This is a genomic window from Bradyrhizobium sp. 930_D9_N1_4 (genome assembly GCF_052076015.1).
Classification (GTDB): domain Bacteria; phylum Pseudomonadota; class Alphaproteobacteria; order Rhizobiales; family Xanthobacteraceae; genus Bradyrhizobium.
In genome coordinates, this window is record NZ_CP197236.1 from 5,101,810 (window position 1) to 5,159,312 (window position 57,503).

The following is a 57,503-nucleotide window of genomic DNA, read 5'->3' on the forward strand; positions in this document are numbered from 1 at the left end:
ACGCCGTCTACGGCTTCCTCGCCGACGACACGCCGCTGGCCGCCCTCGGGCCGGACCGCTGCATCGTGATCGACAGCCTGTCCAAGAAGGTCGCGCCCGGACTCGCACTCGGCATTCTCGTGACACCGCCGCATCTGCGCGAGAGCATGATGAGCGCGGTCCGCACCGGCGGCTGGATCGCCTCGGGCCACGCGCTCGCTTCCGGGCAGCGGCTGATGGCCGACGGCACCGTCGCCGAGCTGACGCGACTGAAACGCATCGACGCCGCGCGCCGTCAGCAGACCGCGGCAAGGCTGCTCAATGGCTACCAGATCGCCGCGGACACGCGCGCCTATCATCTCTGGCTGACGCTGCCGCCACACTGGCGCTCGCAGACCTTCGTGGCGGCCGCAGCGCGGCGCGGCATCGCGCTGACACCGTCCTCGACATTCGCCATCGCGCATGGGCACGCGCCGAATGCGGTGCGGCTCGCGCTCGCCCCGCCTTCCCTGGAGCAGCTCGATTCCGGCCTGCGCACGCTGGTCTCGCTGCTCGGCACCAAGGAAGAGGATTTTGACTCGACGGAATAGCCGGAGTGTTTTCGAGCGAAGTGGATACCGGTTCGCGTGAAGAAAACGCGCCAAACAAAAAACGCGGAGCTTTCTCAGGCCTCCGGCCATTCCGCGATGAAACCCTTCGCCTTGTACGGTTCGATCTTGTCCCACTCGTGCAGGACACGACGACAGAATTCCGCATCGGTGTGCCAGAGTGCGCGCGATGTCGCAAAGCTATCGACGGTGAGCAGCATCTTCTCGACCTCGGGCCAGTGCCGGTGCAGCGTCATGGGGTAGCGGCGCGCCGTCCATGTGTTGCCGAGGCAGATCACGCTGCAAGTATTCTTCAGCCCAAGCGCAGCATCGATGATCGGCAGCGAGAAGATCACGTTTTCGCCGGTGTTCATCGCGCGGTGTTCTTCGAGGATCCGATCCGCCGGAATGCCCGCAGCGACCATCGCGGCCTTGATGATGGTGCACTCGGATTGCTCCGAGCCCGGCGTCACGCCGCCGCTGACAATCGCCCGGCGGAACAGACCCTCGCGCCAGAGCCGCGCCGCGGTGTCGGCGCGCAGCGCAACGTCCTCGCGGGTGCCGAACAGGAACAACAGGTCGGCCGGCCGGAGCGGCGTATCGATCAGATGCGTGCGGTTGATCTCGGCGATCTCGTCCGCGGTCGGCAGACGGCTATTGCGATCCATGGCTGACATCGCGGCACGATGCGACACCGGCGCTGCAGCACGAACTCACGTTTGATTGCGGCTGATTGCACCGAGGGCAGCAAGGCCTCCTAGGGCAGCAAGGCTTTGGGCACGCGATCGAAACGGTAGCTCTGCGGCTGATTGCGCCGCACGAAGCCACCGACCTGCCAGACGAACAGCGCGGCAAAGCCGATGATGAACAGCACACCGGCGAATTCGCCGATCAGGAGCGCGCGGATCAGCAGCCCCGCCATCGCCACCGTCAGCACCGACAGGAACGCCAGCACCGCCGCATAGGTCGTGCGACCGAGACCCGCAGTCAGCGTCGCGCGGCTGCCGGCCTGCGCCATCCGTGCATGCAGTTCGAGGATGAAATCGCGAAAGCCGTTGTCCTGCGGCGCCATCAGGGCGGCGGTCTGCCAGCTCGTGGACATGATCCTGATGTGCCCACCGCCGCTGTGGCTGACATCCGCGCGAAAGCGGTGCTGCTGCATCGACACCGGACGGAACGACAACCTGACAGCACTGATCTCGTCATAGCGCCACAGGCCGGAGCGGCCGGCAATGTGCCAGGACAGGCCCTCGTCCGTCAGCTCGAAGCGGTGCGCCGAGCCGATCAGCGACGCCTTGTAGGCGTAGCTCGCTCCCGGCGCCGGCTCAGCTTCCGATACCATGTTCACACTCGATCCCGTCCCGATCCGCTTGCGCGATCGCCCTCGCCCATCCTACAAGCGAGGCATGGCTGAGACGACCTTTTTTCCACGCCGCCTGATTCTCGGCGCCGCCATGATCTCCGGCGTGCTGCTCGCGCTCGCCGTGCACATGCTGGGCGCGCGCTACGGTCTCGACCTCGGCGGTCTCTGGCGCTCCGACACGCACGAGTTCATTCCCGCGGGCGCGGCGATCGCCTGGTGGCTGATCGCAACCGTCGGCTTCTCCGGCGGCTACTTCACCGCGAGCTTGATGCAGAGCGCGGTCTCCGGCCAGATCCCGCAGCGGATGCGGCAATTCCTGATCGCGGTCGGTGTGCTCCTGCTGGCGGGTGCGGGCCAGGTGGCCGCGGCGCCGAGCCCGGTCCCGACCGTGTCGGGCGTGCTCGCGGGCCTCGCCGCACTGTGCCTCGGCGCCGTGATGGCATTCTGCGGCGCGCATTTCGCATTGCGCCGCGGCTAACCTTCTCAAGCCGACGCGCGCAGCCGTGGCGGACGTCCCAGCATCAGCGCCACATCGGACGCAGGCCGCGGCTTGCTGAACAGATAGCCCTGCGCCTGGGTGCAGCCCTCGCGCCGCAACAGCTCGAGCTGCGCATCGTTCTCGACGCCTTCCGCAGTGGTGACGATGCCGAGGCTGCGCCCGAGGCCGGTCACGGCGCGGATGATGGCCATGGAATCCTCGCGCGTCGCGAGCTCCGACACGAACGAGCGGTCGATCTTGATCTTGTCGAAGGGGAAGCTGCGCAGATAGCTCAGCGACGAATAGCCGGTGCCGAAATCATCGAGCGAGATCCGCACACCCATGGCGCGCAGCTCGTGCAAGGTGGTCAGCGTCGCCTCGCTGTTCTGGAGCAGCACGGATTCGGTGATCTCGAGCTCCAGGCGTCGCGCCTGGAGTGCCGAAGCGGCCAGCGCTTCGGTCACGGTTGCGATCAGGTTCGGGCTCTTGAACTGGATCGGCGACAAATTGACCGCCACGTCGACGTCGTCGGGCCAGGTCGCCGCGTGAGCGCAGGCGCTGCGCAGCACGAATTCGCCAAGCTGGACGATGAGGCCGGTCTCCTCGGCCAGCGGAATGAAGTTGATGGGAGCGATCAGGCCGCGATGCGGGTGGTTCCAGCGCAGCAACGCCTCGAAGGCGACGACCCGGTCGCTGACGACGTCGCGGATCGGCTGATAGTAGACCTCGAACTCGTTGCGCTGAAGCGCCGCGCGCAGATCCATTTCCAGGAGGCGCCGCGCCTGCGCGCGCGCATCCATGCCGGTCTCGAAGAAGCGGTAGGTGCCGCGGCCGTCCGCCTTGGCGCGATACAGCGCGAGGTCGGCGTTCTTCAGGAGCTCGTCCGGATTGCTGCTGTCCTGCGGCGACAGCGAGATACCGATCGAGACACCGATCACGATCTGATGGTCGTCGATCTCGTAAGGCGCCGAGATCACCTCGACAAGGCGGCCGGCAAGAGCTCTTGCCGCAGCCTCCTCCGACCGTCCGATCTGAACCACGGCGAACTCGTCACCGCCGAGGCGTGCCACGGTATCGCTCGCGCCGACGGTGGCCTTCAGTCTGCATCCGACCTCCTTCAGCAGCGCATCGCCGATGGGATGGCCGAGCGAGTCGTTGATGTCCTTGAAGTGGTCGAGATCGAGACACAGCACAGCGAGCTGGTCGCCGGACTTCACGCGGCGCACGCCCTGTTCGAGCTGCTCGTGGAACAGCACGCGGTTCGGCAGGCTGGTCAGCGCGTCATGGCGTGCCATGTGCGAGATCTTGGCCTGTGCCTCCAGCCATTCGGTGATGTCTTCGAAGGTCGCGACCCAGCCGCCACCGTGCATCGGCTGGTTGACGACGCGTATGGAGCGACCGAACCGGGTGACGACCTGGGTGGTCGTGCGGCCCTCGCGCGCGTCGGCCACGAGGCGCGCGAAGAATTCGCTCGCATCGCCCTGCCACTGGCCCCTGGATTGCTCTTCCCGCAACACGTCGACGAGCAGGCGGCCGGCGAGCGCAATGTCGGTGCGGCCGAGCATCGCTGCGTAGCGTTCGTTGAAGAGCTGAATCTTGCCCTCCGCATCGAACATGCACAGTCCCTGCGACATGTTCTCGAGCGCGGTATCCAGCACGACTTGCTGGCGTCCCAACTCGCCCTTGGCGCGGCGGTCGAGCAGAGCCGCCGCGAGCGCGATCGCGATGATGGCGGCGGCGGCGCTGGCGGTGAGGATCGACAATGAGCCCGGCGGGATCGACAGGCCGCTGATGACGATCGCGGGATCCGGTGTCAATTCCACTGCGCCCATGGCGGTGAAATGATGCGCGACGATGGCAAGCGTCAGCAAACCCGTCGCACTAAGCGCGCTCGCCAGGCTGTCGCGTCGGCTCGCGACGAACAGGGCGAGCGATCCGAAGACGATGCCGAGGACGATCGATACCGTCACGGTGCCGGTCTCCCAGCCGATGCGCGCGGGAATCTCGAGCGCCATCATGCCGGTGTAATGCATGGCGGCAACGCCGCTGCCGACGACGGCACCTCCGAGCGCAACCAGGCCCCCTCGGGCGAAAGACACCGAAATGCTCACGCCGATGAAGGTGACAGCAATCGCGAAGATCAGCGACAGGACCGTCACCGGAACGTTATAGGCGCCACCCGCGCCAGGACCGTAAGCCTGCATCGCGATGAAATGGGTGGCCCAGATGCCGCCGCCGGCGACGACGGCATCGAGCGCGATCCACGAGACGCGCGCTCCCCCTCTCGCCGCTCGTGCGCGGTAGAACAGGCTGATCGCCGCCGCGCTGGCAAGCAGACAGACCGCTCCGCCAAGTGCGACCAGACGCCAATCATGCTGATCAGTCAGGCAGTAAAGAACTTGATACATTGCCGGCCCCTATTCCATCCGCACTAGAACCGGCAGAGATGGACAGTCGGTAACCGGCTATATGCCGGTTCCAAGGATGGTGAACAGAGAATGTGTGCGGCCGCTCACATTGCACGCGCTTTCGTGCTTGCACCGAGACCGATCACGGCGGCGGCAAGCATCAGGACGGCCGCCGATATGATGAGCGCCTGGTGAAGGCCCGACATGAACGCCGCGTCCGACGCCACCAGCGAGCCGAACAACGCGACACCGAGCACGCTGCCGGTCTGCCGCGTCGCGTTCAGGACGCCGGCGGCGATGCCGGAGCGCGCCTTCTCGACGCTGCCGAGCAAGGTCGAGGTCAGCGGCGGCACCAGCAGGCCAAGTCCGCCGCTGATCGCGATCATCTGCGCAAAGATCGCCCAATAGCTCGTCCCGGCTTCGATCCGGATCAGCCCGAGGCAGCCGAGCGCCGAGATGCAGGCGCCGGCCACGATGGTCGGGCACGGGCCGATGCGTTCAGCGAGGCGCGGCGCCAGCAGATTGACCGGCAGCACCGCCCCCATCATCGGCACGAACGCGAGCCCGGTCCACCAGGCCGACAGCCCGTTGATCCGCTGGAAGTAGAGGCTGAGCACAAAGATGAGCCCGTAAATGGCGATGTTGACGAGGAGGCCGACGATCGTGGTCAAGGTAAACAGCCGGTGACTGAACAGCGACAGCGGCAGCATCGGCTGCCCCGCGCGGCTTTCGCGCCAGACGAACAGCACGGCGAGTGCGGCGGCTCCGACCAAGGCGGCGATCACGGCCGGATGTTCAAAACCAAGCGCGCCGGCTTCGATGATCGCGCCGGCAAGCGCGGCCAGCGCACCGATCGCGGCGAGCTGGCCTGGGAGATCGATTTCGCGCGAAGGCGCCCGCGTGGTCTCGCTGGCAAAGCGCCAGCTCAGCCACAGGCCCGCAAGCCCGATCGGCAGATTGACCAGAAAGATCGCGCGCCAGCCAACCAGCGTGATCAGGGCGCCGCCGACGAACGGACCAGCCGTTAGCGCAAGGCTGGCGCCTGCAGCCCAGACCGCGACGGCGCGACCGCGGGCACGATCATCCACGTAGGCATGATTGAGCAGCGCGAGAGAATTGGGCACCAGGATTGCCGCCGCCAGCCCCTGGACCAGCCGCGCTGCGATCAGCACCGCGGCGTTGGGCGACAGCGCGCAGGCGAGCGAGGCCGCGGTGAAGATGGCGAACCCCGCCATGAAGACACGCTTGGCGCCGATGCGGTCGCCCAGCGCACCGGCCGTCAGGATGAAGGCCGCAAAAGCGATCGTATAGGCGCTGACCACCCATTGCAGCTCGGCGACGCCGCCGCCCAGCTTTTTTCCCATCGCATCGAGCGCGGTGTTGACGATGGTGACGTCGAGCTGCACCACGCCATAGCCGAGGCTCATCGCGGCCAGCGTGAGAGAGGTCGCAAGACGCGAGCCGGCACGTGGCGCGCCGGCTCCCTTGTCGAAGGTTTCGTATTTGACGGTGTTCACTCGCATGCTGCCACCTCGGTTGCAGCCCCATGCGAAACATACGCTTCCAGCGCACTGCCATGATTCGACAATGGCCGAATAATGAAAGGGCGCCGCGCAAACGACCGCGCGGCGTTTCCGTTGCTACGCCTCCGTTACCCCGCCGCGCGCAGATTCACCTTGCTCTCGGCGAGCGCCGTCAGCTTCTTATCGGTCGCCTTCTCCTCCTCGAGCGTCTTGGCGAGCACGGCGGCGCAGTCGCTGCGGCCGAGTTGCTTGGCCCAGGCAATCAGGCTGCCGTAGCGGACGATCTCGTAGTGCTCGGCGGCCTGCGCCGCGTTGATCAGGGCGGCGTCCAGCACCGCCTTGTCGGCGACTTCGCCTGCGGTCTCGTCGGCTTCCTCGATGATTCCGTCGATCGCGGGACAGTTGACTGCCTTTACCTGAGCGCCGTGCATCCTGAACACTTCCTCGAGCCGCGCGACGTGCTGCTTGGTTTCCTCGAGGTGCGTCAAAAAGCCCTGCTTCAGCTGCGGATCGGTGGCCTTATCTGCCATTTTCGGCAGCGCCTTGGTGAGCTGCTGCTCGGCGTAATAGATGTCCTGAAGCTGGTGCACGAACAGGTCGTTCATGGTCTTGATGTCTTTTGTGAACAGTCCCATCGTTCCGATCCTCTCGAAGTTTCGGGAACACGAAGGCGCCGGCTTGCACGAAAAGCCGCATATCCCGCTGTGTTCGATTGCTGATGAGCCGCTAACCGGCGCACGGCACCGACGTTCCAAAAAAAGCAGGCACCGCTTGCGCTGGAACAATGCGTGAAACGTCAGGCGATGAAATCATGTCGACGCGCGGGTGCGCGATCCGAACCCCGTGTCTCGACTCATATGCTTAACGCGCCCGATGTGAACCACATATGACAAAGCGGCCGGTCCAACGCAGAACCAATCCTTGTCAAGGGCTGCACAAGTCGCTGTTTTTGCCTTAAATGAGCTACATCATGCCTAGCGATCGAAGCCCGTTTCGGGCAGTGATCGTACCCGACCGGCCAATGTCTGGCCTGGTCGGTCTTGCCCCCCGCCGGGAGGATGAATGCACGGACTGCTGCCCGCGCTGAAACGCGGCTTCAAGAGATGGATCGGCTGGCGACGTCTCGGCGTTGCCGCGAGCGTCTTCATCATCGCCTTCGCGATCACGACGCTTGTGCGCACGCTCAAGCACATCGATACCGGCGTCATCTTGACCGCGTTGACCGAGATTCCCCGCGCCAATATCGGGCTGGCGGCGATCTGCGTCGTCTTCGCGTTCTGCACGCTGACCTTCTACGATTTTTTTGCACTGCGAACGATCGGCAAGAAGCACGTGCCCTATCGCATTGCGGCACTCTCCAGCTTCACGTCCTATTCGATCGGCCACAATATCGGCGCCACCGTCTTTACCGGCGGCGCGATCCGTTTCCGGATCTATTCGGATTACGGGCTGAACGCGATCGACGTTGCCAAGATCTGCTTCCTGTCGGGCCTGACCTTCTGGCTCGGTAACATCTTCGTGCTCTCGATCGGCATGGTGATCCATCCGGATGCCGCCTCGTCGATGGACCAACTCCCGTCGTCGATCAACCGGCTGATCGGGCTCGGCGGTCTCGCCTCGATCGGCGCCTATCTGGTCTGGCTCTGCATGGGCGAGAAGCGCCGCGAACTCGGCCAGAAGGGCTGGAAGGTGGCGCTGCCCTCGGCACCGCTGACGCTGGTGCAGATCATGATCGGCGTGGTCGACCTCGGCTTCTGCGCCACGGCGATGTACCTGCTGATGCCGGCCAATCCGCCGGTCGACTTCATGTCCCTGGCGGTGGTGTTCATCCTGGCGACGCTGATTGGCTTTGCCAGCCACGCGCCCGGCTCGATCGGCGTGTTCGACGTCGCCATGCTGGTCGCGCTGCCCGAATACGGCCGCGAGCAGCTTCTGGCGACCCTGCTGGTGTTCCGCATCCTCTATTTCGTGATCCCGTTCGGCCTCGCCATCTCCATCATGGGCGCGCGCGAGCTCTGGATGAACGTGGTCGCGCCCTGGCAGGAGCGGCGGCGGCTGGCGGAGGCCTGCGCGCAAGCCAACCTGCCCCAGCAGGTGGCCGCGATGGAGCGGGAGCGGGCGCTGCGGCAGGCCGGCAAGCGGTAAAAACGGTCAGACAAAGGTTGCGGGCGGGAGAACAATCCTCTCTTATTTCCGCCTCAACTTTGCCGTTGAACACCCGAGCCATGATCCCTTTATCCTTTCGTACCTTTCCCGCAGGCCTCCTGCTGCTTGTCGGGATTTTGACCGCTTTGCCGCCCGAGCGCGCAGGCGCGCAAGACGCCGGCGCGATGCAGATCTCCTGGGAGGTGCGCAACCGCTTCCGCCTGTTCCGCGAGGAGCGCGACTTCCTGCTCCATGCCGAGAACGCGCGTAACCGCAGCATTCTCGCCGCCGAGCAGTCGCTGGAGCTCCAGAGCGAGGGCCGCGGCTGGGCCCGCAACATGGTCAACCGGCTCTGCATCGACCTTCAGGGCCGGGTCAACCAGCCCTGCAACCGCGACAACGTCAAAGAGAACTACCTCACCCCGACCGACCATCCTGTGACGGTGCGCCTGACCGGCGCGGTGCCGGTCGGCGCCACCTGCGCCTGGTCGTTCGACGACGGCGACGGCCCGCAGACCTCGACCTTCGACTGCGCCGAGCCGATCAATTTGCGCGTGCGCTATGGCAAGCAGACGGTTGCAAGCGTCGATGTCTCCTCCGGCGCCGATCCGAGCCAGCGCGTCCAGACCGAGATCCAGGTTCGCGACATCTTCGTCGCGGGCCTCGGCGACAGCATCGCCTCCGGCGAAGGCAATCCGGACCGGCCGCTGCCGCTGTCGGACGATGGATTCTGCTTCCGCTCCTATCTCGGCACCGCCGGCGGAGGCCAATATTACCGGCCGAGCCGGGCCGGTTATAAGGGCGGCCGCGCCTGCGAGGCGCCGGATACGCTCGCCAACTGGCAGCGCTACAGCGCGCTGTGGTTCAACTCGCCCTGCCATCGCTCGCTCTACAGCTACCAGGCCCGCACCGCGCTGGCGCTCGCGGTCCGCTACGCCCACATCGCGGTGACCTTCCTGCCGCTCGCCTGCACCGGCGCCAGCATCGGCGACGGGCTTCTGGGCTCGCAGCGCGCCCGCGAATGCCCGCCAGGCAAGACCGGCGTCTGCAACACCAGCGTGAACGCGCAGGTCGCCGAGCTGCGCGAGGCGCTCACCGCCGCCAGGAAGCGCCAGCCGGATCGCACGCTCGACCTCGTGCTGCTCTCGGTCGGCGCCAACGACATCTACTTCTCCGGCCTCGTCGCCGACGTCATCGTCGACACCGCGACCGAGCGCGCGCTGTTCCGCCGCTCCGGCGTGATGGCGAATGTCGACGATTCCCGCGACGCGCTGGCACGCGAGCTGCCGCAGAATTTCGTCAAGCTGCGCGAGGCGCTGAAGCCGCTGGTCGGCGGCGATCTCTCGCACGTGGTCTATGTCTCCTACGCCAACCCCGCGCTCGCAGACGGCGGCGTGCCCTGCCGCGGCGGCCGCGCCGGCTTCGACATCCATCCGTCCTTCAACGCCGATCCGCAGCGGCTTGCCCGCGTCTCGACCTTCGTCGACACCGAGTTCCTGCCGCAGTTGAAAGGGCTCGCCACCTGCACCCGCGGGGCGCTGTGCCGCGATCCCGAAGCCGACCGCATGACCTTCGTGGATTCGCATCAGGCCGCGTTCGCCGATCACGGATTTTGCGCGCATTCGGGCAACGACCCCGAATTCGACCGCACGTGCTTCGCCGAGAACGGCCAGAGCTTCAATCCCGACATCGTGAGCGCGGCGAGCCAGCCGATGCTGTGCGGCCGCGGCGCCTCGGAGTATCGCGCCTATCTGCCGCGCGCGCGCTGGATCCGCGACGCCAACGACAGCTATTTTGCCGCGATGACTTATCCGCAGGGATTGCCCGCAGCGAGCCAGCCGACCGACATTCACGACGCGACTTGGGGCGTACTCTCCGCCGTCTATGGCGGCGCCGTGCATCCGTCTGCCGAAGGCCATGCCGCGATGGCGGATGCGGCGCTTCCCGCTGCGAGTGCGGTGCTCGGATTGGATGCGGCGCCGCCGAACGTGACGCGCGGGCTGCTCGCGCCACTGTTGCCGGCCGCGCAGCAGTAGCTCCACACACTCAGTGTCATCGCCCGACTTGATCGGGCGATCCAGTACGCCGTGACAGCGATGACTGAACCGAGAAGCCGCGGCGTACTGGATTCCCCGCCTTCGCGGGGAATGACAGCGGGGTAAGCGGCAAGCACAGTCGCGATCTCAGCGTAACGTTTCCCCCACCTGCCGTTCCATCAATCCAAAAATGGTATCGATCGATACTCCCTTCAACTTGGACACTTTGCCGCGTGCGCCTCTAGGAGTCGCTTCGAGGAAAACGTTTCGAGTTCTGAGGAGGCGCGTGATGAGCGCAGTGGTGTCCGCAACGGACGTGAGAAGGTCTCGCGTCAGGTTGTTCATCGTGACCATGTTGTTCCTGGTCACGACCGTCAACTATGCCGACCGCGCCACGCTGTCGATCGCGGGCCCCGCGCTTTCCAAGGAGCTGCATCTCGATTCCGTCGCCATGGGCTGGGTCTTCTCGGCGTTCGGCTGGTCCTATGTGATCGCGCAAGTGCCGGGCGGCTGGCTGCTCGACCGTTACGGCTCGCGTCTCGTCTATGCCTTCAGCATCATGGTCTGGTCGATCTTCACGATGATGCAGGGCTGGGTCGGCTTCTTCAGCGCCGGCACCGCGATCGCGGTATTGTTCGGCCTGCGCTTCCTGGTCGGCATCGCGGAAGCGCCCTCCTTCCCCGCCAACGCCCGCATCGTCGCGGCCTGGTTTCCCGGCAATGAGCGCGGCACCGCGTCGGCGTTCTTCAATTCCGGACAGTATTTCGCGACCGTGATCTTCGCGCCGCTGATGGGCTGGATCGCTCATGATTACGGCTGGCGCTTCGTGTTCTACGTGATGGGCGCGCTTGGTGTCGTCATGGGCATCGCGTGGGTCAAGACCGTCTACGGTCCGAAGGAGCACCCCGGCATCAACGAAGCCGAGTTCGACTACATCAAGGAGGGCGGCGCGCTGGTCGACCTCGATGCGCCGAAGGATGAGCGCGCACCGGACTCCGGCCCGAGATGGGACCACATCCGGCAGTTGCTCTCCAACCGCATGATGCTCGGCGTCTATCTCGGCCAGTATTGCATCAACACGCTGACCTATTTCTTCCTGACCTGGTTTCCGGTCTACCTCGTCAAGGAGCGCGGCCTGTCGATCCTGCAGGCCGGGTTCGTCGCGACGCTGCCTGCCCTGTGCGGCTTCATCGGCGGCGTGCTCGGCGGTGTCATCTCCGACGCGATCCTGCGCAAGACCGGCTCGCTGACGCTGGCGCGGAAAATCCCGATCGTCGGCGGCATGCTGCTGTCGATGTCGATCATCGCCTGCAACTATGTCGATGGACAGGCGCTGGTGGTCGGCTTCATGGCGCTCGCCTTCTTCGGCAAGGGCATCGGCGCCCTCGGCTGGGCCGTCGTCTCCGACACCTCGCCCAAGGAAGCCGGCGGCGTCTCCGGCGGCCTGTTCAACACTTTCGGCAACCTCTCCTCGATCTCGACCCCGATCGTGATCGGCTACATCCTGGCCGCGACCGGTTCCTTCAACGGCGCGCTGGTGTTCGTAGGCCTCAACGCGCTGGTGGCCGCCTTCGCCTATCTCGTGGTGGTCGGCAAGATCGAGCGGGTGGTGCTCAAACGTTCCTCCTGAGCACTCCGGGTGACCGGAGTGGGACAGGCAACTCAACGGCGGCTTCTTCAGCCGCCGTCTTTGTTTTGGGGGTGATCGATGCTAGAAGTGCCTGGGAAACGCCTTATCCATCTAAGGCATGTATCGATGTTCGACCTCAACCAGCTCCGCTGTTTCGTGACAGTTGCGGAGGAATTGCACTTCGGCCGCGCCGCCGCGCGGCTGAACATGACCCAGCCGCCGCTGTCCCGGCAGATCCAGGTGCTCGAGCACATCATCGATGCGCCCTTGCTGGAGCGCACCAGCCGCTCGGTGCGCCTGACGCCTGCCGGCCGCAGCTTCCTGCCCGAGGCCCGGCGAATCCTGAAGCTTGCGGAGAGCGCCTCGCAGGTCGCCCGCCGCATCGCGCTCGGCAAGACCGGCTCGCTCAAGATCGGCTTCACCGCCGCCGCCGCCTATGGCTTCCTCCCCGAGCTCGTCGCGGCCTGCCGCGCCAAGCTGCCGGAGGTCGACTTCTCGCTGAAGGAGATGGTCTCGGGCGACCAGTTCGAGGCGCTGACCTCGGGCCAGATCGACGCCGGCCTGCTCAGGCCGCCGATCGCCCGCCCCGAGCTCACCAGCCGCCGCGTCGTTGCCGAGCCCCTGCTCGCCGCGATCCCGAAGAAGCATCCGCTGGCGAATGCCGAGAGCATCACCATCAAGGATTTCGACGACCAGCCCTTCGTGATGTATTCGCCCTATGAGAGCCGCTACTTCCACGACCTGCTGGTCGCACTGTTCACCCGCGCCGACATTCTGCCGCGCTATGTCCAGCATTTGAGCCAGATCCACTCGATCCTCGCGATGGTGCGCGCCGGGCTCGGCCTTGCCATCGTGCCGGCGGCGGCGGCGAGCCTGAAGATCGCGGACGTGCGGCTGCGGCCGCTCAAGCTGCGCACGCGCGTGCCCGTCGAGCTGTTCATGGTCTGGCGACGCGACAACGAGGATCCGCTGCTCTCGGCGCTGGTCAAAATCGCCGGCGAATTGTCCTCCGCGGAGGTGGCGGAGGATTGATGCTCAATCCGCATCGGTCGATATAGGCTTTGGCTTGGACGCGCATCGAACGGTTGCCTAAACAACGGCGCATGGACGCGCAGGCCTCAAGCCCGCGTCCTCCACAACACGCAATCAGGGAGCCGCGCCCATGAGCAAGATGACCCCACAGGAAATGGCCCAGACAATCGGATCGGGCCTCCTGTCCTTCCCCGTCACGCCCTTCAAGGCGGACTATTCGTTCGACGAGGCGACCTACCGCGCCAACATGGATTGGCTGTGCGGCTATGACGTCGCAGGTCTCTTCGCCGCCGGCGGCACCGGCGAGTTCTTCTCGCTGACGCCGTCGGAAGTTCCGCATGTGGTCAAGATCGCGGTCGAAGAGACCAAGGGCCGCGTGCCCGTGCTCGCCGGCACCGGCTACGGCACCGCCACCGCGCGCGAGATTGCGATTGGCGCGGAGAAGGCCGGCGCCGACGGCCTGCTGCTGCTGCCGCCCTACCTCACCCATTCCGAGCAGGACGGCCTTGCCGCCCATGTCGAGGCCATCTGCGCCTCCGTGAAGATCGGCGTCATCGTCTATAACCGCGACAACGCCATCCTGCAGCCCGATACGCTCGCCCGCCTCGCCGAGCGCTGCCCGAACCTCGTCGGCTACAAGGACGGCATCGGCGACATCGAGTTGATGACCCGCGTCTACACCAAGCTCGGCGATCGCCTGACCTATGTCGGCGGCCTGCCGACGGCCGAGACCTTCGCGCTGCCCTATCTCGACATGGGTGTGACGACCTACTCCTCGGCCGTGTTCAACTTCGTGCCGGAGTTCGCGACCAATTTCTACGCCGCGGTGCGCAAGCGCGACCACGAGACGATCAATGCCGGGCTGAAGAATTTCATCCTGCCGCTGATCGCGATCCGCAACCGCAAGAAGGGCTATGCGGTCTCGATCATCAAGGCCGGCATGAAGGTGATCGGCCGCGATTCCGGTCCGGTCCGCCCGCCGCTGACCGATTTGACCGAGCAGGAGATGGCGGAACTCACCGCACTCGTGCAAAATCTGTCCGCCGCAGGATCGACACAACAGGCGGCAGAATAACAAAAGGCAACAGGGAGGAGCAGCTGATGGTCGAAGTCACCGGAGCACCAATCGTCACGTCGATGCAGGTGATCCCGGTCGCGGGCCGCGACAGCATGCTCCTCAATCTGAGCGGCGCGCACGCGCCGTTCTTCACCCGCAACATCGTCATCCTCACCGACAATTCCGGCCACACCGGCCTCGGTGAGGTGCCGGGCGGGCAAAAGATCTGGCAGACGCTTCAGGACGCCCGCGATCTCGTGATCGGCAAGACCGTCGGCGCGATGAACAACATTCTGGCCGACGTCCGCACCGCGTTCGCCGATCGCGACGCCGGCGGCCGCGGCAAGCAGACTTTTGATCTACGCGTGATGATCCACGCGGTCACGGCGATCGAGTCTGCGCTGCTCGATTTGCTCGGCCAGCATCTCAACCTGCCCGTCGCCGCACTGCTCGGCGAAGGTCAGCAGCGCAAGAGCGTCGAGACGCTCGGCTATCTCTTCTTCGTCGGCGACCGGCGGAAGAGCAAGCTCGACTACGTCAAGGGCGAGACCGGCAAACCTGACTGGTTCAACCTCCGCCATCAGGAGGCGATGACGCCCGAGACGGTGGTGCGCCTCGCCGAGGCGACGCATGACCATTACGGCTTCGCCGACTTCAAGCTCAAAGGCGGCGTGCTGCGCGGCGAGCAGGAGATCGAGGCCGTCACGGCCATCGCAAAACGCTTCCCTGACGCGCGCGTCACGCTGGACCCGAACGGCGCCTGGTCGCTCGATGAAGCCATCGGCCTCTGCAAGGACATGCACGGCATCCTCGCCTATGCCGAGGACCCCTGCGGCGCGGAAGGCGGCTTCTCCGGCCGCGAGATCATGGCCGAGTTCCGCCGCGCCACGGGGCTGCCGACCGCGACCAACATGATCGCGACCGACTGGCGCCAACTGTCCCACGCATTGCGCCTCGGCGCGGTGGACATTCCGCTGGCCGATCCCCATTTCTGGACCATGCAAGGCTCGGTCCGCGTCGCCCAAACCTGCCGCGACAACGGCCTGACCTGGGGCTCACACTCCAACAACCATTTCGACATCTCGCTCGCCATGTTCACCCATGTCGGCGCCGCCGCCCCCGGCAAGGTCACCGCGATCGACACGCACTGGATCTGGCAGGACGGCCAGGCGCTCACCAAGGAGCCGCTCCTGATCAAGGGCGGCAAGATCGCGGTGCCGGAGCGTCCGGGCCTCGGCATCGAGATCGACCGCGCCGCCATCGAGGCTGCGCATGAGCTCTACAAGAAGCATGGACTTGGCGCCCGTGATGACGCTATGGCCATGCAGGACCTGATCCCCGGCTGGACGTTTGACGACAAGCGCCCCTGCCTCGTGCGGTAAGACGTGATCCCGGAAAAGTGGACACCGGTTTTCCGGTCAGGATCACGTCAAAACCAGAACTAAACCTTCCTCGGAGGAAAAAGAGATGACTGCGATCCTGAAGAACTTCATCGGCGGCGAATGGGTCGATGGCTCCGGCGTCACCAAGAACATCAACCCCTCCAACACCAACGATCTCGTCGGCGAATACGCCAAGGCCGACAAGGCGCAGACCGAGAAGGCGATCGCGGCCGCGAAAGCCGCCTTCCCCGCCTGGGCGCAGTCGACGCCGCAGGTGCGCTATGACGCTCTGAACAAGATTTCGCTCGAGATTATCGCCCGCAAGGAAGAACTTGGCCGCTTGCTCGCCCGCGAGGAAGGCAAGACGCTCCCCGAGGGCATCGGCGAGGTGGCGCGTGCCGGCCAGATCTTCGCATTCTTTGCCGGCGAGGCGCTGCGCCTGATCGGCGAGAAGGGTGCGTCCGTGCGTCCCGGCCTCGATGTCGAGCTCACCCGTGAGCCGGTCGGCGTCATCGGCATGATCACGCCGTGGAATTTCCCGATCGCGATCCCGGCCTGGAAGATCGCACCCGCGCTCTGCTACGGCAACACCGTGGTGTTCAAGCCCGCCGAGCTGGTACCGGGCTCGGCGCATGCGCTGTCCGAGATCATCACCCGCTCCGGCATTCCCGCCGGCGTCTTCAACCTCGTGGTCGGCTCCGGCTCCGTCGTCGGCCAGACGTTGCTCGATCATCCGGATGTCGCCGCGATCTCCTTCACCGGCTCGGTGCAGACCGGCCGCAAGATCGCGCAGGCCTGCGTGCTGTCGAACCCGATGAAGAAATTCCAGCTCGAAATGGGCGGCAAGAACCCGCTGGTCGTGCTCGACGACGCCGACCTCAAGACCGCCGTCGAGGTCGCCGTCAACGGCGCCTATTTCTCGACTGGCCAGCGCTGCACCGCCTCGTCCCGCCTGATCGTGACCGAGGGCATCCACGACCGCTTCGTCGCGGCGGTGGCCGAGCGCCTGAACGGCCTGTCGGTGGATGACGCGCTCAAGGCCGGCGTGCATATCGGCCCCGTCGTCGACCAGAGCCAGCTCGACCAGGACCTGCGCTACATCAAGATCGGTCAGGACGAAGGCGCCAAGCTCGCCTTCGGCGGCGAGCTGCTCAAGCGCGAGACGCCCGGCCACTACCTCGCACCGGCGCTGTTCACCGAAGCCAACAACAACATGCGCATCGCGCGTGAGGAAATCTTCGGCCCCGTCGCCGCCGTGATCCGCGCCAAAAACTATGAGGAAGCGCTGGCGATCTCCAACGACACCGAATTCGGCCTCGCCTCCGGCATCTGCACCTCCAGCCTGAAATACGCCTCGCACTACAAGCGCAACAGCGAGTCCGGCATGGTCATGGTCAATCTGCCGACCGCCGGCGTCGACTATCACGTTCCGTTCGGCGGCCGGAAGGGCTCGAGCTACGGCGCCCGCGAGCAGGGCTCCTATGCACGCGAGTTCTACACGACGGTGAAGACGGCCTATACCTTCCCCGGCTAACCACGGGGAGGACATCGTAGGGTGGGTTAGCGCAGCGTAACCCACCCTTCTGCTTCCCAGGATAGAGACCTTGGCGGGTTACGCTGCGCTAACCCACCCTACAAATCCGGAGTCCTTTCATGGACCAGGACGTCGCAGCGAAAGAACAGCCCCGCTACATCAAGCTCAACGAGCGCGACAATGTCGCGATCGTCGTCAATGATTTCGGGCTTCCCGCCGGCTCGCGCTTCGCCAGCGGGCTGACGCTGCGCGCCTTCGTGCCGCAGGGGCACAAGACGGCGCTGGTCGATATCGCGCAGGATGCTCCGATCATCCGCTACGGCGAGGTGATCGGCCACGCGCTTGCGCCGATCCTGGCCGGCGAATGGGTCGATGAGGCCCGCATCCGCATGCCGGAGGCCCCTGCCCTCGACAAACTCGAAATCTCCACCGCCGTCCCCGCACCATTGCCGCCGCTCGAAGGCTTCACGTTCGAGGGCTTTCGCAACACCGACGGCTCGGTCGGCACGAAAAACATTCTGGGCATCTCCTCCTCCGTGCAATGCGTCAAGGGCACGATGGAATACGCAGTCAAGCGCATCCGCGCCGAGCTGCTGCCGAAATACCCGAACGTCGACGATGTCGTGCCGCTGACGCATGCCTATGGCTGCGGCGTCGCCATCAACGCGCCCGATGCGGTGGTGCCGATCCGCACCCTGCAAAACATCGCGCAGAACCCGAATTTCGGCGGCGAGATTCTGGTCATTAGCTTGGGATGCGAAAAGCTCGCGCCGGAGCGGCTGGTGCCGGAAGGCGTCAGTGATGCCATCGTGCGGATGCAGGACGAAGCCTTCGACGGCTTCGGCGCGATCGTCGATGCGATCATGACGCAGGCCGAGGCGCGGCTGAAGATCCTCAACAGGCGAACCCGCGAGACCTGCCCGGCCGCCGATCTCGTGATCGGCCTGCAATGCGGCGGCAGCGACGCCTTCTCCGGCGTCACCGCCAACCCGGCCCTCGGCTTCGCCGCGGACCTGCTGGTGCGCGCCGGCGCCACCGTGATGTTCTCTGAGGTCACCGAGGTACGCGACGCCATCCAGCTGCTCACCCGCCGCGCCATCAACGAGGACGTCGGCCGCGCGCTGGTGCGCGAGATGGCCTGGTACGATTCCTATCTGGCCCGCGGCGGCGCCGACCGCAGCGCCAACACCACGCCCGGCAACAAGAAGGGCGGCCTCGCCAACATCGTCGAGAAGTCATTAGGCTCGATCGTGAAGTCGGGCTCGTCCGCCATCACCGGCGTGCTTTCGCCCGGCGAGAGAGCGACGCAGAAGGGCATGCTGTTCGCGGCAACGCCGGCAAGCGACTTCATCTGCGGCACGCTCCAGCTTGCTTCCGGCATGACCTTGCAAGTGTTCACCACCGGCCGCGGCACACCCTACGGTCTCGCGGCCGCGCCCGTCATCAAGGTCGCCACCCGCACCGAGCTTGCCCGGCGCTGGAAGGACCTGATCGACGTCGATGCGGGCGGCATCGCCACCGGCGAGAAGACCATCGAGGAAACCGGCTGGGACCTGTTCCGCCTGATCCTCGATGTCGCCAGCGGCCGCACCAAACCGTGGTCGGACCGGTGGGGCATCCACAACGATCTCACGCTGTTCAATCCGGCGCCGGTGACCTGAGGGTCACTGGCTCTCAATCAAGTGCATGTCGCCCAGCGTGACCGGCAGGCTGCGCGTGATCAGATCCACGATCGCCGCACGCAGCCGCTCACTCGACGCCGGACCTTCGAACGATGCGTCGATCGGCCCGCTCGGCCCGGCGAGCCGCATGGTCCCGGTATTGTCGAGCGGCGCAGCCACCCGCTTCTCGATCACGTCGAACGACTTTCCGTCGATGACGCGAACTTCGTAGAGCGCGTGGATCAGGCCATAGTCTGCAAGCAGCGTGCGATATTGGGCGAGCCCGACGCCTTCGACCATGCGGCCGTTCCCCAGCTTCGACTTCGCGCGGGTGATGACAACATAAGCGTCCAGCCCCTGCGGCGCGACATCGCTGCGGACCAGCTCCTTGAACGGATCGCTGCGCAGGAGATTGACGGGCGCAACCGCGGAATCCCTGATCGCGGCGAACGCGGCGCGCCTGTAGCTCACGGCCTGTACGCGAAAGTGCCCGCTCAAGAGCTTTGTCGCCTGCTGGACGATCAACTCGTCCAGGCCCCAGGCACTGATCGAAACACTCTGTCCGTCATTGCCGAGGCGGATCAGGCCGGCTTGCGACAGGCTCAACTCCTCGCCGATGGCGGAAACGATTCCGACGGTCTTGATCGCCTGGATCCGCGTCGCGCGCGTTTCGAATGCCGCGGCAGCGCCGAGAACGGCGCAAGCAATCGCGCAGGCGAGGCATAGGATAATTCTGCGGCGCATGGCCTATCGGATCCTGAAGTCGAAGGAATAGGACGCGCCGATGCCGACGGTGGTCTGATTCGACGAGCCCCGCAGCTTTACCAGCGGACTGTCGGCGACGTCGCCGAGCAGCTTCTCGTATTCGACATAGGCATGGACCTCCCATTTCGGATCGATGCGGTAGGAGATCTGGCTGCCGAAGCCCACCGAATGCGCACCGCCCCTGGCATCGTAGGTCGGCAAGCCCGACGCCGCCGCCTGCACGGCGTCGACGCCGAAATACGGCGCTGTCGCCTTGGTGCTTTTCCAGGTGAAGCGCGGACCGGCCGAGATCGTGAGCCGCTGGATCAGCGGCACGATGACGTCGGCGGAGACGTCGGCGACCGTGCCGGTATGGCCGCCCATGCCTTGGCGCAATTCGCTGCGCAGGCGTAGCCAGTCGACCGGAAAATATTCGACGAAGCCGCCGAGCTCGTATGCGGCCTTGACGTCGCCAAGGCCGGTCAGCTCGGAATATTTGTCGCTCTTGCGTGACGAGACGTATTTGAACGCCGGCCCCGCGCGAAAATTGCCGACGTCGAGCAGCGCGATGCTGGCGCTGTCGCGCGGCCCGCGAAACTGGTCGAGCGATCCGGCGCGGCGGATGGTGAAGATCGGAATCGGGAGCAACTTCCCGTTCTTTGACCCGACGAAATCCGGCGTGTATTCGCCGCCGATGCCGACCGTGACGGTCCAGTTGCCGGACGGTGAAGGCAGCATCGGCACGTCGAACGGCGGCGCCGGCAGCGTGAACGCGGTCTGTGCGCGTGCGGATTGAGGGATCGTCATGACCGCGCCAAGTGCGGCGAGGACAGCGGTCGCCAAGGTCTTCCGCGTGCTCGCCGCGGGGTCGAAAGCGGCTTCGTCAAAATGCTTCATTTACAGGGCCCCGGACCGGCCGTGCTGGCCTGGTCTCTACGTGTGGTTAGGAGCCACAGCATGTGGTCCGGCAAAATTGCCCCAAGATTGCAGGACGCAGGCTCCGCCCCAATCCATTCCCCCCCGTGCGCCCGCGGCACGCGCCACAGGACCAACATTGCCCAAACATTGCAGGGCCGTGCTCATGCCCGGAAACTTCGGCCGACGGGCCTTTCCGCGCTCGCGTTCCTGCCTTTTATTCGCCTCGCTCGCTGCCTTAATGGGAACCCTGCGCACGAGCTGTCACGCTCGGGGGTTTGTTGCCCGGCAGAGTCAAGGACGACCCCGCGTGCGTTCCCTCGTGATCGAAGACGAACCGCAGATCGGCGCCTATGTCAGCCGCCTGCTCGGGCAATTGCACGGTGTCGTCGACCTCGTCGGCTCGGTTGCCGATGCCCGTCAGGCGCTGGACAACTTCAAATACGACCTCGCGATCGTCGACCGGATGCTGCCTGACGGAGACGCGCTCCAGGTGGTCATGGCGCTGAGCCAATCGCCGGAGCGCCCTGCGATCATCATGCTGACATCCAAGGACGCCAAGGAGGACGTCGTCGATGGCCTCAACGCCGGCGCCGACGATTATCTCGGCAAACCTTTCGAGCCGCAGGAGCTGATCGCGCGGGTGCGCGCCGTATTGCGGCGCCCGCGGCTACTCGCACCCTCGGTGCTGTCGCTCGGCAATGTCGAGCTACATCTCGGCAGCAACGAGGCGGTGGTTGCCGACACGAAAATCCTGCTGCGACGGCGCGAGGCATTGATCCTCGCAGCGCTGCTGATGCGGCGCGACCGCGTCATCACCCGCGCCGCGCTGATCGAGGAAATCTACGGCTTCGACGACGAGATCGAATCCAACACGCTGGAGGCGCAGGTGTCGCGCCTCCGGAAGAAGCTGACCGAGCTCGGCGGCGATGTCGAGATCCGCAGCATGCGCGGCATCGGCTACATCCTGCGGCTGGCGACGCCGCGATGAGGTCGATTGCCCGGACCTTTGCGATCTCGCTCGGCATCGCCGCGACGACGATCTTCCTGATCATGCTGGGTATCTTCATCTGGCGGTACCCGACCGAGGAGCGCGAGTTCAGAGCTTGCCGGGTTGTGGCTGCCGTTCTGGATCGTGCCACGGTGATCGAAGGGCAAAACCTGACGGTGCGCTCAACTCCCGGACTCGAGGAGCTGAAAGCGGATAGCCCGAACCTCTGGTACGTCGTATCAGCGGGTGGCTTCATCAGCGAGTACGGCAGCGAACGCCGGCCGGCCCTTCCTTTCGCGTTTCCCTATCACGGCCCCATCGGCTCTTCCGTCTTCAACACGCTCGACCAGAAGAGCACTTTCTGCCTCGCTGTCGTGCAACGGGGTTCGTTGCAGCTCGCGATGATGGTCGGCGAGCCTCAGGTTCGATTTGGGCGGATTGCGAGAAACTTCCTCGTCCGCAGCATTTTCTCAATCGTGCTGCTGGCGCTCGCCTTTGCCGCCACCGTCGCGATCGGCTCGGCGCTCGCCGCACGGTTCGTCTCGCGCGGCATCGAACGGGTTGCGCGCCGCGCGCTCGCGATCGACCCTTCCGCCCCGCAAGGCCTGATATCCCTGTCCGAGGTCCCATACGAGCTGAAGCCGCTGGTCGAAGCGCTCAACCGCGCCTTCGCCGAGATCGACGCCTATATCAAAATGCAGCGGCGCTTTCTCGGCAATGCCGCCCATCAGCTCCGCACGCCGCTGACGCTGCTGCGCGCCAAGATCGACGACGTGCCCGAGCCGGCCCTGAAGGCCGAACTGGTGCGGGACGTCCGCCGCCTCACCTCGCTGGTCTCCGCCATGCTCGATCTGGCGCGGCTGCAAAATCATGCGATCGAGAAACGGCCGATCGATCTTGCCGAGATCACGCTGGACGTGCTGGCCGATTTCGGTCCATCGGCGCTGGACGCCGGTATCGAGTTTGCGCTGGAGAGCGCCCAGGAAGGTCCGTTCCTGGTGCAAGGCGTGGACGCCGCCGTACGCAGCGCGCTTGCCAATCTCGTCGGCAACGCAATCATCCACGCCCATGGCGCGCGACGCATCGTCGCGACGCTCAGCCGCGGCAACATCTCGATCGACGATGACGGCGCGGGCCTGCCCGATGGCGCGGAGCACCGGCTGCTCGAGCCGTTCCAGACCGGCAACGGCGCGGGCGACGGCGCCGGCCTCGGCCTGTCGATCGTCCGTGAGATCATGGCCGCCCACGGTGGCGAGCTCGTCATCTCCTCCGTACCCGGTCGCGGCACGACGATGAACCTGCGCTTTCCCGAGGCGAGCGCGACGACCAAAGCTGCGCAGCTCGATCTGCAAGCACATTAACGAGGCGCCTTGGCCTTGTCGTGAAACCGTCCGGAAACATTGGCGCGAAAAACGTCTCACCTGTTTCGTCCTGTCGCATCACGCAATCAAATACATCAGCCGGCGACGGTCGAATGTTCGTACACGAGCGAACCTGTCGCGGCGCTGCGGCGACCAAACCTCCGATTGAGACATTCAACGGAGATTTTCCCATGCGCGTTCTTTCAATGATTGCCGTTGCCGGCGCCATGATTGCGGCCTCGACCAATGCATTCGCCAGCGAGCTTCCCTCTTACGAAATGCAGTCGTTTCCGATCTCGGCGACGCAAGTTCAGGTGCTCGGCGGCGCGGGCGTCGAAGAGCAGTCGACCGCCCCCGCGATGATCGTCGCGGAAATGCCCGCCTCGCCTGCGCAGGTCTCGGTGCTGTCGCCGCGCGTCAAGCGCCTCGCGAGTGCGAACGCTACGAGCGAGCAGCGTTGATCGGCGCTGCGCAAGGCACACTACGTCATGCTCTCATTCACGCATCCACGCGCCGACATCAATCGGCGCGTGCTCGATTTATATGAATACTAATTCTAAATTCGACGATTGAGGGACGCTGCGTCCCTCCTGCACTTCAAGCGCTCCATCGCGCTTGTTAGTCGTCGCCCGTCGCAAATGACGGGGGCGTGAATGACAAACCATCTGAGGACGACGGCGAAGTTGATCGGCGGCGCCCTGCCGCTGTTGGCAGGCCTGATGGACGCAGCGCCGGCCGAAGCGCAATCATCATCGCGGGAGCTGCCTCCCGTCGTCGTCGAGCAATCGTCGTCGCGGCCGACACCGCGTGCACGCCCGGCCCGCTCAAGACAGGCCGCGCAGGCCGCAAACCGTCGTCGTCAGGCCGAGCGCGCGCCGTCTAACGTAGACGCTGCGGCAGCCGGCGCGGGCACTGCTGCGGAAACCGCGACGGGACCGGTCCGGGGCTATGTCGCAACCCGCAGCGGCACCGGCACCAAGACCGACACCCCGCTGCGCGAGACGCCGCAATCGATCAGCGTGGTGACTGCGGATCGCGTCACGGACCAGGGTGCGACCACTGTGCAGGAGGCGCTGCGCTACGTGCCGGGCGTATTCGCCGACGCCTACGGCGCGGACTCGCGCGGCGACTATCCGCGCATCCGCGGCCAGGACCCGAACATCTATCTCGACGGCACCAGGGTCGTGAACACCTGGAATTTCAATGAATGGCGGCCGGAGCCCTACACGCTGGAGCGGATCGAGGTCCTGCGCGGCCCCTCGTCGGTGCTCTACGGCGACACTTCGACCGCCGGCCTGTTAAACCTGATCTCGAAACGTCCGCAGGCCGAATCCGCCAACGAGATCGGCGTGCAATATGGCAGCTTCAACCGCAAGCAGGTGCAGCTCGATTCCACGGGCAAGCTCACCAAGGACGGCGAGTGGCTCTACCGCTTCGTCGGCGTGTTCCGCGACAGCAACATGCAGACCGACTACGTCAAGGACGACCGCATCCTGCTGGCGCCGTCGCTGACCTGGCGCCCGACCAACAACACGAGCTGGACCGTGCTCGGCACCTACCAAAAGGACAAGACCGGCTCTTCCACGGCGTTTCTGCCGCACGAGGGCACGCTCTATCCCGGTCCCAACGGCCTCATTCCGATCAACCGCTTCACCAGCGAGCCCGGCTGGGACCGCTATCAGACCGAGACCGGCGCGGTCTCCAGCCTGTTCGAGCATCGTTTCAGCGATGCCCTGACCGTCAGGCAGAACCTCCGCTATGCGCATGTCGAGGGCATCTATCACGGAATGTATCCGGACGTGTACACGACGCCGGACAATCCGTTCCTGGACGCCGGACGGCGCACGGTGGCGCGCATCGTCTGGGCGCGCGACAGCGTCAAGGACAGTTTGACTTCGGACACCAACGCCGAGCTGAAGTTCGCGACCGGCGCCGTTCAACACAAGACGCTGTTCGGCGTCGACTACCGTGGCTACAAGGAGCGCGCCGCCTCCGGCGGAGGCTACGACTCGACGCCGTTCGATCTCTACGCGCCCGTCTACACTGGCGTCACGCCGCCCGACATGACCGCGGAGCCCGATCTCCGCCAGCGCCAGCTGGGCCTCTACGCCCAGGACCAGTTGCGGCTCGGACCATGGCTCGCGGTCCTCGGCCTGCGCCACGATTACGTCACCAGTGACACACAAGGTTCTCCGGTCGAGCATTACCAGGCGACCACCGGCCGCGCCGCGCTGATGTACGAGCTGCCGTTCGGCGTCACGCCTTACGTCACCTACGCGCAATCATTCAACCCGGTGTTCGGCAGCGGTGTCTGCGCCGCGGGGTCTTGCGCGCCACAACGCGGCGAGATGGTCGAACTCGGCTTCAAGTACAATCCGACGCCCGGCAATGCAGTCAATGGCGCCATCTTCGACACCACCGAAAGGAACCGGCTCGCCAGCGATCCGGACAATCCGCTGCTCTCGATCCAGACCGGCAAGGTCCGCATCCGCGGCGCCGAGCTGGAGGTGCTGACACGCGTCACGCCGGAGCTCGATCTGATCGGCGCCTACACCTATCTCGACGCTCGCGTGGAGAGCGGCGACAATTCCGGCAAGCATGTCGAGACCGTGCCGGATCACCAGGCTTCGCTCTGGGCGAAATACCGCCTCACTCTGCTCGGCCTGCCCGGCGTCACGCTCGGCGGCGGCGTGCGCTACATCGGTCAGTCCTGGGATGGCACCGACACCATCCGCACGCCCGACTACACCCTGTTCGATGCGATGGTTCGTTACGACAACGGCCCCTGGCGGCTTCAGGTCAACGCCAGCAATCTCTTCGACAAGCGCCATCTCACCACGTGCCTGGCGCGCGGCGATTGCTTCCTCGGCATCGGCCGCACGGTGCTCGGCAGCGTGACGTACAAATTCTAGCTACGAGCTCTACGTCATGCTGCCCGGCATGAAGCAGCGCACACGGGGATGGCCGTCGATATAGTGCTTCCACACCATGGTGCGGCCGATCTTGTTCGGCTCGGTGATGACGGCGCCGTCGGGCACGGCGACCCATTCGTTGTCGATCTGCACGCGGTAGTGGCCCTTGTCGGATTCCCAGTCGGCATCGGCCACAACATAGCCATCGGCATCCGTGCAGCATTGCCCGTACTCGCTGTGCAGGCTCTCGAACCAGGGCTTCAGCGGCGAATTGGCGTAGCGCCCGTCGTCGCGTGCCAGCGCCGATGTCGCCAGAAACGCCGTCAGCCCCAGCAGCGCCGCCACGCATAATCTTCCAGATCGCATATCGTGTTCCCGCGGATCGAAGTCATCCTTGCAGGGGACACACATGCCGCCCGCGCTCCGCGCACGGGGACGCGCGCGACGCCGGCGACTCGTTCCCCAGCTGCTTTGCGACAGCTATGCAAATCGGGCGCCAGCACGCATTCCGGGGAATTACTGGCGCAAGGTGCCACCTTCGTCGGGTGCACGCCTCGCCTGCGCGAAGCGCCGACACACCTCCGCGGTTGTTTCTGAGGCTTTCCTTGTTGCATCAGGACGTGTACCAAGCTGCCGCGGACGCTAACCGCATCGTTTAACCGACTGTTTCGAATGGAAAAATTGGGTGAAGGCGTGATCGGCGTTGGACCGTCAGCGCTATGAGTTCGAAGGACCTGCTTCCCAGCCAGCAGGAGCAGACGGACTCGCCCGCAAACCAGGTGCAGTTTGCGCTGGTGATTTCGCGCATGCTCGACACGGTGAGAGAAGACCCGGAAGCCAGGCGGCAGATGGTCTACGATCTTGCCCGCTACAAGCTCCAGGAGCAGTTCACTTACGCCGACGCCAAGAACATCGACCAGATGAAGCGGGCGCTCGAGGTCGCGATCGACGAGGTCGAAAAATTCTCGCGTGAGCAGGCGCCGCTGGAGCGTCTGCCGTCCCAACAACTCTTATCCTCAAAGGAGCCCGGCGGTCTTCTGGTATCCGGCGACGCGACCGTTCCACCATCTGGGCTCGGGACGTCCCGCAGCAAGCTGCCGACAAATTCAGGTCCGCTTCTCCCGGTGATCAAACGGACTGCGGCGATCCTGCTTGCCGTTGGCGTCGTCATCCTGATCGTCTCGCAGCGAGACAACATCGCCGCGCTGCGCCGGCAGATTTCGTCGCAGGCCCCGGAGATCGCACAGGTCGCGCCCAGGCCGGAGACGACGATCACGGTCGCCAAGCCGGAAATGGTCCCCCCCGTCCCGCCTCCGCCGACGCGCGTGCTGCCAACCGACTACGGCATCTATGCCTTGATCGACGACAAGTCGCTGGCGGAATTGAACGCGACCGGCGTGATGGCGCCGGACATGCGGATCGCGATTTCGGCGGCATTCAAAAAGCCTGATCGGCCTCGTTTATCCAACGGCCGCGTCAAGTTCATCGTGTTCCGGCGCGATGTCGCAAAGGCAATCCCCGAACGCGTCGAGGTTCGGGTCGTGGCGAAAATCGCCAGGGAATATTCGACCGATGCCGCAGGCAAGACACCGAACGGCGGAGACGATTTCGGGGTCGTCCGCAACATCGCCTATCCGTTCCGGGCGTCCCCGATCCCGGGGACGCCCGAAATGTACGAGCTTCATGCCGGCGATTCAGAGCTTGATCTTCCGCCAGGCTATTACATCCTGAGCATGGGAACGCAGGCCTACTATTTCCAGGTCGACGGCGAGATCACCGACCCCCGGCATTGCCTCGAGCGCGTCGTGAGCACCAGCGGCACCTTCTATGCGCCATGCAAAAAAGCGCAGAAGTATTGAGGTTCTCCGTCCGTCATTGCGAGTGCAGCGACACCCGGGACGAGTGAGGCACGCAAGCACCTCACACTCAACTGTCATCGCCCGACTTGATCGGGCGATCCAGTATTCCAGAGACCGTGCTTGAGCCGAGAAGCTGCGGCGTACTGGATGCCCCGGTCAAGCCGGGGCATGACAGCGGTGTTTGGAGTGACAGCGCTGGAAACGAAGCAACAGCGAGATCGCCGAAGCCGACGAGCAGTCCTACTGCTTCGGCGCCGGCGCCATCATCATGCCGCCGCCCTTCTTCGCGGGCGCGGGCGCCGGCTTCGTCGTCGCGGCGGTCGCCTGCGCGGGCAGATATTTTGCAACGATGGCAGGATCGACCTGGGCGATGTTGGCATCGGGCAGACGCGTCCAGGTTTCGTCCTTGCCGAACAGGGAAATGCCGAGGAAGCCGCGCATGGTCAGGGTCTGGCCATCGGGGCTCACGGTCATCTTGGCTTTCCAGATGTTGCCGTCACGCGGATTGACGACGTTGCCGCCGTCATACTTCAAACCGTCGCGCTTCATGTCGCGGATGAAGGAGAGGCCGAGCACCGGCGCGTTCTTGCGATCGTCGGTGCATTTCGCACAGATCTCGTTCGGGTCGTCGCCGGGCCGCGGAAAAGTTTTCGCGATCACGCCTTCGAAGATGCCGTTGTGGTCGATGAAGAGAAACCACCCCACCGTCTTGCCGTCTTCGACCTTCTGCCAGAGACCTGCGGCGGTCGGCTGCTGCGCCTGCGCGGCAGCCGGCCTCACCGCGCCAAGCGTCAGCGCGAGCGCGAGCGCGAGGAGCGAGAGCAGCCGAAAGCTGGGAAAGAGATTCCGCATTATCATCACCTTGCTAAGCCGCCACTGCAATGGCCGCAGACTACGGCGATTTCGCGAACGGTTCCAGCACCAGAAACATGGGACATGGCCTGCGCGTCCCGACGCCGTCAGTTGACACCGAGCTTCTTTTGCAGGCTGGAGGACGAGGTCGTGTACTGGAACACGAGCCGCTTCTCCGGATAGACGTAACGATGGGCTTTTTGCGACATCAGCGCGCCCTCGTGGAAGCCGCACAGGATCAGCTTGATCTTGCCGGGATAGGTGTTGATGTCGCCGATGGCGAAGATGCCGGGAACGTTGGTCTCGAACGCACTGGTCTCGACCGGCACCAGATTGTTCTCCAGTGCGATGCCCCAGTTCGCGACGGGACCAAGCTTCATGGTCAGTCCGAAGAACGGCAACATGGTGTCGCAGGCAATATCGCTCACATTGTTGTCGTTGCCCTTGATCGTGGCACCGGCGAGCTTGCCATCGGCGCCTGACAGTGCGGTGACCTGGCCGAGCCGCAGATCCATCTTGCCGCCGGCGACCAGCGCGCGCATCTGCTCGACGCTGTGGGGCGCGGCGCGAAAATCGTCGCGACGGTGCAGCAGCGTGATGCGCTTGGCGATCGGATGCAGATTGAGCGTCCAGTCGAGCGCGGAATCGCCGCCGCCGACGATCAGCACGTTCTTGTCGCGGAACGTCTCCATCTTGCGCACGGCGTAGTGCACCGAGGTACCCTCATAGGCTTCGATCCCCGGCACCGGCGGACGCTTGGGCTGGAACGAGCCGCCGCCGGCCGCGATCACCACCACCTTGCATTCGAACACCTTGCCGGCGTCGGTGGTGCAGCGAAAGCCGGGATCGCCGATCTTCTCGACCGTGTCGATCATCTCGCCGAGATGGAAGGTCGGGTGGAACGGCTTGATCTGCTCCATCAGCGCATCGGTGAGGCCCTGCCCCGACACCTGCGGAATGCCGGGAATGTCGTAGATCGGCTTTTCCGGATAGAGCTCGGCGCACTGGCCGCCGACCTTGTCGAGGATGTCGACGAAATGCGCCTTCATGTCGAGAAGGCCAAGCTCGAAAGCGGCGAACAGACCGCAGGGGCCCGCGCCAATAATCAGCACATCGGTTTTGATCACGTCGCTCATGTCGTCTCTTTATCGATGGTTATCGGTTGGACGGCGCCCTTGGGGCAGAGGTGACCCTGCCTGTCTAGCCAACGGGAATGGATCAGGGAAGGCATAAAAGCGGTAGCGCCCCGCAGTCGCACCCACTTGCCGGGTCAGGATAACTGGGCTGTAACGGGATCCGATATGACGGAGATCAATCGGTGAACGCACCAAGCCGCCTCGATACGACGCCGCGCCTTGAGGACTTCCCTTTTCGCCTCGGCGACAACGTCCGCTTCGGCGATCTCGACCCCAACCAGCACGTCAACAACGCGGTCTACGCCACCTATTTCGAGACCGGCCGTGTCACGCTGATGAAGCTTCCCGAATACGGGCTGACCCCACCGGGCCTCGCCTGGATCATGGTGCGGCTCGACATGCATTTCCGCGCCGAGCTGCGTTGGCCGAACACGATCGAGCTCGGCCTCGGCGTCGTGAAGTTCGGACGGACCTCGGTCACGTTCGAGCAGGTCGTGTTTTCGAATGGAACGTGCATCGCCTCGGCGAATTCGGTCGGCGTCCTGCTCGACGAGGCGACGCGCCGGCCGGCACCTCTGACCGCAGAGGTGATCGAGAAATTCAGACCCTGGCACAAGCGCGGCATCGAGGTCGCGCCGCCGAGCGCGTCGTAAGAAAGATCGGCCTGAAGATCAGGCCTGGCGTTCCGGCGTCGCCACGACCAGCCCGTCGAGCTCGTCGGCGACCTTGATCTGGCAGGACAGGCGCGAATTCGGACGCACGTCGAAGCCGAAATCGAGCATGTCTTCTTCCATCGGCGTCGGGCTGCCGACCTTCTCGCGCCAGGCTTCGTCGACATAGACATGGCAGGTTGCGCAGGCACAGGCGCCGCCGCATTCGGCTTCGATGCCGGGAATGCTGTTGCGGATGGCGGCTTCCATCACAGTCGCGCCGTTCTCGATTTCCACCGTGCGGGTTTCGCCCTTGTGGTCGACAAAGTGAATCTTGGCCATGTGTGCTCGTGCTGCCGCGATGTTGGGAATGAAGGAGGGTCCGGGCTGTCCTATAACGGGTCGGTCCGCCCGGCGCCATAGCGTTTTCGAGCCGGGTGGACCCCGGTTCGCGAGCAGAAATCGCGTCAAAACAAACGACTAGACCCTGATTTTGAGCGAGTCAAAACCCTAGTGCTTCAGGATCGTCTCGATGGCGGCGCAGACCTCGGCCACCGCCTCTTTCAGCGCGGTAAAGGCATGCGGCTGGTTGTGGCCGGTCCGGATCGCGGTCTCCATGCTCGCGGCGGCATCCGCCACCGCAAAGGCGCCAATCCCGTGGGCCGAGCCCTTGAGCTTGTGGGCAAGTGCGCCGGCCTCAGTCGGCAGCGCCGCCATGGCCGCGATCAGGCGGACCGCCTGCTCGGCGAACATCGCGAGCAATTCCTGTTCCAGCTCGGCATCGCCAAGGGTCATGCGCGAGAGGTGATCGAGGTCGAGCGGGCTGTCGATCGGTGCAAGCGGGGGCGAAGGCATCCAGTCCATCCGTTGCAGTTCAGGCGTCATGGCGCAGGCCCCGGCTTGGCGCGATGGGCCGCCGGTCCGGCGGTCAGGTTCCGCCACCCAAGCATGAAAATGGTTAACGAAATGTTTGGGCCGTTTTACCTAATTCTGCCGGTTTATTGACGAAAAGTTGCCGCAATCTGGCGAGTCCCGTGGAGAATTACATTTGTTGCTAAGGCGTTACGGCGCGATCCTGTTAACGATGATTAAGATTGTCTTAATCGCAGCCATTTCATTCGCGACGCTCTGCCAATAGGATGTTGCGGAAATTGGCGGACAAGCCGTCCGGGTGGGGACGGCTCGGAAATCCGCGCAAAGCGGCATGTTCCGGTCTGCGGGCTTGCGTAGGTCACACGCAGGGCCCGCGGGGGACGCGTACCAGTAACGAGGGCTCGGACTGATCATGGCGAACACTCCCAAAAAGGTCAAAGACCCCACAGAAGTTGCGCTTTCTGCGATCCAGGAAGCCCTCAACATCAGCGACACGGCCGCGGACACCAGCCGCAACGCCTCGATGCGCAACGAAACCTCGCCTCCGGTGGCGCCGCCGGCTCCCCCGATCTTCGACGAGCCGGGCTTCGAGCCGCGTCCTGCCGCCAACGAACGTGCCGTATTCGACCCGATCGAGGAGCCGCGCAGCTCGCGCCGCGCCGCCAATGACGACCGCGAGACAATCGGCCAGCTGCTCCAGGCGCTTCAGAAGGGCCGCCCCGCCCGCAGCGTCTACACCTTCGCCACCATTTTCGCCGGCGTCTGGCTCGCAGCCTGCGCGGCGCTGACCGTCGGCTTCCTGCCCTCGATCCAGGCCGCCATGGGCCAGAGCGGCGGCGTGCTCGTCATCGCCGGCCTGATCGCGATGTTCTTCGCGCCGATCATGCTGTTCTACTTCCTCGCCAGCCTCGTCTGGCGCGGCCAGGAAATGCGCATGATCGCCCAGGCGATGGCGCAGGTCGCGATCCGCTTCTCCGAGCCGGAAGGCTCGGCCTCCGATTCCATGGTCACGGTCGGCCAGGCCATCCGCCGCGAGGTCGCGGCGATGGGCGACGGCATCGAGCGCGCCATCGCGCGCGCCGGCGAGCTCGAGACGCTGGTCGCCAACGAGGTCGCAGCACTCGAACGCGCCTATTCCGATAACGAAGTGCGCATCCGCGCCCTGCTCCAGGACATCGCGCATCAGCGCGACAATTTGGTCGGCCAGGCCGAGCAGGTCCGCAGCGCCATCTCCGGCGTGCAGATCGATCTGCGCCACGACATCGCGCTGATCTCGGACGCGATCGCCTCGCGCGTCGACGAGGTCGCCAAGTCCATCACCGGCGCGCTGGAAGAGCGCGGCGCCCACATCACCGGTGCGCTGAGCAATGCCGGCGACAACATGATCCTCGCGCTCGGCGAGCGCGGCGGCGACCTGCTGGACCGCCTCGAGGAAGCCAGCAACGAGACCACGCGCGCCGTGCTCGATGCCAGCGAGCGGCTGACCACCAGCCTCAACTTCAAGACCGGCCACGTCCACGACGAGTTCGTCGACCTCGCCGACCGCGTCCACGAGATGCTGAACGAGCGCATCGACCGCATCACCGGCGAGTTCGAGCAGCGTTCGGCTGCGATCGTCGACGGCATCTCCGAGCGCACCGAGCAGGTGCACGACTCGCTGAAGAATTCGTCGGACTCCCTGCTGCTCGAGCTCGAGCTGCGCTCCAACGACCTCTCCGCCAAGATCGACGACGCCGGCAACCGGCTCGCCGGCCACATCATGACGAGCGGCGACAAGGCGAGCGAAGCGCTCGACGCCACCGTCAACACGCTCGTCGCCAAGGTCGTCAGCCAGACGGAGACCGCGCACGACTCGCTGTCGCTCCAGATGAGCGCATTCGACGAGCTGGTGAAGAACCAGGGCACCGAGCTGGTCGAGAAGTTCGCCCGCGACTCCGGCACGCTGGGCGCACTGATCACCCGCCACATCTCCGAGTTCGACCGCACCGTGAAGACGTTCGGCGGCGAGATCGTCGATCGCATGGGCCAGCGCACCCAGGACATCCATGAGTCGCTGAAATCCTATGTCGACAATTTCGACACCCGCTTCACCTCCAACGGCGGCGCGATCACGGCCGTGCTCGACCAGCGTCTGGTGCAGTTCGAAACCACGATCGGCGAACGCGTCAGCAATTTCGACACCTCGCTGAACGGCAAGATCGCCAGCCTCGACGGCACGATCGAAGGCCATATCAAGACCTTCGACGAGCAGCTCGTCGGCCGCGTCAGCGCGCTCGAGCAGTCGTTCGATACCCGTGCGAGGTCGGTGACCGAAACCATCGACGGGCGCCTGAGCACGCTCTCCTCGTCGCTGACCGACGGTGCCGCGCAGGCGATCCAGTCGATCGACTCCCGCCTCACCCACCTCACGACGTCGCTCACCGACGGCGCAGCACAGACCATCGAGACGATCGATGCCCGCCTCAACCACCTGACGTCTTCGCTGACCGATGGCGCCTCGCAGACCATCCACTCGATCGATACCCGCCTGACGCACCTCACGACGACGCTGACGGGCGGCGCGACGCAGGCGCTCGAATCCATCGACTCCCGCCTCACCTACCTGACCACCGCCGTGACCAACGGCGCCTCGCAGGCCGTGCAGTCGATCGACACGCGCCTCACGCTGCTGACCTCGACGCTCACGGACGGCACCGCGCAGGCGATCGAGGCGGTCGATCGCCGCATCACCGGCGTCGCCGATCTCATCGACGGCCGCAGCACGCATCTGACCGACACGGTTACGGCGCGCTTCCAGGACATCCACCAGGCCATCGAGACCAAGGTCGGCTCGGTCGCCAACGACATCGACGTGCGCGTGGCGCAGTTCGAGGACCTGCTCGGCTCGCGTGTCGAAGCCGTCGCCGGCCGCATCGAAAGCAGCGGCCGTCAGGCCAGCGAGGACATGATGTCCCGCGCCGAGATGATCTCGACCGCGATCCGCTCGCATGTCGAGGACGCCGAACGCTCGCTCACCAACCTCGTGGTCAACACCAGCGAGACGATCCAGACCGGTGCGCGTAGCGCCCAGCAGTCGCTGATGACAGTCTCCTCCGACGTCAACGCCCAGCTCAAGATGACCTCCTCCGAGGTCGAGCGTGCGCTGACCGCGGTCGGCACCGGTGCTGCGAACTCGATCCTGACCAGCGCCCGCGAAGCGCAGTCGACCCTGGTCGCTGCGTCCGGCGATGCTTCCAATCAGATCAAGGGGCTGTCGGCCGACGTCGAGCGCACGCTCTCCGCAGCGGGCTCGGCGACCGCAGCCTCGATCCTGGCCGGCGCCCGCGAAGTGCAGACCACGCTGGTCACGGCATCTTCGGACGCGGCCAACCACGTCAAGACGCTCACCGCCGACGTGCAGCGTTCGCTGTCGATGGCCGGCTCCACCACGGCGGAATCGATCACCGCCGGCGCCCGCGATGCGCAGAGCGCGCTGATCGCGGCCTCGACCGAGACTGCCAACCAGATCAAGGCGCTGTCCTCCGACGTGCAGCGCTCGCTCTCGATGGCCGGCACCTCGACGGCCGAGACCATCATGTCCGGCGCCCGCGAAGCCCAGAGCACGCTCGTCAACGCGTCCTCGGATGCGGCGAGCCAGGTCAAGTCGCTCGCGGCCGAAGTGCATCGGTCGCTCTCGCAGGTCGGCCAGTCGACTGCCGAGACGATCACCACCAGCGCCCGCGACGCCCAGAGCACCCTGCTCTCCGTCTCGGCCGAGCAGACCGGCCAGGTCCGTTCGCTGGCGGCCGAGATGCAGCGCGCGCTGGCAACCGCCGGCGGCGCCACCATCGAGGCGCTCACCAGCGGCGTGCGCGAGGCCCAGGGCACGCTGATCACCGCTTCGACCGATGCGGCGAGCCAGATCAAGTCGCTGACCACGGACATCGAGCGCACGCTGACCTCGGTCGGCGCCGACACCGCCTCGACCATCCTCAACAGCGCGCGTGAGGCCCAGACCTCGCTGACCTCGACGTCGGCGGATGCAGCAAGCCAGATCCGCACGATCTCGACCGAGATCGAGCGCGCGCTGAGCACGGCCACGGCGAATGCGACCAACGACATCCAGACCAGCGCGCTCAACGCCCAGAACGCGCTGATCAACGCCTCCAACGAGGCGAGCTCGCGCGTCAAGTCGAGCTCGGCCGACGTCGAGCGCTCGGTGCTCGCCGCCAGCTCCAGCTTCGGCCAGGCCATGACCGGCAAGACCGACGAGATCGTCACCTATGTGCAGCAGCAGTCCGAGCGTCTGTCGAACATGATCGACGCCAAGCGCGGTTCGCTGGTTGACGCAATCGGCTCGAAGACCAGCCAGCTCACGCTCGACATCGACCGCGTCACCTCCGACGCGCTGAAGTCGATCGAGACCCGCGGCCACGCGTTCTCGCAGACCATGATGGGCAACGGCAACGAAGTCGCCCGCACCATCAACGCGGCGAGCGAGATCGCCACCGGCGCGGTCGGCAAGTCGCTCAAGGACCTCGAGCAGGCCTCGCGCACGGCGATCGACCAGTCGCGTCAGGTCTCGATCGCGGCCGTCACCGAGATGCAGGAAACCAGCAAGATCCTGCGCACCGACACGGTCGCCCTGTTCGAGCGCCTGCGTGAAGGCAACATCCTGCTCCAGGAGGTGCTGACCGGTGCGCACGACAACCTCAACTCGCTCGAGCGGGCGCTGGTGACGCGTGTCGCCGACTTCGTCTCGGCGATGAACGACGTCACCTCGCGCAACGGCGCGGCGACGCAGAACCTGGAAGACCAGCTCAACGTCTTCAACTCGAAGACCACGCGGGCGCTCCAGGATCTCGGCGAGCTGTCGACCCAGTTCGACGCCCACGGCAAGGCGCTGGTCGAGGCCGCCCAGGTCGTCGAGCAGAGCAACAAGAACACCACCGCCTCGCTCGCCGAGCGCAAGCTGGCGCTGGAATCGCTCGTTACCACGATCGACCTGCGCACGACTGATCTCGACCAGCGCCTGTCGCGCTTCACCGGCCTGCTCGATGAATCGCTGGCCGCCGCCGAAGAGCGTGCCCGCGACATCGCCCGTGTCGTCGCGGAGACCGCCGGCGCCGGCTCGGCCGCGATCACCCGCCAGTTCGAGGCGGTGCGCGCGGCGTCCGAGGAGGAGCACCGCCAGACCGTCGAGTCCATGCACGACATCTACCGCCAGACCACCGACGAAGCGGATGCGATGTTCAAGCAGTCGACCGAGCGGTTCACCAACCTCGTCTCCAGCATGAAGCAGATGGCGTTCGAGATGCACAACGAGCTCGAAGCCACCCGCAACGAGCTGCGCCGCGGCGTGCTCGAGATGCCCCAGGAGGCCGCCGAGAGCACTGCGCAGATGCGCAAGGTGATCGTCGACCAGATCGAGGCCCTCGCCGAGCTCAACCGCATCGTCGCCCAGCACGGCCGTGGTCTCGACGTCTCGACGACCGGCCGCGCTTCCGTCGCCGTCCAGCGCCAGGAAGAGCCGGTGATGGCCAATGCGGGCGGTCGCGGTACCGAGACCCGCATGCGCGACACCGGCAGCGCCTCCACGCTGCCGCCGCCGGACCTCGGCATGCCGGCCGCCTCGCGCCGCACCGAAGCGCCGCCGGTTGCGCCGTCCAGCAACGACCAGGGCCGTGACGGCTGGCTGTCGGACCTCCTCAACCGCACGGACGCCAACCAGGGCGCTCCGACCGGTCGCGAGGCTCCGCGCGGCCGCGCCGCCCCCGCTCCGCAGCAGCCGCCGGCCCCGCAAGCCAGCAGCAATCCGCTGGAATCGCTGTCGCTCGACATCGGCCGGCTGATGGACCGCAACCTCGCGGCCGAGATGTGGGACCGCTACCAGCGCGGCGAGAACAAGGCCTTCACCAAGCGCCTCTACACGCCCGCCGGCCAGAAGGCCTTCGACGAGGTCGCCCGCAAATACCGCGCCGACCGCAACTTCAAGGGCACGGTCGACCGCTACGTCGCCGAGTTCGAGCGCCTGCTCGACGAAGTCGCCCGCGACGGCCGCGGCCCGCAGGAGCTGCGCAACCACCTGACCTCAGAGACGGGTCTGGTCTACACGCTGCTGGCCCACAGCGCGGGACGGCTGGGGTAAGGCAAAGCTGGCGAGTCGCGAATAGCGAATGAGAAACGGAGCCCTCACGGGCTCCGTTTTTGTTTCACGTTTCACGATGAAAGCGAAATCCGGAGATGAAAGACCAACGGGCCAAGCTCAGCTTGCACATCAAACATCCTGAACGCGACTTAGGCGCCATATGCGACAAACTGGGCCTCGCGCCGAAATTCATCTGGAAGGCAGGCGATCAGCGTCGCACGCCCAGAGGAAACCGCCTCGAGGGAAGTCGGTCCAGCTCCTACTGCACGATCGAGCTCGGACCGACCAGGCGCGTATCCCTGGCCAGGCAAATCGAAACCGCACTCGGTCTGCTCCAGCCACATCGCCGGACGCTTCGGAGATTGTCCTCAACTGGCGGCCGGATCAGCCTGTTTGTTGGTTGGTTCCTTGACGCGGACACGGGCGATGCTCTCGAGCACCACCTCCTCGGTCAGGCAGCCGATCTGCGGGTCGCAATCGATCTCAACGTCTACGTTCCCGAGAGGTTGAAGAAGTCCCGGTGACGGCTACCGGTCACTGCCGCCTCGGCGCCGCCGCCGGCTTCGGCGGCTCCGGTGCCGGAGCCGGCTGCGCGCTGTTGCTGGCGCCGAACAGCACGCGGGTCGGGTTGCGGTCGAAATTGTTCACGGCGCGGCTGATGTCGCCCAGCGTGCGGCGGCCGTCGGTCATCAACGCGCCGGAGCGCTTGTCGAAATCGTCGGCCAGCTCGCGGATCGACTTCACCGCCTGGAACAGCTCGCCGCCGTCCTTGCCGCCGGCGAGCGTGTTGAGACCGAGCATGAGGCTGTCGGCCTTGAGCATCACGCCGTCGACCTTGGCCATCACGCCGTCGATCTTCTCGGAGTTGCGCGCCAGCGAGTTGGTGAAGGTCTCGAGGTTCTTCAGCGAGTTCTTCACCGATTCCTGATTGTCGGCGACGATCTTGTTGATGTTCTGGAGCGTGCCGCGGATGGCCTCGGTGACGTCCTGGAGCTTGTTGGGATCGGCCGTCAGCGTCGGGATGCCGTCCTGGTCCAGCGGCGGCGCCGGAGCCGCCTCCTCGCCGCCCTTGAGCGAGATCGCGGCGACGCCCGTGAGGCCCTGGAATTCGAGGCCGACCAGGGTGTCCTTGCGGATCGGGGCGTTGTTCTCGATCATGGCGAGTGCGACGACCCGCCGCGGGTTGTCCAGCTTCACCGAGACGACTTCGCCCACCCGGATACCGTTGAAATTGACACTGCCGCCGTTGCGCAGGCCCGCCGCCGGCCCCTCGAACACGACGCGCAACGGGCTGCGCTGCTTGGTGGTGTGCAATGACTGGAACCACAGCACAAAGCCGATCGCAGCCGCGATCACCGCCAGCGTGAACGATCCGATCAGTATGTAATTCGCGCGCGTTTCCATCGGTTACTCCGGCACCTCAGCCCATCACCGCGCGAGCGCGCTTGCCATGGAAATATTGCCTCAGCCAGGGATGCTGCGATGCCTGCATGTCGGCGATCGACCCTGCCGCAATGATCTTACCGTTCCCTAAAACGGCGATGCGGTCACATGCTGTGTAAAGGCTGTCGAGATCGTGGGTTACCATGAAAACGGTCAGCCCCAAAGTACGCTGAAGCGTCCGGACCAGTTCGTCGAAATCGCCGGCGCCGATCGGATCGAGGCCGGAAGTCGGCTCGTCCAGGAACACGAGATCGGGATCGAGCGACAGCGCGCGCGCCAGCGCCACGCGCTTGATCATGCCGCCCGACAATTCGGAAGGAAAGCGATCGGCGACCTCAGGCTTGAGGCCGACCATCGTCAGCTTCGCGATGGTGATCTCGTCCATCAGCCGCTGCGACACGCGAAGATATTCGCGCATCGGAAACTGGATGTTCTGCCGCACGGTGAGCGAGGAGAACAACGCGCCCTGTTGAAACAGCACGCCCCAGCGCCGTTCGACATTGCGGCGCTGCGACGTGTTGGATGAATCGAGATCGACGCCGAACACCTCGATGGAGCCTGCGACCTTCGGCACGAGGCCGATGATGGTGCGCGTCAGCACGGACTTGCCCGCGCCCGACGGGCCGACAAACCCCAAAATCTCGCCGCGCTTGACGTCGAGGTTGAGGCCGTCGAGCACGCGCGTGGCGCCGAACTGCACGGTGATGTCGCGGACGCGGATGATGGGGTTCTGAATGCCGTTCTGAGCTTCTTGCGCCATCGTCACATCCCGATCGCGGCGAAGAAGATGGCGAACACGCCGTCCATGACGATCACGAAGAAGATGCCTTTCACGACCGACGACGTCGTGTGCTGCCCGAGCGATTCCGCGCTGCCCTGCACGGCGAGGCCCTCGACGCAGGCGACGATGCCGATCACCGCCGCCATGACCGGTGCCTTGACGATGCCGACGATGAAATGATCGATCGAGATGGCGTCGCGCAGCCGCAGCAGGAAAGCCTCGGGCTGAACGCCGCCATAAAGCCAGGCGACGAGGCCGCCGCCATAGAGCGCGGCCATCGCACCGAGAAAGGCGAGGATCGGCAGCGCCAGCACCAGCGCAAGCATGCGCGGCAGCACCAGCACCTCGATCGGGTCGAAGCCCATGGTGCGCAGCGCGTCGATCTCCTCGCGCATCTTCATCGAGCCGAGTTCGGCCGTGTAGGCGCTTCCCGAGCGGCCCGCGACCATGATCGCCACCAGCAACACGCCGATCTCGCGCAGCACCAGCACCCCGAGCATGTCGACGACGAAGAGATCGGCGCCGAAGCGGCGGAAATGGAAGATGCCCTGCTGGGCGATGATGCAGCCGATCAGGAAAGTGATCAGCACCACGATCGGCACCGCGCGCCAGCAGACCTGCTCCATGTGATGCACGGTCGAGGTCAGGCGGAACGAGCGAGGGTGGATCAGGGTGCGCGCGCCCGCGGCCAGCACCGCGCCGAGCATGTCGACCAGGCCTGCGACCGTGCCCGCCACGCCGGCCACTGTCCGGCCGATCTGCTCCAGCATGCCGGTGATGGTGATCGGGCTGCCGTCGACCACGGCGTTCGCCTTGACCCGCCGCACCTCGTCCACGAGGCTTGAATAGTTTGCGGACAGACCCGCGATCTGCGCCTCGACGGCGCCCTGGGTCAGGCTGCGGCGCAGCCGCTCGATCAACCAGGCGCCAAAGGTGTCGAGCTTGGCGACCTCGGAAACGTCGATGAAGATGCTTTGCGAGCCGCCGGCGAGCTTTTCGGCGTCGGCCACCATCCGCTCCAGGACCGGCGCGAAGCTCGCGGTCCAGGTTCCGGTGGCGCAGAGTGCCAGCGCATTGCCCTTGGCAATCCGTTCCAGCTTCGGATCGCCGCTCAAGGTGTCCGCTCCCCTACCAGGGCGGAGAAAATCAGATGGTTGCGCACGCGCCCTTACCCAGAGAAGGTATCCCCAACTGGTTAATGTTAGTTGCTAGAGGTAACTAGCAGGTTCAGATTTCGCCAGAGTTCAAAATGACTTCCAGCAAAGTTCCTGTTCTTGCGGCGCGAATCGAGCGCTTTCCCATCGCCGGCAGTTTCACCATCAGCCGGGGCGCCAAGACCGAGGCTGTGACCGTCGTGGCCGAAATCAGCCGGGATGGCCTCACCGGCCGCGGCGAATGCGTACCCTATCCCCGCTATGGCGAGACCCCCGATGCGACCCTGGCGGCCGTCCAGGCGATGCAGGAGGCAATTGCTGGCGGCCTCACGCGAACGGCCCTGCAAGCCGCCATGGCGCCGGGCGCGGCCCGCAACGCGCTGGATTGCGCCCTGATCGACCTGGAGGCCAAGACGGCCGGCTTGCGGGCCTGGAACCTGCTGGACCGTCCGCTGCCCGGCGAGCGCACCACGGCCTACACGATCTCGCTCGGCACGGCCGAGGCCATGGCAGCGGCAACCGCAAAAGCCGCGCACCGGCCGCTGCTCAAGATCAAGCTCGGCGGCGACGGCGATCCGGAGCGGATCGCCGCCGTGCGCAAGGCCGCCCCTGAATCCGAGCTGATCGTGGATGCCAACGAAGCCTGGACCGAGGCCAATCTGGAGCACAACCTCGCCGCCTGCGACGCCGTCGGCGTCACCCTGGTGGAGCAGCCGTTACCATCAGGCAAGGACGAGCTGCTGGCGCGGATCAAGCGGCCGCTCGCGGTCTGCGCCGACGAGAGCGTGCACGACCGCAACTCGCTGGCACCGCTTCGCGAACGCTACGACGCCGTCAACATCAAGCTCGACAAGACCGGCGGCCTCACCGAGGCCCTCGCCATGGCCGACGCCGCGCAGGCGCTGGGCTTCGAGATCATGATCGGCTGCATGGTCGCGACCTCACTGTCGATGGCGCCGGCGATGCTGGTGACGCCGCAGGCGCGCTTCGTCGATCTCGACGGCCCCTTGCTGCTCGCGCGCGATCGCGATCACGGTCTGCGTTATGACGGCAGCATGGTCTATCCGCCGGATTCTTCGCTCTGGGGCTGAGCTTTCAGACGATGCCGCGCCGACCAGATCACGACCGCGCCGGCCGCGGCCATCGCGGCCATCACGTAATAGAGGCTGTCGCCGATGCGGGCGTAGATCGCGCCTGACGCGATCGAGGTCGTCGCGCCGAGCAGCCCGCTGCACGCGGCATAATAGCCCTGCCCCCGCGCGATCTGATGCGATGGCACGCGCTGCACCAGCAAACTCATGGTGCCGACGATGGTCATGCCGAAGGTGAGGCCGTGGCCGAGCTGCGCGATGGCGAGCAACGCGAGCGGCGGCTCGTTCGCGGTGACGATCCAGCGTACCACCGCGCTCAAGCCCCCGATCGCGATCATCGTGGACGGATGCAGCGAGAAGCGTGGCGACAATGCAAACACCACGATCTCGGCGATCACGCCCAGCGTCCACAGTCCCGCGATCGTCAGCCCGCCGAGACCATGGAGCTGCCAGTTGATGGCGGAGAACGTGTAATAGGCGACATGGCTGCCCTGGATCAGCGCGGCCGAGGCGATCACGGCCCAGAAGCCGCCGTCGCGCAGCAGCGCCTTGCCAGGATGCGTCTCGGCGGTCTTGCGCCGGACATCGTCGAGTGGCTGCAACAAGAGGCTGGCGGCGACCGCAACGACGGCCCATGCGACGATGACCCAGATCAGATCACGCGCCGCGATGTGGTCCACGAGAAAGCCGCAAGCGAGCGAGCCGGCGGCAAACGCCGCCGAGCCCCACAGCCGCAACGGGCCATAATCGAGCCCGTAGCGCGCAACACCGCGCAGCGCATAGGCATCGGTCAGCGGCGTCGTCGGCGTCCACATCATGCAGGTCAGCGCGTAAATCAAAAACAGCGCCAGCGGCTGCTGCTGCAACCCGACGGCCGTGAAGCCGATCGCGGTCGCCAGCACCGACACCATCATGGCGGTGCGAATGGCGTGTCGCTTTTCGGCAAAGGCGGTGATCTGCGGCAGCGTGGTGAAGCGCGTGATCGCCGGCAGCGCGTTGATCAGGCCGATCCACGACGCGTCGATGCCGATCGCCTTCAGCCAGACCGGAAAGAACGGCAGATGCGTGCCTGAAACCGCGAAGACAGCCGAGTAGAACAGCGCAAGACTCACGGCGAATCGCCGCTTCACGGTCGCTGGTATGGGGATTTGTGATTCGCCTGCCATCAAACCAATTGCGATTCGGTCGATATCGTGGTGATCGTTACTCTAACGCGTACTGATTTGCGCGACGAGATTGTCATGGCCAACGAAGCATTCGCCCTCTCGCCCATGTCTGCCCGCGCGGCCGAGCCGAACGAGCAGGATTACGACGCGATCCGCGAAGCCTTCATGGAGACTGCGCGTGGCCGCTGGTTCCTCGGCGAGTATGCCAAGCGCAACCGCAACGCCGACACAAGCATGGTGCTCGATGCGGTCGCGAAAATCGAGGAAACCCTTGCGGCACAGCGACAACCCCTCGTCGAGGACCGCCTGCCTGCGGCGTTGGTCGAGATTCGCCGCGCCATCCGCGAGGCCGAGACAATCGCAATCGCAGCCGTCGATCCCGCAGCGATCGAGGTCAGCCTCGCGGCCATCCCGCGCGGCGTGCGCATCATCAAGGAGATCTCCTGGCGCTGGCGCGAGATCGGCGCCGACGGCCGAATCTGCGACCTGATTGATTCGCAGCTCGCCTCGATCGAGGCCGCCTGCGGACAGATTTCGACCGTCGACCCCCGCGTCGAGCTCAAGGCCGCATTCGATCTGCTCAAGGATCGGGTCGAGCAGTTCGATGGTGACGGCGACACAGCGCCGCAAGCGCATGTGAGTTCCGCGCCGGCACCGGAGACCGCACCCGTCGCGGAAGCTGCGCCTGTCGAGACCGCGCCTGCGGCGATGGCGAGCGAAGCACCCGTGGCTTTTACGGAAACGCAGCAGGATATCGTCGCGGCTCCCGAGCCCGAAGCCGCTTTCGAGACGATGGCCGAAACGACTGAAGCGTCCGCGATTGCCGAGCAGGTCATGGACGCAGCCGTCGAGCCGGAGATCACCGCTAGAGACCACACCGCATTCGAAAACGTCGCGCGCGAAGAGCTGGTCGCCGAGCCCGCTGCCGTCGCCGAAATCACCGACGCGTTCTCGCTCGACGCCGCCGCGGAAGCCGAGGACGAAGCGATCCTCGACGCCATCGCACTGGAGATGGCCGCGCCCGATCCGGAGTTCGACGAGATCGTCGCGCCGGTCGAGATGGAGACCGCGCCGCCGGAACCGATGGCCGCGGAGGCCGCCGCCCCCGTTGAAGTCGAGCTGCCGGAGCCGATCGCACCGGAGCCCGTCGTCGTCGCACCGGTCGCGGCAGAACCCACCGAAGACGCACCGATCGCGATGGACTCGCTCGCGCGCCTCACCGACGCCATCGCGGAAGCCGCCGCCGAGGTGATGGAGCAACCCGTTCCGGCCATGGTCGCCACGGCAAATTTCGGCGCTGCACCGACCGCATCGCTGCCGATGCCGTCGCCCTTGTCAGCGTCCTTGTCCGAAGCCTCGCTCGGCGCCACCATCCTGGCGAGCGGCATTTTGCAGAAGCCCCGCGCCGCGGCGAACGACCCGATGGCGCCGATCCGCCGCATGACCCAGGCCGAGAAGATCGCGTTCTTCTCGTAACCGAACGCAGACTATCTCCATCGTCATTGCGAGCGCAGCGAAGCAATCCAGAATCCCTCCGCGGGGACAGTCTGGATTGCTTCGCTGCGCTCGCAATGACGGAGATCTAGGTGACGACGCATTCAGCCCGTCACCCGCAATTCCAGACCGCGCCGATCGGGGTCCGCGTCCAGCACGGCCCAAAACTGCCGCCATTGTAGCGGCCGCCGCCGAAGCCGGGCCGGCCGAAATAGCGCCATTCGCCGTCCCAGCCGTAATATTGGGGAACCGGGTCGATGTACCAGTGGCGGCGTTCGCTGCGCGACATGCGCCGCATCGCCTCCTTCTGCTTGTAGAGCGGAATGCTGTTGCTCAGCGGCTGACGATAGCCGGGCAGGAAGCCGTAGCCGTGAAAGGCCTGCTTGGGGCGTTTTTGAGGTGACGCAGCGGACGCGATGGCGGGCAGCAGCGACAGGACGACAGCAACGAATAGACACATGAGGCGCGACATGGATCGACCATAGACAGCCGCCGGCAAGATGACCATTCAAATCCCAGTGGGGGACGTTTCGCCGCTTCGACTCATCGCCCTCTCCCGATAAGCTTGCAACGTGCAGCAACAGAGCTGCGCGGACGATCTGCCTGTTCCGGAGCGCGCGAATGCCTGAAACCCCACACACCGGCGCATTCGCCATCATCCCGAGCAACGACCTTGCCGCAGCACTTCCGTTCTGGGAGCGTCTTGGTTTCGCGCGCGCCGGCGGGGACGCCGGCTACGTCATCATGAGGGGTTGGGGTTGCGAAGTGCATCTCACGCAGGCCGGCGACGGCCCATGGCGGGTGCCCGAGCACAATCCCTTCGGCGTTTTCATCCGCACGCCCGACGTCGAGGCCATCGCGGCGCGCGTCGACGATCTGATCATCCGTCCCGGCGGCGTGCTGCGCCATCGCGAATGGGGCATGTACGAGGTGGGGATCAACGGGCCCGACGGCCTTCTGGTCCGGATCGGCTGGCCCTCGGAGTTGATGCGTCGATCTAGCTGATCACGCCCTTCCTGATCAGGAAGCAGCCATAGCCCCTGCTGTCGCCGACCTGCACGACGCCGAAGCTGGCGGCGGCCGCGCGATAAAAATCCGGACGTGAGAGTTTGCCAGGAGCGACAGCACTACCAGTCACACGCGAAATCTCCGCGAGCACCGCGCGCTGCACGTCGGGCACGCGGTCGGGATCGTCGACCGGCGCCATCACGCGCACCGGATCGGGATCGAAATCGTCGAGCGGATAGACCGACATGATGGCGCGGATGGCCGTCTCCATGCTCATGCCCGGCAGCTGGATCAGGCGCTGCGATGTGGTGCTCTGCGCGATGCGGGTGGCCGGATGGTTGGCGTCGACGAAGACGAGGTCATCGCCATGGCCCATCGAGGCCAGCAGCCAGAGCAGATCGGGGGTGAGGATCGGATCGATCGATTTCAGCATGTGACGGCATTTCCCAAAACAGGTCCTTCGCCGGCAAGCGGCCATTCACCATAGCAGGTTCCGAGCGTGATTCAGATCACGCACGGCACCATGGTGACAGGGATCACGGACCCGCAGCTCGAACGCGGCCAGGTTTCCTCGCAACCAATCTCGTATCGAGATCAGTGCCAGAGGAGCACGCCATGTTCCGCCTAAAGCCCTTCCTGATGACCGCGAGCCTGCTGGGCAGCCTGTTCGGCTTCGCCTGCGGCCCTGTGTCCGCGCAAGTCGCCCCGGTCCAGCCTGCCCCCACCGCGCTGCAAGGTCCGGAACAGCGGGTGGCGCTGGTGATCGGTAATTCGAACTACCAGAACGCGCCGCAGCTCGCCAATCCCGACAATGATGCGGAGTCGATGGCGCAGTTTCTGAATTCGGCCGGGTTTGAGGTCGTCTCCGCGACCGACCTGTCCCAGAACGACATGCTCCGCGTCGTCCAGGACTTCTCCGCAAAAGTCTCCGCGCGCGGCCCGAACACGGTGGCGATGGTCTATTACGCCGGTCACGGCGTGCAGCTCGCCGGCGAGAACTATCTCGTTCCGGTCGACGCCAAGGTGTCGAGCCAGACCGAGCTCGTCAACAATTCGGTGCGCCTCGTCGACGTGATGTCGACGCTCGAGACGATCCCGAGCCGCATGCGCATCGTCATCCTCGATGCCTGCCGCAACAATCCCTTCCCGAACGTCAATGACGCCGGCCGCGGCCTCGCCATCGTCGATGCGCCGAACGGCTCGATCGTCGGCTACTCGACCGCGCCGGGCGCCGAAGCGCAGGACGGCACCGGCGGCCACAGCCCTTATACGCAAGCCTTCCTGAACGTCGCGCGCGAGCCCAACGTGCCGATAGAGCAGCTCTTCAAGCGCGTGCGCCTCGAAGTCAACCAGACCACCAGCGGCGCGCAGATCCCGTGGGAGAGCTCGTCGCTGACCTCGGACTTCACCTTCTTCGGCGACACCGCAGTGGCCGCCAACCGCGCACCGGTCAACACGCCCGTCGTGCAGATGGCCTCCAACCTGCCGAGCCGTTCGACCCGCCAGGCCTACGACTACGTCGTGTCCGAGGGACGTCCTGAGTATTATCAGGAGTTCATCACGATGTACCCGCACGACCCGCTGTGCGATCACGTCCGCTGGCTGCTCTCGAACCTGCAGCTCACGCAGGCCTGGCACAAGGCGGTGCTCGCGAACTCGCCGCTCGGCTACAAGAACTTCTACAACAGCTACGGCAACACCCCCTATGCAAAGGTCGCGCTGAACCTCGAAGCGCAGCCGAAGCAGATCCCCCTGATGCAGGCGACCAAATTCCTGGCGCCGCAGAACATCAACCCGACCTTCAAGATCGGCAATCTCGGCCAGCCCAAATACATGCCGCTGCAGCAGGGCAACAATGGTGGCCAGATCAACGGCAATTTGCCGATCGTGCAGAAGCCGGGCGACAACAACGGCATCGGCAAGCTCGGCAATGGCGGCCAGATCGGCAACCTGCCTTCAGGCAACAACCAGCCGAACGGCACGCCGTCGCAGAACCCGGGCAAGATCGTCACCCTGCCTGCGCCGACCAACACGACCAACGGCAATGGCGGCATCGGCAAGATCGTGACCCTGCCCGCAACCAACAACAACCAGAACGGCGCCAACAACAATGCCGGCACCACCAATGGCAGGCCTGGCAAGATCGTGAGCATGCCGGTGAATGTCGGCAAGGGCGGCTCGAACGTCGATGCGAAGCCGGTGACCGTTCAGACGCAGAACAACCCGATCCGCGTCAACAACGGTGCGAAGATCAACAACACCCAGGTGAACAAGGTGCAGAACAGCCGCCCGCAGTTCAACACAACCAACCGGATCGTCAACAACGGCGGCAACAACAACTTCCGCCAGTCGATGAACCAGTCGCAGGGCAATGGCGGCGGCAACAACCACCGCGGCTTCATGCGCTGATGCCACGAAGAAGGTGCGCTCCCTCTCCCGCTTGCGGGGGAGGGTCGGGGAGAGGGTGCTTCCGCAAAGAGACTCCCCAAGAGGAGGAACCCCCACCCGGCGCTTCGCGCCGACCTCCCCCGCAAGCGGGAGAGGTTGCACCGAGCAAGCGGCAAGTTGGAATCCACCAAACGACAAACGCAAAGAAGGGGCAGAGCGGAAACGCTCTGCCCCTTCTTCATGTCAAACGATCAGAACCTCAGGCCACCAGCTCGGCGAACAGATCCGCATCGACGTTGCCGCCGGAGAGCACGATGACGACATTCTTGCCGGCGACGTCGAGACGCCCTGCCAGCAGAGCGGCAAGGCCCACCGCGCCGCCGGGCTCCACCACGAGCTTCAGCTCGTGATAGGCGAACGCAACGGCCGCACCGACTTCCTTGTCCGATGCGGTGACGCCACGCGCCAGCAGCTTGCTGTTGATCGCAAAGGTCATCTCGCCGGGGATCAAGGCCATCAATGCATCGCAGATGGTACGGCCCGCGGGCGCATGCGGCTCGCGGTGACCCGCGGTCAGCGAAATGCTGTGATCGTCGAACGCCTCGGGCTCGGCCACCACGATCTGGGCCAACGGATACCGCGCCTTCACGGCCGTCGCGACGCCCGCGATCAGGCCCCCGCCGGAGGCCGGCGCCACCACGATGTCGGGCGAAAGGCCGAGGGTTGCCATGTCTTCCGCGATCTCGCGGCCGGCGGTGCCCTGCCCCGCAATCACGAAGGGATCGTCATAGGGCCTGACCAGCGTCGCGCCACGCTTCTCGGCGATGCCGCGCGAGATCGCGTCGCGGTCGTCGTTGTAGCGGTCGTACAGCACGACCTCGGCCCCGTAGGATTTGGTGCGCTCGCGCTTGGACAGCGGCGCGTCCGCAGGCATCACGATGGTCGCCTGCATGTCGAGGATCTTAGCCGCCGCCGCCACGCCCTGGGCGTGGTTGCCGGAGGAGAACGCGACGACGCCGCCGGCGCGCTTGGCCTGCGGGATCGAGAACACTTTGTTGAACGCGCCACGGAACTTGAAGGAGCCGGTGCGCTGGAGCATCTCCGGCTTCAGGAACACTTTGGCACCGACGCGCTCGTTGAGCACGGGAAAGGACAACAGCGGGGTGCGGACGGCGAAGGGCGCGAGCACGCGCGCGGCGGCATCGATATCGGCTGGGCCGATCGGGAGGAGCTGTTCGGTCATGACAGACCTTATCGCGGCCGATGAGGCGCGGGCAAGACACCTCCGCGCGAGGATTTCCCCTCTCAGGCGACGAAGCGTGGCTGTTCCACACCATTCCGGCCCGGCAGCACCGCGCCAACCGCCAGAATGCTGTCCACGAACGCTTTCGCCGAGGCCTCCCAGGTGTAACTGGAGGCGAATTCGACGCAGTCCTGACGGGAGATGCCGAGCGCGGTGAAGCAGGCGTTGCGGAGATCGTGATCCAGCGCCCCGACCGGGGCATCTCCGATGACGTCGCGGGGTCCCTTCACCGGGAACGCCGCCACCGGCAGGCCGCTCGCGAGCGCTTCGAGCAGGACCAGGCCAAAGGTGTCGGTTTTGCTGGGAAACACGAAGACGTCGGCGGCAGCGTAGATATCTGCAAGTTCCTCGCCGTGCTTCTCGCCCAGGAAGATCGCATCGGGATAGGCTTCTTCCAGCGCGACACGCGCGGGGCCGTCGCCGACGATCACCTTGGTGCCGGGCAGATCGAGCTCGAGGAACGCTTCGAGATTCTTCTCCACGGCGACGCGGCCGACCGACAGGAACACCGGCCCCGGCAGACAGAGATCGATGGCGCGCGGATGGAACAGGCGGGTGTCGACGCCTCGCGGCCACAGCGCGACATTGGCAAAACCGCGCTCGCCGAGTTCGCGGGCCAGCGCCGGCGTTGCCGCCATCACGGCACGGCTGGGTGCATGAAACCGACGCAGCGCCCGCCAGATCAGGGATTCCGGCACCGGCACCCTTGCGCGGACATATTCGGGAAAGCGGGTGTGGAAGCTGGTCGTGAACGGCAGCTTGCGCTGGCGGCAATAGCGGCGGACCATCAGGCCGATCGGCCCTTCCGTCGCAATATGGATGCTGTCCGGCTGCGCCTCCGCGATCAGCTTGGCGATGCGCGCCGGGCGCGGCATCGCGAGCCGCAGGTCGCGATAGCTCGGCATTGCAAACGTGCGGAACGATTGCGGGGTCAAGAACGTGAACTCGACGCCGAGCGCTTGCGCTGCGTCAGCGAGCTTGGTCAGCGTCCGAACCACACCGTTGACTTGCGGGTGCCAGGCGTCGGTCGCGACCAGGATGCGCATCAGGCTGCCTTTGTCATGCAGCTCTGGCTGCAACCTGCGGGACCTGCGCCGGCTTTTGCGCGTGATCCGCCCAGGTGATGATCTCGAAATGGCCGTCGTCGTGCTCGACCAGCGCCGTGCAGCTCTCGACCCAGTCGCCGCAATTCATGTAGCGGATGCCGCCCTCGTCACGGATCACGGCGTAGTGGATGTGGCCACAGATCACGCCGTCGGCGTCGTGACGCCGCGCTTCGGCGGCAAGCGCCTGCTCGAACGCACCGATATAATTGACGGCGTTCTTGACCTTCTGCTTGGCCCATTGCGACAGCGACCAATACGGCACCTTGAACATGCGCCGGAAGAAGTTGACGAAGCGATTCATCTGGATCGCGAAGTCGTAGGCCTTGTCGCCGAGATGGGCGAGCCAGCGCGCGTTCTGCACCACGAGGTCGAAGATGTCGCCGTGGATGACGAGGTAGCGCTTGCCGTCCGCGCCGGTGTGCACGGTGTTCTCGACCACGTCGATGCCGCCGAAATGCGTGCCGTAATAGTTGCGCAGGAACTCGTCGTGATTGCCGGGGATGTAGATGACCTTGGCGCCCTTGCGCGCCTTGCGCAGCAGCTTCTGGACCAGGTCGTTATGCGATTGCGGCCAGTGCCAGTTCGATTTCAACGCCCAGCCGTCGACGATGTCGCCGACGAGATAGATCGTATCGGCATCGTGATAGCGCAGGAAATCGAGCAGAAGATCGGCTTGAGAACCGCGAGCCCCGAGATGAACGTCGGAGATGAACAACGTGCGAAAGCGCCGTTCCGGGCTCTCGTCACTCACATCGTAACTTCCCATGCGCCAGCCTGTAACAAATGTCCCGTGACAGGGGGATGACAGATTGAACCCTTGAGGCACCCTCAGATACGAATCAGACCTTGCCTCGCCCTCCCCGCGAATATCAGTCGCATGCGACAATCAGGCGACATGGCGCCGCAGAGGCCTTGCGGAAGATGCGAAACAGCATGGCTTGATGGGTTAACGGCGGGATCAGTCGCGCCGTGCGAAGCCCGCGTCAGTAAAACTTGTGGAAATGATGGACCGGCCCGTGGCCGTGACCGACGCTGAAGCGGTCGGCGGCCGCGATCGCCGCGCTGATCCAGGCCTTGGCGCTGCGCACGGCCTGATCGAGATCCTCGCCTTTGGCGAGGCCCGCCGCGACTGCCGACGACAGCGAGCAGCCGGTGCCATGGGTGTTCCTAGTGGCGACGCGCGGTGCGGCGAGCGCGATCGTTCCTTCGCCGCTGACGAGATAATCGATGCTCTCGGCGCCCTGGCCATGTCCGCCCTTGATCAGCACCGCCCGGCAGCCGAGCGCGAGCAGCCGGCGTCCCTGAGCTTCGATCGCGGCCTCGCTTGCCGCGACCGGCTCGTCGAGCAGCGCCGCGGCCTCCGGCAGATTGGGCGTGATCACCGAGGCCAGCGGCATCAGTTTTTTGCGCAGCGCCTCCACGGCCTCGGATGCCAGCAGCCGGTCGCCGGAGGTTGCGACCATCACGGGATCGAGCACGATATGGCGCGGCCTCCAGCGCGACAGCGCGGCTGCGATCGCATCGATGCTTGCGGCCTGCGCCACCATGCCGATCTTCACCGCACCGACCTCGAGGTCGGAGAACACCGCATCGATCTGCGCGGTGACGAATTCGGCCGGCACCGCGTGAATGCCGGTGACGCCGCGCGTGTTCTGCGCCGTCAGCGCCGTGATGGCGGATGCGCCGTAGACGCCGAGCGCGGCAAAGGTCTTGAGGTCGGCCTGGATGCCGGCGCCGCCGCTCGAATCCGAGCCGGCGATGGTGAGCGCCACGGGCGTCGTCATGGGGCGGCTTTCCGGGTTGTCGAGGCGGAACCTCGCGAGATCATCGCCTGTCCTTAGCGCGCCCCCGGAATGCCAGCAAGCTGCGAATCAGGCGGATGCAGGGCCGCGCGGCATTGTCGTCCCGCAGACGTGCACATCCACCGAAATATGACCTCGGCATCGCCCGGCCTTGGCGTATTCATTCGAATGAGTGAAACGTTGATGGATTCGTCAGCGACACGTTGATGCAAGCCGGCTTCTTGGTGCAGGCCGGCTTCGTCCTTCATCCTCTCGGGATCATGCCATGTGGGCCTACTTCGAACGCCTTCTCGACTCCTCGATGTTCTCACCGCACGGCATCTGCCTGCTGTGGGAGCCCGAACTGATCTGGCTCCATGTCCTCTCGGACGCCCTCATCGCGGCAGCGTATTTCTCGATCCCGTTTGCCCTGACGATCCTGGTCACCAGGCGGCGCGACCTCCAGTTCGGCTGGGTCTATTGGGCCTTCGCGGTGTTCATCATGGCCTGCGGCCTGACGCATGTGCTCTCGATCTACACGCTGTGGGTCCCGATCTACGGCATCGAGGGTCTGGTCAAGGCGGCGACCGCGGTGGCATCCGTGTTCACCGCCGGCGCGCTCTGGCCGCTGTTGCCCAAAATCCTGACCATCCCCTCCCCGTTCGAGCTCCAGAAGGTTCAGGCCGCGCTCGAGGAGGAGGAGATCAAGAGCCGGGATGCGGCGCAGCTGCTCCGGCAGGTCGGAGACGCCCAGCGCGCGATGCGTGAGAGCATGACGCGCCTCACCGCAATCGTCGACACCGCGGTCGACGGCGTCATCCTGTTCGACGCGCAAGCCCGCATTCTCCTGTTCAATCCCGCCTGTGAAAGGCTGTTCGGCTATCGCGCCGACGAGGTCATGAATCTCGACATCGGCATGCTGATGTCCGACGAGAAAACGCTCCCATCCAGCGGTCAGGCGCGGCGTTTTGCGACCGGGGAAGCTGTCGGCCTGCGCAAGGACGGGTCACACTTTCCGATGGATCTGTCCGTGGGCCAGGCGTGGCAGGACGGCGAGCTGATCTATGTCGGTATTGTCCACGATCTGACCGCGCGCAAGCTGACGGAGCAGCAGCTCCAGCAGGCGCAGAAGATGGAAACGGTCGGCCAGCTCTCCGGCGGCATCGCCCACGACTTCAACAATCTGTTGACCGTCATCATCGGCAACGCCGAGCATTTGAGCGAACAGCTCAAGGCCCGGCCCGACTTGCGGCAGTTTGCCGACGACATCTGCCAGTCGGGCGAGCGTGGCGCAGAGCTGACACAGCAGCTGCTCGCGTTCAGCCGCCGCCAGTTGCTCCAGCCGCAGACCATCGACTGCCGCGAGCTTCTCGGATCCATGTCCAAGCTGCTCAAGCGCACCTTGCGTGAAAACATCGAGATCAAGACGGCGTTCGGTCCGGGCACGATCCGTGCCTTTGCCGACCGCGCCCAGCTCGAATCTGCCGTGCTGAACCTAGCGCTGAACGCGCAGGATGCCATGCCGTCGGGAGGACATCTGACGCTGAGCACGGAGCCGGCTGCGATCGACGAGGACTATCGCACCCTGCATCCGGAAGTGACCTCCGGCAGCTACGCCCTGATTTCCATCACCGACGACGGCGAAGGCATGACGCCCGAGGTCATCGAGCACGCCTTCGAGCCGTTCTTCACCACCAAGGAGGTCGGCAAGGGCTCGGGCCTCGGCCTCTCTATGGTCTACGGCTTCGCAAAACAATCCGACGGCCATGTCTCGATCTACAGCGAGCAGGGTCTGGGCACGACGGTCCGGATCTACCTGCCGCGCGCCGGCGCCGGACAATCCTCAGGCGACATGCCGGAGAACGAAGACGCCGCGCCGCGCGGCCACGAGACGATCCTGATCGCGGAGGACGATCCGTTCGTGCGCTCCTCGGTCATCCTCAGGGTCGAGGCCCTCGGCTATCGCGTGGTCGCTGCCGTAAACGGCAAGGAAGCCTTGCAGCGGCTGCGCACCGACCCCGGCATCGACATGCTGTTCACCGACATCATCATGCCGGGCGGCATGAGCGGCTGGGAGCTCGCCGAGCAGGCCCGGCGAATCCGCCCGTCCCTGCCGGTGTTGTTCACCTCCGGCTATGCGCTGGAGACCCTGGTCGAGCAGGGCCGCGCGCAGGCGCAGGCGGTGGTCCTGACAAAACCCTATCGCAAGGCCGAGCTGGCGCAGCGGCTCCGGGACGCATTTGCCGCGGCCACTGTGACCTCATAGGGCACCGGACCGGCATCTGGCGGCCGGCGCGCCCGCTTGCTAAAGCGGGGCGATTTTGGCCTATTATCCGCCAGCGATGCCTTCGGAGTGACTGCTATGGTTCCCTTTTTCGTCCAGATCAAATGCAAGCTCGGCCAGTCCTATACGGTCGCCAATGCGCTTGCCGAAGCCGAAATCGCCTCCGAGATCTACTCCACGGCCGGCCATTACGATTTGCTGGTGAAGTTCTACGTCGACAACGACACCGACATCGGCCACTTCATCAACGAGAAGGTGCAGGTGCTGCCCGGCATCCAGGACACGCTCACCATCATCACCTTCAAGGCGTTCGGCGCGAGCTGACCGGCCGCAATTGACATCAGCCGTATGGTGGTTGCGACGCCGGACGCCTGTGCTAGCGTCCGGCCATTGGAATTGGACTGAGTACTGCAAGCCATGGCTCTCACCACGACGGTGCCGCTGCTGATCAGCCAGCAATTCGATAGTGAAGTGGTGCTCGCCAACTATCAGAACGGCGTCTACTACAACCTCGACGGCGGCGCGGCGCAGATCTGGCTCGGGTTGAAGGCCAACCGAACGGTTGAGGAGATCGGCAGTGCGCTGGCCGCCGCAACCGCCGGCGATGTGCCGTCCATCACACAACAGGTGCAGGCCTTCGTCGGCCGCATGCTGGCGGAGGGCCTCATCGCGGACGGCACTCCCGATGCGCGCGCTGAGACCTGGACGCCGGTACTTGCCGGCGCATTCACCGCTCCGGAATTCCAGCGCTTCGACAATCTGCGGGAGCTGCTGCTGATGGATCCCGTGCATGACGCCGGCGACGAAGGCTGGCCGCTGCGCGAGACCCAAGAAAAGACCCAAGAAAAGACTCAAGACACGACATGAGAGCGAGCGGGCTCATCCGGCAGGAGATCGCCGCGGTCTTCGCAAGTTCAATGCCGATCGAAGCGCAGGCCCGCTGCGGCCCGTTCGGCCTGCGCCTCGGATTTGCCGCGCAGGATCTGGCCGGCATGTTCCTGCCGGCCTACATCCGGTCCACGCCCGAGACCATCGATCTCGACCTGCGCTTCATCACCGCTGAGCATCACGATCTCTCGGCACTGGTGCCCGAGGCCGCCGAGAAGCCGCGCCTGCTGATCGAGGACGGCATCTATTCGGTGTGGCAGCCGGCGGTCATTCCGGTGCTGTTCGCGATCGACCTCACCGCAAGGCGCGGCATCGCCTGGCTGCCGAAGGGCGAGGCGCCGCCCTGGATCCGCAGCCGTCCCGCAATCTCGCTGATCCACGCCATGATGCACGATACACCCTGGTGCGCGGTTCATGGCGCGGCGGTCGGAAGCGAAGCCGGCTTCACGCTGCTTGCCGGCGAAGGCCACAGCGGCAAGACTACGGCGGCGCTCGCCTGTGCCAAGGCCGGCTGGCGCTATGCCGGCGACGACTTCGTCGCCGTGAACAGCGAGACCGGCCGGATCGAGCCGCTGTTCTGCTCGGCGCGGCTACGCCCTGCCCTCGTCGAGACCTTCCAGAGCTTCATCGGCGAGACCACGCCGGTGTCGGATTTCAACGGCGAGCCGCGCCACGAGCTGAGCCTCGCCGGGCTCGGTGACCGCATCGGCGGCGGCAAGCTGCGCGCGACGTTCGTTCCCCGCCGGCGCGGCGCTGTAACGCCCGAATTCACCCCGGCGCGGCAGTCGGACGCGTTTCGCGCGCTGCTGCCGACGACGGCCTACGAGCTGCCGGGATGGCCGAACGAGATCGCCGACAAGGTCGCGAAGATCGCAGGCCTCGCGCCGGTGTTCTTCGCCGACACCGGCACCGTGCCGCTGGAGATTCCCGCCGCCTTCGCCCAAAAGCTCGAACGGCTCTGAGCCATGCGCGTCTCCGTCATCATCGCCGCCTGGAACGCCGAGGCCTATATTGCCGAAGCGATCGAGAGCGTACTCGGCCAGACGATGCCGCCCGATGAGGTCATCGTCATCGACGACGGCTCCACCGATGGCACACGCGGCATTCTCGACCGCTTTGGCGACCGCATCATCGCGCTCACGCAAGAGAATTGCGGCCAGGCCATCGCGGTGAACAAGGGTACCGCGATGGCGCGCGGCGCACTGATCGGATTCTGCGATGCGGACGATCTCTGGACACCGCGCAAGCTGGAAATGCAGCTTGCTTCGCTCGAACGCGACAACACCGTCGAGGCCGTCTTCGGCAAGGTGCAGCAATTCGTCAGCCCCGAGGTGCCGGAGGCGCAGCGCGCGCGCTTCAAACCCGATGTCGAGATCATGCAGGGCGAGCTCAAGCAATGCATGCTGATCCGGCGCGTCGCGCTGGAGCGGATCGGCCTGTTCGACGAGACGCTGCCGGCGACCTTCTTCATCGCATGGCTCGGCCGCGCCAAGCAGAGCGGGCTCAAGCTTGCACATGTCGACGACATCGTGGTCCGGCGCCGGCTGCATCCCGGCAATGGCGGCCGCACCAACACGGCGGCGCAAAATCTTCAGACGCTGATGGCGTTGCGGCAGGCCATCAAGGCGCAGCGCCCGCGGGAGTGAAGACGGCGACGCCGTCGACCGACACCGATGTCACGAACAGCCCGAGCAGGCGATGGTCGATCGAATGGCCGATATCCACCGGCCGCCGCGTATCCAGCATCCGCAGCGCCACCACGATCTTCCGTCGGCCCGTGCCCACAACGGCCGCTGTCAGCGCGATCTTGAACGGCATCGGATCGTTGCGCCGCGCCGTCATCTGCATGATCTCGCCCGCGCCGGCATAGGCCGCGAAGCGAAAGCTCTCCGTGCCCGGCGGCAGAAACGGGATCACGGCGAGCTCGACTGCGGCCTGCGACTTTCCATCGCTCGCAACTTCAATGACCGCGAACTGACGGTCGGTCCAGCGGCCCTCGTCTTCCGGAATCGAAAACCCCTGCCCGAACCAGACGTCCTGCCCGCGCAGCGGATGCGTCGCGTTCACGGCCTGCTGCCAGACGCGCTTCAGGATCGTTTCCCTGAAAAGCGGAAAATGCACGATACTGGCATCGAACGCGGCGATGGCCGCAGCCGGCAGCCTCGGCCAGTCCGATAACCGAAACGGCCCTTTGAACTGCGCACGCAACGCGGTGAAGAAGGCAACCCAGAACTGCTGCCATGGCGTGTGCTGCGCCCGTGGCACCGCGCGCAACGCGATCTCGACGGATTTCCCGGGCGGACCGGAGCGCCACAATTGCTCCACCAGACCGTCAGGCACGAGCTGCGGCATCTCCCGTGCGACGACGTCGAGCAATTGAG

50 protein-coding genes (2 of these 50 only partly in view) are annotated in these 57,503 nt (G+C 65.3%); 27 read left to right on the plus strand and 23 right to left on the minus strand.

Annotated elements, in window-relative coordinates:
• Positions 1-569, plus strand: partial view of a PLP-dependent aminotransferase family protein gene (locus AB7532_RS24370; RefSeq protein WP_441237230.1) — the 3' end only. It extends 775 nt beyond the left edge of the window; the window shows 569 of its 1,344 coding nt (coding positions 776-1,344); the start codon falls outside the window, past its left edge; it ends in the stop codon at positions 567-569.
• Between the two features lie 74 nt (positions 570-643).
• Here the strand turns inward: AB7532_RS24370 and AB7532_RS24375 are convergent, their stop codons facing one another.
• Together AB7532_RS24375 and AB7532_RS24380 are read right to left on the minus strand one after the other, a co-directional pair.
• Positions 644-1,243, minus strand: a complete 600-nt coding sequence (locus AB7532_RS24375) for a YdcF family protein (RefSeq protein ID WP_441237231.1) — start codon at positions 1,241-1,243, stop codon at positions 644-646.
• Positions 1,244-1,323: 80 nt separating this feature from the next.
• Positions 1,324-1,908, minus strand: coding sequence for a hypothetical protein (locus tag AB7532_RS24380; RefSeq protein WP_441237232.1), 585 nt, complete (start codon positions 1,906-1,908; stop codon positions 1,324-1,326).
• Positions 1,909-1,972: 64 nt separating this feature from the next.
• Between AB7532_RS24380 and AB7532_RS24385 the strand changes: the two genes are divergently transcribed.
• Positions 1,973-2,407: a hypothetical protein gene (locus AB7532_RS24385; RefSeq protein WP_441237233.1), complete on the plus strand. Its 435-nt coding sequence runs from the start codon at positions 1,973-1,975 to the stop codon at positions 2,405-2,407.
• A gap of 5 nt (positions 2,408-2,412) precedes the next feature.
• Here the strand turns inward: AB7532_RS24385 and AB7532_RS24390 are convergent, their stop codons facing one another.
• From AB7532_RS24390 to AB7532_RS24400, 3 genes are all read right to left on the minus strand, one after another.
• Entirely contained in the window at positions 2,413-4,815 is a 2,403-nt protein-coding gene (locus AB7532_RS24390) for a bifunctional diguanylate cyclase/phosphodiesterase (protein WP_441237234.1), read from the minus strand.
• Between the two features lie 104 nt (positions 4,816-4,919).
• Positions 4,920-6,338: an MFS transporter gene (locus AB7532_RS24395; protein ID WP_441237235.1), complete on the minus strand. Its 1,419-nt coding sequence runs from the start codon at positions 6,336-6,338 to the stop codon at positions 4,920-4,922.
• A gap of 128 nt (positions 6,339-6,466) precedes the next feature.
• Positions 6,467-6,973 carry a YciE/YciF ferroxidase family protein gene (locus AB7532_RS24400; RefSeq protein ID WP_441237236.1) on the minus strand — a complete coding sequence of 169 codons (507 nt, stop codon included), beginning with the start codon at positions 6,971-6,973 and terminating at the stop codon, positions 6,467-6,469.
• A gap of 427 nt (positions 6,974-7,400) precedes the next feature.
• On the opposite strand from AB7532_RS24400, the gene AB7532_RS24405 reads away from it, so the two are divergent.
• The 8 genes from AB7532_RS24405 (at position 7,401) to garD (ending at position 18,815) form a co-directional block, all read left to right on the plus strand.
• Positions 7,401-8,483 carry a lysylphosphatidylglycerol synthase transmembrane domain-containing protein gene (locus AB7532_RS24405; protein ID WP_441237237.1) on the plus strand — a complete coding sequence of 361 codons (1,083 nt, stop codon included), beginning with the start codon at positions 7,401-7,403 and terminating at the stop codon, positions 8,481-8,483.
• Positions 8,484-8,563: 80 nt separating this feature from the next.
• A complete protein-coding gene (locus AB7532_RS24410) occupies positions 8,564-10,519 on the plus strand; it encodes a hypothetical protein (protein ID WP_441237238.1) in 1,956 nt (651 codons plus the stop codon).
• Between the two features lie 289 nt (positions 10,520-10,808).
• Positions 10,809-12,149 carry an MFS transporter gene (locus AB7532_RS24415; protein WP_441237239.1) on the plus strand — a complete coding sequence of 447 codons (1,341 nt, stop codon included), beginning with the start codon at positions 10,809-10,811 and terminating at the stop codon, positions 12,147-12,149.
• Positions 12,150-12,275: 126 nt separating this feature from the next.
• Entirely contained in the window at positions 12,276-13,181 is a 906-nt protein-coding gene (locus AB7532_RS24420) for a LysR substrate-binding domain-containing protein (protein WP_441237240.1), read from the plus strand.
• A 130-nt stretch (positions 13,182-13,311) separates the two neighbouring features.
• Positions 13,312-14,256: a 5-dehydro-4-deoxyglucarate dehydratase gene (kdgD, locus tag AB7532_RS24425; RefSeq protein WP_441237241.1), complete on the plus strand. Its 945-nt coding sequence runs from the start codon at positions 13,312-13,314 to the stop codon at positions 14,254-14,256.
• Positions 14,257-14,282: 26 nt separating this feature from the next.
• Entirely contained in the window at positions 14,283-15,620 is a 1,338-nt protein-coding gene (gene gudD, locus AB7532_RS24430; protein ID WP_441237242.1) for a glucarate dehydratase, read from the plus strand.
• An 85-nt stretch (positions 15,621-15,705) separates the two neighbouring features.
• On the plus strand, positions 15,706-17,154 hold the full coding sequence (locus AB7532_RS24435) for an aldehyde dehydrogenase family protein (protein ID WP_441237243.1): 1,449 nt from the start codon (positions 15,706-15,708) through the stop codon (positions 17,152-17,154).
• Between the two features lie 119 nt (positions 17,155-17,273).
• Positions 17,274-18,815 (plus strand): galactarate dehydratase, encoded by a 1,542-nt coding sequence (gene garD, locus AB7532_RS24440; protein ID WP_441237244.1) that lies wholly within the window; start codon positions 17,274-17,276, stop codon positions 18,813-18,815.
• A 3-nt stretch (positions 18,816-18,818) separates the two neighbouring features.
• On the opposite strand, the gene AB7532_RS24445 is transcribed toward garD, so the two are convergent.
• The gene (locus AB7532_RS24445; RefSeq protein ID WP_441237245.1) at positions 18,819-19,559 is read right to left on the minus strand and encodes a hypothetical protein; all 741 of its coding nucleotides are present in this window, start codon (positions 19,557-19,559) and stop codon (positions 18,819-18,821) included.
• Positions 19,560-19,562: 3 nt separating this feature from the next.
• Positions 19,563-20,456: a MipA/OmpV family protein gene (locus AB7532_RS24450; RefSeq protein ID WP_441237246.1), complete on the minus strand. Its 894-nt coding sequence runs from the start codon at positions 20,454-20,456 to the stop codon at positions 19,563-19,565.
• Positions 20,457-20,784: 328 nt separating this feature from the next.
• Here AB7532_RS24450 and AB7532_RS24455 point away from each other — a divergent pair, with 328 nt between their 5' ends.
• The 4 genes from AB7532_RS24455 (at position 20,785) to AB7532_RS24470 (ending at position 25,738) form a co-directional block, all read left to right on the plus strand.
• A complete protein-coding gene (locus AB7532_RS24455) occupies positions 20,785-21,465 on the plus strand; it encodes a response regulator transcription factor (RefSeq protein ID WP_441237247.1) in 681 nt (226 codons plus the stop codon).
• A complete protein-coding gene (locus tag AB7532_RS24460) occupies positions 21,462-22,826 on the plus strand; it encodes a sensor histidine kinase (RefSeq protein ID WP_441237248.1) in 1,365 nt (454 codons plus the stop codon). The genes AB7532_RS24455 and AB7532_RS24460 overlap by 4 nt, the downstream gene beginning before the upstream one ends.
• Positions 22,827-23,017: 191 nt before the next feature.
• On the plus strand, positions 23,018-23,287 hold the full coding sequence (locus tag AB7532_RS24465) for a hypothetical protein (RefSeq protein ID WP_441237249.1): 270 nt from the start codon (positions 23,018-23,020) through the stop codon (positions 23,285-23,287).
• Positions 23,288-23,479: 192 nt separating this feature from the next.
• Complete coding sequence (locus AB7532_RS24470; RefSeq protein ID WP_441237250.1) at positions 23,480-25,738, plus strand: TonB-dependent siderophore receptor; 2,259 nt, start codon at positions 23,480-23,482, stop codon at positions 25,736-25,738.
• 9 nt (positions 25,739-25,747) lie between these two features.
• Here the strand turns inward: AB7532_RS24470 and AB7532_RS24475 are convergent, their stop codons facing one another.
• A complete protein-coding gene (locus tag AB7532_RS24475; RefSeq protein ID WP_441237251.1) occupies positions 25,748-26,104 on the minus strand; it encodes a hypothetical protein in 357 nt (118 codons plus the stop codon).
• Positions 26,105-26,457: 353 nt separating this feature from the next.
• Between AB7532_RS24475 and AB7532_RS24480 the strand changes: the two genes are divergently transcribed.
• Positions 26,458-27,597, plus strand: coding sequence for a hypothetical protein (locus AB7532_RS24480; protein ID WP_441237252.1), 1,140 nt, complete (start codon positions 26,458-26,460; stop codon positions 27,595-27,597).
• A gap of 240 nt (positions 27,598-27,837) precedes the next feature.
• Here the strand turns inward: AB7532_RS24480 and AB7532_RS24485 are convergent, their stop codons facing one another.
• Both AB7532_RS24485 and AB7532_RS24490 read right to left on the minus strand, forming a co-directional pair.
• Positions 27,838-28,449, minus strand: a complete 612-nt coding sequence (locus tag AB7532_RS24485; RefSeq protein WP_441237253.1) for a DUF2147 domain-containing protein — start codon at positions 28,447-28,449, stop codon at positions 27,838-27,840.
• Between the two features lie 107 nt (positions 28,450-28,556).
• The gene (locus AB7532_RS24490) at positions 28,557-29,585 is read right to left on the minus strand and encodes an NAD(P)/FAD-dependent oxidoreductase (RefSeq protein WP_441237254.1); all 1,029 of its coding nucleotides are present in this window, start codon (positions 29,583-29,585) and stop codon (positions 28,557-28,559) included.
• A 182-nt stretch (positions 29,586-29,767) separates the two neighbouring features.
• Between AB7532_RS24490 and AB7532_RS24495 the strand changes: the two genes are divergently transcribed.
• Positions 29,768-30,238, plus strand: coding sequence for an acyl-CoA thioesterase (locus tag AB7532_RS24495; RefSeq protein WP_441237255.1), 471 nt, complete (start codon positions 29,768-29,770; stop codon positions 30,236-30,238).
• Between the two features lie 18 nt (positions 30,239-30,256).
• Here the strand turns inward: AB7532_RS24495 and AB7532_RS24500 are convergent, their stop codons facing one another.
• Both AB7532_RS24500 and AB7532_RS24505 read right to left on the minus strand, forming a co-directional pair.
• On the minus strand, positions 30,257-30,577 hold the full coding sequence (locus AB7532_RS24500; RefSeq protein WP_415022865.1) for a 2Fe-2S iron-sulfur cluster-binding protein: 321 nt from the start codon (positions 30,575-30,577) through the stop codon (positions 30,257-30,259).
• Between the two features lie 168 nt (positions 30,578-30,745).
• Entirely contained in the window at positions 30,746-31,120 is a 375-nt protein-coding gene (locus AB7532_RS24505; RefSeq protein WP_441237256.1) for an Hpt domain-containing protein, read from the minus strand.
• Between the two features lie 400 nt (positions 31,121-31,520).
• On the opposite strand from AB7532_RS24505, the gene AB7532_RS24510 reads away from it, so the two are divergent.
• Both AB7532_RS24510 and AB7532_RS24515 read left to right on the plus strand, forming a co-directional pair.
• Positions 31,521-37,235 (plus strand): negative regulator of septation ring formation, encoded by a 5,715-nt coding sequence (locus tag AB7532_RS24510; protein ID WP_441237257.1) that lies wholly within the window; start codon positions 31,521-31,523, stop codon positions 37,233-37,235.
• Positions 37,236-37,330: 95 nt separating this feature from the next.
• Positions 37,331-37,759, plus strand: a complete 429-nt coding sequence (locus AB7532_RS24515; RefSeq protein WP_441237258.1) for a DUF4279 domain-containing protein — start codon at positions 37,331-37,333, stop codon at positions 37,757-37,759.
• A 10-nt stretch (positions 37,760-37,769) separates the two neighbouring features.
• Here the strand turns inward: AB7532_RS24515 and AB7532_RS24520 are convergent, their stop codons facing one another.
• The 3 genes from AB7532_RS24520 to AB7532_RS24530 are packed head-to-tail and all read right to left on the minus strand — an operon-like array spanning position 37,770 to position 40,574.
• Positions 37,770-38,639, minus strand: coding sequence for an MlaD family protein (locus AB7532_RS24520; RefSeq protein ID WP_441237259.1), 870 nt, complete (start codon positions 38,637-38,639; stop codon positions 37,770-37,772).
• Positions 38,640-38,655: 16 nt separating this feature from the next.
• The gene (locus AB7532_RS24525) at positions 38,656-39,438 is read right to left on the minus strand and encodes an ABC transporter ATP-binding protein (protein ID WP_441237260.1); all 783 of its coding nucleotides are present in this window, start codon (positions 39,436-39,438) and stop codon (positions 38,656-38,658) included.
• A 2-nt stretch (positions 39,439-39,440) separates the two neighbouring features.
• Positions 39,441-40,574, minus strand: coding sequence for an MlaE family ABC transporter permease (locus AB7532_RS24530; protein ID WP_441237261.1), 1,134 nt, complete (start codon positions 40,572-40,574; stop codon positions 39,441-39,443).
• Between the two features lie 134 nt (positions 40,575-40,708).
• On the opposite strand from AB7532_RS24530, the gene dgcA reads away from it, so the two are divergent.
• Positions 40,709-41,704 carry an N-acetyl-D-Glu racemase DgcA gene (gene dgcA, locus AB7532_RS24535; RefSeq protein WP_441237262.1) on the plus strand — a complete coding sequence of 332 codons (996 nt, stop codon included), beginning with the start codon at positions 40,709-40,711 and terminating at the stop codon, positions 41,702-41,704.
• Here dgcA and AB7532_RS24540 read toward each other — a convergent pair.
• Positions 41,674-42,870: an MFS transporter gene (locus tag AB7532_RS24540; protein ID WP_441237263.1), complete on the minus strand. Its 1,197-nt coding sequence runs from the start codon at positions 42,868-42,870 to the stop codon at positions 41,674-41,676. The two genes, dgcA and AB7532_RS24540, sit on opposite strands and share 31 nt — an antisense overlap.
• A 75-nt stretch (positions 42,871-42,945) precedes the next feature.
• Here AB7532_RS24540 and AB7532_RS24545 point away from each other — a divergent pair, with 75 nt between their 5' ends.
• Complete coding sequence (locus AB7532_RS24545; protein ID WP_441237264.1) at positions 42,946-44,346, plus strand: hypothetical protein; 1,401 nt, start codon at positions 42,946-42,948, stop codon at positions 44,344-44,346.
• Between the two features lie 130 nt (positions 44,347-44,476).
• Here the strand turns inward: AB7532_RS24545 and AB7532_RS24550 are convergent, their stop codons facing one another.
• Positions 44,477-44,836, minus strand: a complete 360-nt coding sequence (locus AB7532_RS24550) for a hypothetical protein (RefSeq protein WP_441237265.1) — start codon at positions 44,834-44,836, stop codon at positions 44,477-44,479.
• Positions 44,837-44,985: 149 nt separating this feature from the next.
• Here AB7532_RS24550 and AB7532_RS24555 point away from each other — a divergent pair, with 149 nt between their 5' ends.
• A complete protein-coding gene (locus tag AB7532_RS24555) occupies positions 44,986-45,369 on the plus strand; it encodes a VOC family protein (RefSeq protein ID WP_441237266.1) in 384 nt (127 codons plus the stop codon).
• Here AB7532_RS24555 and AB7532_RS24560 read toward each other — a convergent pair.
• Positions 45,362-45,805, minus strand: coding sequence for an RbsD/FucU family protein (locus AB7532_RS24560; protein WP_441237267.1), 444 nt, complete (start codon positions 45,803-45,805; stop codon positions 45,362-45,364). The two genes, AB7532_RS24555 and AB7532_RS24560, sit on opposite strands and share 8 nt — an antisense overlap.
• A 182-nt stretch (positions 45,806-45,987) precedes the next feature.
• Here AB7532_RS24560 and AB7532_RS24565 point away from each other — a divergent pair, with 182 nt between their 5' ends.
• On the plus strand, positions 45,988-47,781 hold the full coding sequence (locus tag AB7532_RS24565; protein ID WP_441237268.1) for a caspase family protein: 1,794 nt from the start codon (positions 45,988-45,990) through the stop codon (positions 47,779-47,781).
• Between the two features lie 238 nt (positions 47,782-48,019).
• Here the strand turns inward: AB7532_RS24565 and AB7532_RS24570 are convergent, their stop codons facing one another.
• The 4 genes from AB7532_RS24570 to thiD form a co-directional block, all read right to left on the minus strand.
• A complete protein-coding gene (locus AB7532_RS24570; RefSeq protein ID WP_441237269.1) occupies positions 48,020-49,003 on the minus strand; it encodes a threonine/serine dehydratase in 984 nt (327 codons plus the stop codon).
• 62 nt (positions 49,004-49,065) lie between these two features.
• Complete coding sequence (locus AB7532_RS24575) at positions 49,066-50,109, minus strand: glycosyltransferase family 4 protein (RefSeq protein ID WP_441237270.1); 1,044 nt, start codon at positions 50,107-50,109, stop codon at positions 49,066-49,068.
• A 13-nt stretch (positions 50,110-50,122) separates the two neighbouring features.
• Complete coding sequence (locus tag AB7532_RS24580) at positions 50,123-50,935, minus strand: UDP-2,3-diacylglucosamine diphosphatase (protein WP_441237271.1); 813 nt, start codon at positions 50,933-50,935, stop codon at positions 50,123-50,125.
• Positions 50,936-51,152: 217 nt separating this feature from the next.
• Complete coding sequence (gene thiD, locus AB7532_RS24585) at positions 51,153-51,953, minus strand: bifunctional hydroxymethylpyrimidine kinase/phosphomethylpyrimidine kinase (protein ID WP_441237272.1); 801 nt, start codon at positions 51,951-51,953, stop codon at positions 51,153-51,155.
• 283 nt (positions 51,954-52,236) lie between these two features.
• Between thiD and AB7532_RS24590 the strand changes: the two genes are divergently transcribed.
• The 5 genes from AB7532_RS24590 (at position 52,237) to AB7532_RS24610 (ending at position 56,768) form a co-directional block, all read left to right on the plus strand.
• Positions 52,237-54,216 (plus strand): PAS domain S-box protein, encoded by a 1,980-nt coding sequence (locus AB7532_RS24590; RefSeq protein WP_441237273.1) that lies wholly within the window; start codon positions 52,237-52,239, stop codon positions 54,214-54,216.
• 96 nt (positions 54,217-54,312) lie between these two features.
• A complete protein-coding gene (locus AB7532_RS24595; protein WP_045008738.1) occupies positions 54,313-54,558 on the plus strand; it encodes an Lrp/AsnC ligand binding domain-containing protein in 246 nt (81 codons plus the stop codon).
• A gap of 93 nt (positions 54,559-54,651) precedes the next feature.
• A complete protein-coding gene (locus tag AB7532_RS24600) occupies positions 54,652-55,101 on the plus strand; it encodes a PqqD family protein (protein WP_441237274.1) in 450 nt (149 codons plus the stop codon).
• The gene (locus AB7532_RS24605) at positions 55,098-56,084 is read left to right on the plus strand and encodes a hypothetical protein (RefSeq protein WP_441237275.1); all 987 of its coding nucleotides are present in this window, start codon (positions 55,098-55,100) and stop codon (positions 56,082-56,084) included. The genes AB7532_RS24600 and AB7532_RS24605 overlap by 4 nt, the downstream gene beginning before the upstream one ends.
• A 3-nt stretch (positions 56,085-56,087) precedes the next feature.
• Positions 56,088-56,768, plus strand: coding sequence for a glycosyltransferase family 2 protein (locus AB7532_RS24610; RefSeq protein ID WP_441237276.1), 681 nt, complete (start codon positions 56,088-56,090; stop codon positions 56,766-56,768).
• On the opposite strand, the gene AB7532_RS24615 is transcribed toward AB7532_RS24610, so the two are convergent.
• Positions 56,743-57,503, minus strand: the end of a protein-coding gene (locus tag AB7532_RS24615) for a nucleotidyltransferase family protein (RefSeq protein WP_441237277.1). It continues 880 nt past the right edge of the window; 761 of the gene's 1,641 nt are visible here — the last part of the coding sequence; its start codon lies off the right edge, out of view — the gene reads right to left on this strand; the stop codon is at positions 56,743-56,745. The genes AB7532_RS24610 and AB7532_RS24615 overlap by 26 nt on opposite strands.

Coding starts and splice junctions, on each gene's coding strand:
- AB7532_RS24555 (WP_441237266.1), top strand. CDS start 44,986: ATGCCTGAAACCCCACACACCGGCGCATTCGCCATCATCCCGAGCAAC.
- AB7532_RS24515 (WP_441237258.1), top strand. CDS start 37,331: ATGAAAGACCAACGGGCCAAGCTCAGCTTGCACATCAAACATCCTGAA.
- AB7532_RS24595 (WP_045008738.1), top strand. CDS start 54,313: ATGGTTCCCTTTTTCGTCCAGATCAAATGCAAGCTCGGCCAGTCCTAT.
- kdgD (WP_441237241.1), top strand. CDS start 13,312: ATGAGCAAGATGACCCCACAGGAAATGGCCCAGACAATCGGATCGGGC.
- AB7532_RS24590 (WP_441237273.1), top strand. CDS start 52,237: ATGTGGGCCTACTTCGAACGCCTTCTCGACTCCTCGATGTTCTCACCG.
- AB7532_RS24480 (WP_441237252.1), top strand. CDS start 26,458: ATGAGTTCGAAGGACCTGCTTCCCAGCCAGCAGGAGCAGACGGACTCG.
- gudD (WP_441237242.1), top strand. CDS start 14,283: ATGGTCGAAGTCACCGGAGCACCAATCGTCACGTCGATGCAGGTGATC.
- AB7532_RS24435 (WP_441237243.1), top strand. CDS start 15,706: ATGACTGCGATCCTGAAGAACTTCATCGGCGGCGAATGGGTCGATGGC.
- AB7532_RS24385 (WP_441237233.1), top strand. CDS start 1,973: ATGGCTGAGACGACCTTTTTTCCACGCCGCCTGATTCTCGGCGCCGCC.
- AB7532_RS24500 (WP_415022865.1), bottom strand. CDS start 30,577: ATGGCCAAGATTCACTTTGTCGACCACAAGGGCGAAACCCGCACGGTG.
- AB7532_RS24445 (WP_441237245.1), bottom strand. CDS start 19,559: ATGCGCCGCAGAATTATCCTATGCCTCGCCTGCGCGATTGCTTGCGCC.
- AB7532_RS24610 (WP_441237276.1), top strand. CDS start 56,088: ATGCGCGTCTCCGTCATCATCGCCGCCTGGAACGCCGAGGCCTATATT.
- AB7532_RS24570 (WP_441237269.1), bottom strand. CDS start 49,003: ATGACCGAACAGCTCCTCCCGATCGGCCCAGCCGATATCGATGCCGCC.
- AB7532_RS24470 (WP_441237250.1), top strand. CDS start 23,480: ATGACAAACCATCTGAGGACGACGGCGAAGTTGATCGGCGGCGCCCTG.
- garD (WP_441237244.1), top strand. CDS start 17,274: ATGGACCAGGACGTCGCAGCGAAAGAACAGCCCCGCTACATCAAGCTC.
- AB7532_RS24420 (WP_441237240.1), top strand. CDS start 12,276: ATGTTCGACCTCAACCAGCTCCGCTGTTTCGTGACAGTTGCGGAGGAA.
- AB7532_RS24605 (WP_441237275.1), top strand. CDS start 55,098: ATGAGAGCGAGCGGGCTCATCCGGCAGGAGATCGCCGCGGTCTTCGCA.
- AB7532_RS24505 (WP_441237256.1), bottom strand. CDS start 31,120: ATGACGCCTGAACTGCAACGGATGGACTGGATGCCTTCGCCCCCGCTT.
- thiD (WP_441237272.1), bottom strand. CDS start 51,953: ATGACGACGCCCGTGGCGCTCACCATCGCCGGCTCGGATTCGAGCGGC.
- AB7532_RS24485 (WP_441237253.1), bottom strand. CDS start 28,449: ATGCGGAATCTCTTTCCCAGCTTTCGGCTGCTCTCGCTCCTCGCGCTC.
- AB7532_RS24540 (WP_441237263.1), bottom strand. CDS start 42,870: ATGGCAGGCGAATCACAAATCCCCATACCAGCGACCGTGAAGCGGCGA.
- AB7532_RS24375 (WP_441237231.1), bottom strand. CDS start 1,243: ATGTCAGCCATGGATCGCAATAGCCGTCTGCCGACCGCGGACGAGATC.
- AB7532_RS24525 (WP_441237260.1), bottom strand. CDS start 39,438: ATGGCGCAAGAAGCTCAGAACGGCATTCAGAACCCCATCATCCGCGTC.
- AB7532_RS24600 (WP_441237274.1), top strand. CDS start 54,652: ATGGCTCTCACCACGACGGTGCCGCTGCTGATCAGCCAGCAATTCGAT.
- AB7532_RS24380 (WP_441237232.1), bottom strand. CDS start 1,908: ATGGTATCGGAAGCTGAGCCGGCGCCGGGAGCGAGCTACGCCTACAAG.
- AB7532_RS24390 (WP_441237234.1), bottom strand. CDS start 4,815: ATGTATCAAGTTCTTTACTGCCTGACTGATCAGCATGATTGGCGTCTG.
- AB7532_RS24415 (WP_441237239.1), top strand. CDS start 10,809: ATGAGCGCAGTGGTGTCCGCAACGGACGTGAGAAGGTCTCGCGTCAGG.
- dgcA (WP_441237262.1), top strand. CDS start 40,709: ATGACTTCCAGCAAAGTTCCTGTTCTTGCGGCGCGAATCGAGCGCTTT.
- AB7532_RS24460 (WP_441237248.1), top strand. CDS start 21,462: ATGAGGTCGATTGCCCGGACCTTTGCGATCTCGCTCGGCATCGCCGCG.
- AB7532_RS24580 (WP_441237271.1), bottom strand. CDS start 50,935: ATGGGAAGTTACGATGTGAGTGACGAGAGCCCGGAACGGCGCTTTCGC.
- AB7532_RS24565 (WP_441237268.1), top strand. CDS start 45,988: ATGTTCCGCCTAAAGCCCTTCCTGATGACCGCGAGCCTGCTGGGCAGC.
- AB7532_RS24520 (WP_441237259.1), bottom strand. CDS start 38,639: ATGGAAACGCGCGCGAATTACATACTGATCGGATCGTTCACGCTGGCG.
- AB7532_RS24395 (WP_441237235.1), bottom strand. CDS start 6,338: ATGCGAGTGAACACCGTCAAATACGAAACCTTCGACAAGGGAGCCGGC.
- AB7532_RS24405 (WP_441237237.1), top strand. CDS start 7,401: ATGCACGGACTGCTGCCCGCGCTGAAACGCGGCTTCAAGAGATGGATC.
- AB7532_RS24450 (WP_441237246.1), bottom strand. CDS start 20,456: ATGAAGCATTTTGACGAAGCCGCTTTCGACCCCGCGGCGAGCACGCGG.
- AB7532_RS24510 (WP_441237257.1), top strand. CDS start 31,521: ATGGCGAACACTCCCAAAAAGGTCAAAGACCCCACAGAAGTTGCGCTT.
- AB7532_RS24490 (WP_441237254.1), bottom strand. CDS start 29,585: ATGAGCGACGTGATCAAAACCGATGTGCTGATTATTGGCGCGGGCCCC.
- AB7532_RS24465 (WP_441237249.1), top strand. CDS start 23,018: ATGCGCGTTCTTTCAATGATTGCCGTTGCCGGCGCCATGATTGCGGCC.
- AB7532_RS24475 (WP_441237251.1), bottom strand. CDS start 26,104: ATGCGATCTGGAAGATTATGCGTGGCGGCGCTGCTGGGGCTGACGGCG.
- AB7532_RS24550 (WP_441237265.1), bottom strand. CDS start 44,836: ATGTCGCGCCTCATGTGTCTATTCGTTGCTGTCGTCCTGTCGCTGCTG.
- AB7532_RS24545 (WP_441237264.1), top strand. CDS start 42,946: ATGGCCAACGAAGCATTCGCCCTCTCGCCCATGTCTGCCCGCGCGGCC.
- AB7532_RS24575 (WP_441237270.1), bottom strand. CDS start 50,109: ATGCGCATCCTGGTCGCGACCGACGCCTGGCACCCGCAAGTCAACGGT.
- AB7532_RS24400 (WP_441237236.1), bottom strand. CDS start 6,973: ATGGGACTGTTCACAAAAGACATCAAGACCATGAACGACCTGTTCGTG.
- AB7532_RS24560 (WP_441237267.1), bottom strand. CDS start 45,805: ATGCTGAAATCGATCGATCCGATCCTCACCCCCGATCTGCTCTGGCTG.
- AB7532_RS24410 (WP_441237238.1), top strand. CDS start 8,564: ATGATCCCTTTATCCTTTCGTACCTTTCCCGCAGGCCTCCTGCTGCTT.